The 42412-nt window shown below is 26.3% G+C and carries 45 protein-coding genes and 4 tRNA genes (1 of these 49 cut by a window edge); 14 read left to right on the top strand and 35 right to left on the bottom strand.

Annotated elements, in window-relative coordinates; all coding sequences use genetic code 11:
* Positions 1 to 497: 497 nt before the first annotated feature.
* The 3 genes from ACTTA4_RS07530 to ACTTA4_RS07520 are packed head-to-tail and all read right to left on the bottom strand — an operon-like array spanning position 498 to position 1768.
* Complete coding sequence (locus ACTTA4_RS07530; protein WP_440618399.1) at positions 498 to 773, bottom strand: methylated-DNA--[protein]-cysteine S-methyltransferase; 276 nt, start codon at positions 771 to 773, stop codon at positions 498 to 500.
* Positions 754 to 1191, bottom strand: a complete 438-nt coding sequence (locus ACTTA4_RS07525; RefSeq protein WP_440634175.1) for an N-acetyltransferase family protein — start codon at positions 1189 to 1191, stop codon at positions 754 to 756. The genes ACTTA4_RS07530 and ACTTA4_RS07525 overlap by 20 nt, the downstream gene beginning before the upstream one ends.
* A 40-nt stretch (positions 1192 to 1231) precedes the next feature.
* Positions 1232 to 1768 (bottom strand): hypothetical protein, encoded by a 537-nt coding sequence (locus ACTTA4_RS07520; RefSeq protein WP_440634174.1) that lies wholly within the window; start codon positions 1766 to 1768, stop codon positions 1232 to 1234.
* 77 nt (positions 1769 to 1845) lie between these two features.
* Between ACTTA4_RS07520 and ACTTA4_RS07515 the strand changes: the two genes are divergently transcribed.
* Positions 1846 to 2760, top strand: coding sequence for a site-specific integrase (locus ACTTA4_RS07515; protein WP_440634173.1), 915 nt, complete (start codon positions 1846 to 1848; stop codon positions 2758 to 2760).
* Between the two features lie 23 nt (positions 2761 to 2783).
* Here the strand turns inward: ACTTA4_RS07515 and ACTTA4_RS07510 are convergent, their stop codons facing one another.
* Genes ACTTA4_RS07510 through ACTTA4_RS07500 form a run of 3 tightly spaced genes read right to left on the bottom strand, consistent with a single transcriptional unit; the run spans position 2784 to position 5136 of the window.
* A complete protein-coding gene (locus ACTTA4_RS07510) occupies positions 2784 to 3917 on the bottom strand; it encodes a UDP-galactopyranose mutase (protein WP_440634172.1) in 1134 nt (377 codons plus the stop codon).
* Positions 3918 to 4676 carry a DUF3431 domain-containing protein gene (locus ACTTA4_RS07505; protein ID WP_440634171.1) on the bottom strand — a complete coding sequence of 253 codons (759 nt, stop codon included), beginning with the start codon at positions 4674 to 4676 and terminating at the stop codon, positions 3918 to 3920.
* On the bottom strand, positions 4669 to 5136 hold the full coding sequence (locus ACTTA4_RS07500; protein ID WP_440634170.1) for a hypothetical protein: 468 nt from the start codon (positions 5134 to 5136) through the stop codon (positions 4669 to 4671). The genes ACTTA4_RS07505 and ACTTA4_RS07500 overlap by 8 nt, the downstream gene beginning before the upstream one ends.
* Before the next feature lie 450 nt (positions 5137 to 5586).
* Here ACTTA4_RS07500 and rfbB point away from each other — a divergent pair, with 450 nt between their 5' ends.
* Genes rfbB through ACTTA4_RS07475 form a run of 5 tightly spaced genes read left to right on the top strand, consistent with a single transcriptional unit; the run spans position 5587 to position 9610 of the window.
* Complete coding sequence (gene rfbB / locus ACTTA4_RS07495; protein ID WP_440634169.1) at positions 5587 to 6612, top strand: dTDP-glucose 4,6-dehydratase; 1026 nt, start codon at positions 5587 to 5589, stop codon at positions 6610 to 6612.
* Positions 6609 to 7475 carry a sugar nucleotidyltransferase gene (locus tag ACTTA4_RS07490; protein ID WP_440634168.1) on the top strand — a complete coding sequence of 289 codons (867 nt, stop codon included), beginning with the start codon at positions 6609 to 6611 and terminating at the stop codon, positions 7473 to 7475. The genes rfbB and ACTTA4_RS07490 overlap by 4 nt, the downstream gene beginning before the upstream one ends.
* Positions 7476 to 8000, top strand: a complete 525-nt coding sequence (gene rfbC, locus ACTTA4_RS07485; protein WP_440634167.1) for a dTDP-4-dehydrorhamnose 3,5-epimerase — start codon at positions 7476 to 7478, stop codon at positions 7998 to 8000. It abuts the gene before it with no gap.
* Positions 7997 to 8707, top strand: coding sequence for a sugar nucleotide-binding protein (locus ACTTA4_RS07480; protein ID WP_440634166.1), 711 nt, complete (start codon positions 7997 to 7999; stop codon positions 8705 to 8707). The genes rfbC and ACTTA4_RS07480 overlap by 4 nt, the downstream gene beginning before the upstream one ends.
* Positions 8708 to 8725: 18 nt before the next feature.
* Positions 8726 to 9610 (top strand): glycosyltransferase, encoded by an 885-nt coding sequence (locus ACTTA4_RS07475; protein ID WP_440634165.1) that lies wholly within the window; start codon positions 8726 to 8728, stop codon positions 9608 to 9610.
* Between the two features lie 9 nt (positions 9611 to 9619).
* Here ACTTA4_RS07475 and ACTTA4_RS07470 read toward each other — a convergent pair whose 3' ends face one another.
* From ACTTA4_RS07470 to ACTTA4_RS07425, 10 genes are all read right to left on the bottom strand, one after another.
* The gene (locus ACTTA4_RS07470; protein WP_440634164.1) at positions 9620 to 10507 is read right to left on the bottom strand and encodes a glycosyltransferase family 2 protein; all 888 of its coding nucleotides are present in this window, start codon (positions 10505 to 10507) and stop codon (positions 9620 to 9622) included.
* Positions 10507 to 11391 carry an NAD-dependent epimerase/dehydratase family protein gene (locus ACTTA4_RS07465; protein WP_440634163.1) on the bottom strand — a complete coding sequence of 295 codons (885 nt, stop codon included), beginning with the start codon at positions 11389 to 11391 and terminating at the stop codon, positions 10507 to 10509. The genes ACTTA4_RS07470 and ACTTA4_RS07465 overlap by 1 nt, the downstream gene beginning before the upstream one ends.
* 66 nt (positions 11392 to 11457) lie before the next feature.
* Positions 11458 to 12492, bottom strand: a complete 1035-nt coding sequence (locus ACTTA4_RS07460; RefSeq protein WP_440634162.1) for a glycosyltransferase family 9 protein — start codon at positions 12490 to 12492, stop codon at positions 11458 to 11460.
* Positions 12480 to 13529, bottom strand: a complete 1050-nt coding sequence (locus ACTTA4_RS07455; protein WP_440634161.1) for a glycosyltransferase — start codon at positions 13527 to 13529, stop codon at positions 12480 to 12482. The genes ACTTA4_RS07460 and ACTTA4_RS07455 overlap by 13 nt, the downstream gene beginning before the upstream one ends.
* Positions 13526 to 13783, bottom strand: a complete 258-nt coding sequence (locus tag ACTTA4_RS07450; protein WP_440634160.1) for a GIY-YIG nuclease family protein — start codon at positions 13781 to 13783, stop codon at positions 13526 to 13528. Before ACTTA4_RS07450 ends, ACTTA4_RS07455 begins: the two co-directional genes overlap by 4 nt.
* Before the next feature lie 5 nt (positions 13784 to 13788).
* A tRNA-Glu gene (locus tag ACTTA4_RS07445) sits at positions 13789 to 13863 on the bottom strand.
* A 30-nt stretch (positions 13864 to 13893) separates the two neighbouring features.
* On the bottom strand, positions 13894 to 14850 hold the full coding sequence (gene glpX, locus ACTTA4_RS07440; RefSeq protein WP_440634159.1) for a class II fructose-bisphosphatase: 957 nt from the start codon (positions 14848 to 14850) through the stop codon (positions 13894 to 13896).
* Positions 14850 to 15842, bottom strand: a complete 993-nt coding sequence (locus ACTTA4_RS07435; RefSeq protein WP_440634158.1) for a putative transporter — start codon at positions 15840 to 15842, stop codon at positions 14850 to 14852. The genes glpX and ACTTA4_RS07435 overlap by 1 nt, the downstream gene beginning before the upstream one ends.
* Positions 15843 to 15845: 3 nt before the next feature.
* The gene (locus tag ACTTA4_RS07430; protein WP_440634157.1) at positions 15846 to 16127 is read right to left on the bottom strand and encodes an ETC complex I subunit; all 282 of its coding nucleotides are present in this window, start codon (positions 16125 to 16127) and stop codon (positions 15846 to 15848) included.
* Between the two features lie 5 nt (positions 16128 to 16132).
* Positions 16133 to 16209, bottom strand: a tRNA-Pro gene (locus ACTTA4_RS07425).
* 94 nt (positions 16210 to 16303) lie between these two features.
* Here ACTTA4_RS07425 and ACTTA4_RS07420 point away from each other — a divergent pair.
* From ACTTA4_RS07420 to ACTTA4_RS07410, 3 genes are read left to right on the top strand one after another with little or no spacing between them, the layout of a single operon-like run.
* Entirely contained in the window at positions 16304 to 16789 is a 486-nt protein-coding gene (locus tag ACTTA4_RS07420) for a zinc-ribbon domain-containing protein (protein ID WP_440634156.1), read from the top strand.
* A 4-nt stretch (positions 16790 to 16793) separates the two neighbouring features.
* Positions 16794 to 17975, top strand: a complete 1182-nt coding sequence (gene nhaA / locus ACTTA4_RS07415) for a Na+/H+ antiporter NhaA (RefSeq protein WP_440634155.1) — start codon at positions 16794 to 16796, stop codon at positions 17973 to 17975.
* Complete coding sequence (locus ACTTA4_RS07410; protein WP_440634154.1) at positions 17972 to 18514, top strand: glutathione peroxidase; 543 nt, start codon at positions 17972 to 17974, stop codon at positions 18512 to 18514. Before nhaA ends, ACTTA4_RS07410 begins: the two co-directional genes overlap by 4 nt.
* Here the strand turns inward: ACTTA4_RS07410 and ACTTA4_RS07405 are convergent.
* Genes ACTTA4_RS07405 through rarD form a run of 9 tightly spaced genes read right to left on the bottom strand, consistent with a single transcriptional unit; the run spans position 18509 to position 26939 of the window.
* On the bottom strand, positions 18509 to 19279 hold the full coding sequence (locus tag ACTTA4_RS07405; RefSeq protein WP_440634153.1) for an MBL fold metallo-hydrolase: 771 nt from the start codon (positions 19277 to 19279) through the stop codon (positions 18509 to 18511). The genes ACTTA4_RS07410 and ACTTA4_RS07405 overlap by 6 nt on opposite strands.
* A 5-nt stretch (positions 19280 to 19284) precedes the next feature.
* Entirely contained in the window at positions 19285 to 20046 is a 762-nt protein-coding gene (locus ACTTA4_RS07400; protein ID WP_440634152.1) for a TatD family hydrolase, read from the bottom strand.
* Entirely contained in the window at positions 20039 to 21580 is a 1542-nt protein-coding gene (gene metG, locus ACTTA4_RS07395; RefSeq protein WP_440634151.1) for a methionine--tRNA ligase, read from the bottom strand. Before metG ends, ACTTA4_RS07400 begins: the two co-directional genes overlap by 8 nt.
* The gene (locus tag ACTTA4_RS07390) at positions 21573 to 22502 is read right to left on the bottom strand and encodes an AAA family ATPase (protein WP_440634150.1); all 930 of its coding nucleotides are present in this window, start codon (positions 22500 to 22502) and stop codon (positions 21573 to 21575) included. Before ACTTA4_RS07390 ends, metG begins: the two co-directional genes overlap by 8 nt.
* Complete coding sequence (gene tmk / locus ACTTA4_RS07385; RefSeq protein ID WP_440634149.1) at positions 22499 to 23113, bottom strand: dTMP kinase; 615 nt, start codon at positions 23111 to 23113, stop codon at positions 22499 to 22501. Before tmk ends, ACTTA4_RS07390 begins: the two co-directional genes overlap by 4 nt.
* Positions 23106 to 24257, bottom strand: coding sequence for a D-alanyl-D-alanine carboxypeptidase family protein (locus ACTTA4_RS07380; RefSeq protein WP_440634148.1), 1152 nt, complete (start codon positions 24255 to 24257; stop codon positions 23106 to 23108). Before ACTTA4_RS07380 ends, tmk begins: the two co-directional genes overlap by 8 nt.
* Positions 24250 to 25083, bottom strand: coding sequence for an SPOR domain-containing protein (locus ACTTA4_RS07375; RefSeq protein ID WP_440634147.1), 834 nt, complete (start codon positions 25081 to 25083; stop codon positions 24250 to 24252). Before ACTTA4_RS07375 ends, ACTTA4_RS07380 begins: the two co-directional genes overlap by 8 nt.
* The gene (locus ACTTA4_RS07370) at positions 25073 to 26074 is read right to left on the bottom strand and encodes a lytic murein transglycosylase (protein ID WP_440634146.1); all 1002 of its coding nucleotides are present in this window, start codon (positions 26072 to 26074) and stop codon (positions 25073 to 25075) included. Before ACTTA4_RS07370 ends, ACTTA4_RS07375 begins: the two co-directional genes overlap by 11 nt.
* A complete protein-coding gene (gene rarD, locus ACTTA4_RS07365) occupies positions 26061 to 26939 on the bottom strand; it encodes an EamA family transporter RarD (protein ID WP_440634145.1) in 879 nt (292 codons plus the stop codon). Before rarD ends, ACTTA4_RS07370 begins: the two co-directional genes overlap by 14 nt.
* An 85-nt stretch (positions 26940 to 27024) precedes the next feature.
* Between rarD and ACTTA4_RS07360 the strand changes: the two genes are divergently transcribed.
* Positions 27025 to 27114, top strand: a tRNA-Ser gene (locus ACTTA4_RS07360).
* A 5-nt stretch (positions 27115 to 27119) separates the two neighbouring features.
* Here the strand turns inward: ACTTA4_RS07360 and ACTTA4_RS07355 are convergent.
* Positions 27120 to 27377 carry a succinate dehydrogenase assembly factor 2 gene (locus tag ACTTA4_RS07355; RefSeq protein ID WP_440614375.1) on the bottom strand — a complete coding sequence of 86 codons (258 nt, stop codon included), beginning with the start codon at positions 27375 to 27377 and terminating at the stop codon, positions 27120 to 27122.
* Between the two features lie 23 nt (positions 27378 to 27400).
* Here ACTTA4_RS07355 and recG point away from each other — a divergent pair, with 23 nt between their 5' ends.
* On the top strand, positions 27401 to 29452 hold the full coding sequence (gene recG, locus ACTTA4_RS07350; RefSeq protein ID WP_440634144.1) for an ATP-dependent DNA helicase RecG: 2052 nt from the start codon (positions 27401 to 27403) through the stop codon (positions 29450 to 29452).
* On the opposite strand, the gene ACTTA4_RS07345 is transcribed toward recG, so the two are convergent.
* A complete protein-coding gene (locus ACTTA4_RS07345) occupies positions 29449 to 30105 on the bottom strand; it encodes a DUF502 domain-containing protein (RefSeq protein ID WP_440634143.1) in 657 nt (218 codons plus the stop codon). The two genes, recG and ACTTA4_RS07345, sit on opposite strands and share 4 nt — an antisense overlap.
* A gap of 112 nt (positions 30106 to 30217) precedes the next feature.
* On the opposite strand from ACTTA4_RS07345, the gene ACTTA4_RS07340 reads away from it, so the two are divergent.
* Complete coding sequence (locus ACTTA4_RS07340; RefSeq protein WP_440618428.1) at positions 30218 to 31045, top strand: M48 family metallopeptidase; 828 nt, start codon at positions 30218 to 30220, stop codon at positions 31043 to 31045.
* A 10-nt stretch (positions 31046 to 31055) separates the two neighbouring features.
* Here ACTTA4_RS07340 and ACTTA4_RS07335 read toward each other — a convergent pair.
* The 6 genes from ACTTA4_RS07335 to ssb form a co-directional block, all read right to left on the bottom strand.
* Positions 31056 to 31131 (bottom strand) — tRNA-Lys (locus tag ACTTA4_RS07335).
* A 152-nt stretch (positions 31132 to 31283) separates the two neighbouring features.
* The gene (gene tgt / locus ACTTA4_RS07330) at positions 31284 to 32396 is read right to left on the bottom strand and encodes a tRNA guanosine(34) transglycosylase Tgt (protein ID WP_440634142.1); all 1113 of its coding nucleotides are present in this window, start codon (positions 32394 to 32396) and stop codon (positions 31284 to 31286) included.
* 8 nt (positions 32397 to 32404) lie between these two features.
* Positions 32405 to 32965, bottom strand: a complete 561-nt coding sequence (locus ACTTA4_RS07325; protein ID WP_262589211.1) for a peptidylprolyl isomerase — start codon at positions 32963 to 32965, stop codon at positions 32405 to 32407.
* Positions 32958 to 33452 carry a pantetheine-phosphate adenylyltransferase gene (gene coaD, locus ACTTA4_RS07320; RefSeq protein WP_262589212.1) on the bottom strand — a complete coding sequence of 165 codons (495 nt, stop codon included), beginning with the start codon at positions 33450 to 33452 and terminating at the stop codon, positions 32958 to 32960. Before coaD ends, ACTTA4_RS07325 begins: the two co-directional genes overlap by 8 nt.
* Positions 33452 to 36031, bottom strand: coding sequence for a DNA gyrase subunit A (gene gyrA, locus ACTTA4_RS07315; RefSeq protein WP_440634141.1), 2580 nt, complete (start codon positions 36029 to 36031; stop codon positions 33452 to 33454). The genes coaD and gyrA overlap by 1 nt, the downstream gene beginning before the upstream one ends.
* Positions 36032 to 36036: 5 nt before the next feature.
* Positions 36037 to 36489, bottom strand: a complete 453-nt coding sequence (gene ssb, locus ACTTA4_RS07310) for a single-stranded DNA-binding protein (protein WP_262589214.1) — start codon at positions 36487 to 36489, stop codon at positions 36037 to 36039.
* Between the two features lie 89 nt (positions 36490 to 36578).
* Between ssb and uvrA the strand changes: the two genes are divergently transcribed.
* Both uvrA and ACTTA4_RS07300 read left to right on the top strand, forming a co-directional pair.
* Positions 36579 to 39431, top strand: a complete 2853-nt coding sequence (gene uvrA, locus ACTTA4_RS07305; RefSeq protein WP_440634140.1) for an excinuclease ABC subunit UvrA — start codon at positions 36579 to 36581, stop codon at positions 39429 to 39431.
* 50 nt (positions 39432 to 39481) lie between these two features.
* Positions 39482 to 40084, top strand: a complete 603-nt coding sequence (locus ACTTA4_RS07300) for a urate hydroxylase PuuD (protein ID WP_262589216.1) — start codon at positions 39482 to 39484, stop codon at positions 40082 to 40084.
* Here the strand turns inward: ACTTA4_RS07300 and secF are convergent.
* On the bottom strand, positions 40081 to 40977 hold the full coding sequence (secF, locus tag ACTTA4_RS07295; RefSeq protein WP_262589217.1) for a protein translocase subunit SecF: 897 nt from the start codon (positions 40975 to 40977) through the stop codon (positions 40081 to 40083). The genes ACTTA4_RS07300 and secF overlap by 4 nt on opposite strands.
* On the bottom strand, positions 40977 to 42412 hold the 3' portion of the coding sequence (gene secD / locus ACTTA4_RS07290) for a protein translocase subunit SecD (RefSeq protein WP_262589218.1). Its footprint extends 118 nt past the window's final position; only the last 1436 of its 1554 coding nucleotides appear in the window; the start codon falls outside the window, past its right edge; its stop codon occupies positions 40977 to 40979. The genes secF and secD overlap by 1 nt, the downstream gene beginning before the upstream one ends.

Here is a 42412-nt window from a genome sequence, read left to right as displayed (position 1 = left end):
ATATTAAATTATTGTAATTATTGAATAAATAACGTATATATAAATATAATAAAAAGGCATTAATACTTGGTTAAATAGAGTAATATTTGGTTTTTTTTCATTATAATCGTTAATATTAACGACTTTTTTGGATCACATTGGTATATAAAAAACACTAAATATAATTAATAGCGTTTAAAAATAATATAAATTGCTAGAAGTGTTTAATTGCAACAGTTTTTTAATAATGAAATTCTAAAGTATATTTTTTCATCAAAAATTGTAGGGCAGGTGGCTTAAAAACCTGCAAAATACAGCAAATTTGAGATATTAAAAAAGGGTTGATATCATTGACAAATAGAGCAATGCAGTAATAGAATATGCTCTTTAATCGCCCATAGAGGGTACTTATTTAGTTATATTTAGATACGTGGTACAACTAAAGGGTGAATAGTGCTATTTACATGATTATTCATGAAAATCGTCTAAAAGTCTTTATTTTCAACACTTTTTTAACCTTAAATATCAACTTTTTCAGATCTAAGTAAGCGCAGCTTAGTCTTAATTCCACCTTTTCCTGAGTATCCTCCAAGAGATCCGTCGGTCCTAATTACCCTATGACAAGGTATTTTTGGAGGATATGGGTTTTTTCCAACTGCATTTGCTACTGCTCTATGTGCTTTTGGCTTTCCAATAGCTTTTGCCACCTGTAGGTAAGTTCTGACTTCTCCCTTAGGTATTTTTTTCAAGTAATTCCAAACTTTTATCTGAAATTTAGTCCCTTTTAAGTTCATATAATTCAAATCCTGTATTTTTAGCAATTTTATCATATAATTTTTTCGCAGTCTCATTGGAAGAGTGGGTTATCCAACGAATTCCGTCCCAATTATTTTCTTTAGATAAAGATTCCAAGTATTTTATAAGGTTTAAAGCTATTTTCTGACCTCTAAAATGTTCATTCACAAATAAATCATCTAAAAATCCTATATATTGACCTTTTATTGGTCTTGGCATTGTTCTGTAGTGCGCAATTCCAACAATTTTATCTTCAATTTCATAACAAATTCCATTAACAACATGATTTTCATCGTGTATCCAACTCCATAAACTATCTAAAATCTCTTGATTCATTGGAACTTTATAAAATTTTGCATATCCGCAGTACAATTTTATCCAATTTTCTTTATCTCTTCGCTTTAATTTTCTAATCATTTGCTTTAATTTTCAATTTTAAACTATTGATATTAAATGTTTATTTATTATTTAATAATTTCTCATAAAAATCTGCAACTTTTCTTATTTCCTCAACTGTTGCATCAGTTTTAATTCTATTGGCTTTCATACTAACAACAATGATATTCTCTTTAACATAGCCTTTTTTAGGATCAATTCTATCAATCGATGGCGTTAAATCATTGTTTTTTGATCCTAATTGAGATATCTGCATTTTAATACCAAGAATAGGGCATTTTGTGCCTACTAGATCAAGTTTTTCCCTTATATCTTTTGGAGTTAATTTAAAAGGAACATCTGCTAATTTTGCTCTTTTTTTAAAGTTATATATAAGTTGAGGTATTGGATTTTGTCTATATCTCTTATAAAATCTTGTTTTTTCACAATTATTACAGACAGAAAATCTCTTTCCATTGTTAATATCTGTCCAGCCAGGAGTTTCACCTTTCCTTGGACCTTTTTTCAGTGCGTTTACCTTTCTGTATAACTTGTAATGAACATCTTTGTTACATACTTTGCAGTATCTGTACTCTAATTTCATTATTGGTCTAGCCATACGGTTAGTTAATTATAACTATTGACATTAAATTTCATTATATATATATTTCCGATAATTAATGGTTATCGGAAATTATGACTGATTTAGTAAATGTAAAAAATTTAGAAATTGAAACAATTAAAAATTTAAAAAACTCAAAAGCAACAAACACATTAAGAGCTTACAATGCTGACTTTAGAGATTTTTCGAATTTCTGTAATCAAAACGGATTTAATGAAATGCCTACCAGTCCTAAAGTGTTATCATTATATTTGACTCATCTATCTTCAACATCAAAATATAGTACTCTCAAAAGAAGAATAGCATCAATAGGAGTTCTTCATAAAATGAAAGGATACTATGTAGACACCAAACATCCGATAATTGTTGAAAATTTAATGGGTATTAAAAGAAAAAATGGTGTTAATCAAAAAGGTAAAAAACCATTATTAATCAACGATTTAAAATTACTTATTAATGTTTTAAATGAAAAACAAAAAAATATAGATAAAAAACTTAGAGATAAAGCAATATTACTTATTGGTTTCTCGGGTGGTTTTAGAAGATCAGAACTAGTACAGCTTGAATATGATGATATTGAGTTTGTAACCGAAGGGGTTAAAATTTTTATAAAAAGATCAAAAACTGACCAATCAGGTCAAGGTACCACAAAAGGTATCCCCTACTTTAAAAATGCAATTTATTGTCCAGTAAATGCTTTAAAAGCATGGTTAACTCATCAAAATTTAAAAAATGGTAAAATTTTTAAAGTTTCAGATAAGTCAGTAGCATTAATAATAAAAAAATACTCAAATTTAGCAAATTTAGATAGCAACAAATATGCTGGTCATAGTTTAAGATCTGGATTTGCAACTTCAGCAGCAGAGGCTGGTGCAGAAGAACGAAGTATAATGGCTATGACAGGTCATAAATCAACTGAAATGGTAAGAAGATATATCAAGGAAGCTAATTTGTTTAAAAATAATGCATTAAACAAAATTAATATTTAATTATTTTAAGAAAAAATAATAACTTAACTTTTAACCAAATTTTTATATGTTTTTTTAAGTTTCTTATACAATACTAGAGCGCTTTCAATAACTTCATCTGTATTAAAATATTTATAACGTGCCAATCTTCCTTCAAAAAAAATATTATTTTTCATCTCATTGTTCATTAATTTTTCATATTTTTTAAATTTACTTAAGTTTTTTTTGTTAATTATTGGATAATAAGGGTCACCATTATTTGTGGGAAATTCTTTAGATATAACTGTATAATTTGTTTTTTGTTTTGTTACATGTTTAATTTCTACTTTTCTAGTAAATTTGTGATCATTTGGGTAGTTGTATTGAACACATTCTTGAATAAGTTTTTTTTTGTGAGTTTTAAATACAAATCTTAACGATCTCCAATCGAGTTTTCCATATTTAAAGTTAAAAAACCTATCTGGTGTACCTGTATATATTGTAAAATATTTTACATTAATTTTATTTTTAATTTTAAAATAATCTGTATTAAAAATTATAGATATATTTTTATTTTTAGTCATATTTTTAAATAATTGAGTAAAACCATGTTTAGGCATAAATCTTAATTTTTCATTTACATAAAATGGGTTCCTATTAAATCTTATTGGCACTCTTCCAGCTACTGATTTATCTAATTTCTTGGGACTTATACCCCATTGCTTAATAGTATAATTTTTATAAAAATTGTCATAAATTTGTCTACCTAATTTATTTAAAATAACCTCTTCTGAATTTTTCGGATTTTTGATTTTAATAATTTTTTTTTTTAGAAAATTAATTGCTTCGTTTTTATTTTTTAATTTCACATTAAAAAAATTTTCTAAAGTATCAAGATTTATTGGAAAACTATAAAGCTTTTTATTAACAACACTTTTGACAATATAATCACCCTCAATCCATTTTGTGAATTTTGATAAGTAATCATAAGTTTTTTTATTTTTAAATCTTAGGTAATGAGGACCATATTTGTGATACAAAACACCTTTTTTATTATATGCATCATAACAATTACCTGCTATATGATCTCTATTTTCAATAATTTTACATTTTAAATTAAGTTCATTACTCAATCTTTCAGCAATAACACATCCAACGGGCCCAGCACCAATTATTAAAACATCTGTATTAATCTTCATTTAGTTCAAATTAAAAATTGATGGATATAATCTTTCTAAATAATGACCACTTTCATAGTCTTTATTTAAAACATTGTATTCTTTGATTATAGTTTTGTAAATTGCAATATCTATTGAATAAATATTTTCTTTATTAACAGCAAAAATTCCATTTAAACTTCTTATATTTTTTTCAAGTTTTTTATTTTTAAAATAATGAAAAAAATACTTTTCTAATGGATAAATTTTTGATTCTATTAATTTGTGTTTAATTTTATTAGATGTTTCATGCTCAAAAATTCTAAAATGTGGTTCAAGTATTTTTAATTTATCAAATTTAAATAAAAAATACTTATCTTCTGAAGTATAAACACCTTTAAATTTTTTTTTAAATATTGAAGAAACTTTCTTATAAACTTTAGCAAAATTACGTGTTCTATTTTTTAAATTCAAGAAAGAAGCGCTAAAGAAAAAATTAATATTTGATAATTGATTGTAATTTTTAATAATATGATAAATATAACTATGATATTCCTTTCCAATATTATTAAGTCTAACTATTTTTATGTTTAAATTATTTTTGGGTAATTTTAAATTAGGATTTCCTTTCAAATAAATAGTAATTTTTTGATTAGATGGCAAATAATTCAAATAATCAAAATCTTCATTGAAATGAGAAATTATAAATTCTATTGAATTACTAGAAATTAAATATTTAGTTTTTAATTTTAAAAAATTTAGATACCAAAGATATTTATTAAATGAAATATTTTTAAACATTACTTAATTTTTCTATTTCATCACCCCATGTTTTATTTCTCATATTTGCTTTTTCTTTGTTGGATAATTTTAAATAATTTCTAGTATATTTGTCGGATATAATACTTTTGTTTTTTTTAATATAATTGTATGTTTCACTTAATATCCAATTTTTTTCAGTAAATTTTTTACCCTCTGAGTTTACAATATAAATCTTAATATTTTTTTTCTTTAAGTAATTAGTTAAACTTTTTTTTCCACTCTCTATCATTAATGTATCTTCTTTATTATTAATTTTTTTATTTTTTAAATAATTAAACAAAACCCTTGTATTAATTAAAAAACTTGATGTTCTAAAATGTGGATTAGGAAATTTATCAAAATATTTATTAAACTTGTATTTTCTAATTAAATATCTAATGATTTTATGGTATTTATTTTTCAACTTTATAGAGTCAACTATACTCTCATTTGAAGCCATTGGTGCTATTACTGTATTTATTTTTTTGTATAAAAAAATTTTTTTAAGCCAATTATTTGTAATTGGATATGAATGGCTGTTTAAAAAAAAAATGTCTTGATTGTAATATTGCTGACATATTCTTTTATAACTACCAAAATCCCAATCATTTTTAATAGATGGATCTATAAATTCTAGATAATTTATTTTTTTTAATAACTTCCTTAATTTTACAATTTCATTAATTTTAAATAACTTAAAACAAATTATTAATTTATGTTTAGATCCAGATTTAAATTTCTTATAATTCTTTATAAAATTAATTAAACTTTGTTTTTTATCAAATACAGTAAATAAATATCATACTTATTTAATTTTCATTATTAGTTTTTGTATAATTGTTTTATTAATTATTAATATATAAAAAATATTATTTTAATATGAAAAAAAATTAAAAATTTATAAGCATTTATGAAAAAAAATAAAAAAGTTGTTGTTACCGGTGGTTTAGGGTTTATTGGAAGTAATTTAATTGACGCTTTATTAGAAAAAAATTTCTTCGTAATTAATTTAGATAGAATTTCTTATTCATCAAGTTTTTATAATGTTCAAGGTTTGAGTAACAATAAAAATTATAAATTTATTAAATGTGATTTAAATAATCAAAAAAAATTATATAAAATATTCAAGAGTGAAAAACCAGTAGCAATATTTAATTTAGCTGCAGAAACTCACGTAGATAGATCAATAGACACCCCCTTTCCTTTCATAAAAAACAATATTCTTGCTGTATTTAATCTTTTAGAAGTTTTACGTAAGTATTATATCTCAAATAAAAATTTTAGATTGATACATGTTTCTACAGATGAAGTTTATGGCGATATTGTAAAAGGAAGAACAGATGAAAATTTTCCTTACAAGCCATCATCTCCTTACGCTGCTAGCAAGGCATCTTCAGATCATTTAGTTCATTCTTATTTTCTAACTTATGATTTACCTATTATAATAACAAATTGTTCAAATAATTATGGGCCAAGACAACATCCTGAAAAATTAATTCCTAAAATGATTTATAATATTATTCATAATAAAAATTTACCTATTTATGGAGATGGTAAAAATTCTAGAGAATGGATTTATGTTAAAGATCATTGTGAAGCTTTAATTAAAATCTACTTGAAAGGAAAAATTGGAGAATTTTACAATATTGGATCTAGTCAAAATGTAAGTAATCTAAAAATATGCTCAAAACTTTTCAATGCTTTTAAAAAAATTAATTACAAAACAAAATCGAAAATTAAATTTGTAAAAGATCGTCCTGGACATGATAAAAGATACGCACTTAATAGTATAAAAATAATTAATAAACTAAATTGGAAAAATAAAATTAAAATTGATATCGGTTTATATAAAACAGTTATGTGGTATCTTAATAACAAAGAATATTTTGAAACACTAAATAAAAAAGATATTACAAAGCGTTTTGGTAAAAAATGATAAGAAAAGGAATTATTTTAGCAGGTGGAATGGGAACTAGGATGAGTCCGTTAACTAAAGCAGTAAATAAACAGCTACTTCCAATTTATGACAAGCCTTTAATATTTTATCCATTATCGATCTTAATGTTATGTAATATTAAAGATATTTTGATAATTGTAAATAAGGGTCAGTTGAGTCAATACAAAAAAATATTACCAAATGGAAAAAATTTGGGAATTAAACTAACTTACATTGAACAAGATAAACCTAGAGGATTACCAGATGCATTTTTGTTAGGGGAAAAATTTATTAACAACAAAAATGTAGCTTTAATTTTAGGAGATAATTTTTTTTATGGTCAAAACCTAACAAAAAATTTATCAACTAACACAAGATTGAAAAATGGTGCAAGAGTTCTATTGCATAGAGTTTTTAAACCAGAATTATTTGGAGTTGCAAAATTAAACAATAATAATAAAATTATAAAAATTGTTGAAAAGCCTAAAAATTTTATTTCAAATTTTGCAATAACAGGTCTTTATTTTTTCGATAAAAATGTAGTTAATTACTCAAAAAAACTTAAATATTCAAAAAGAGGTGAATTAGAAATAGTTGATCTTTTAAATATTTATAAAAAAAAAAATCTTTTGAGTGCTGATTTTATTGGCAGAGGTGGAGCGTGGCTTGATACAGGTACAATGGACGATTACTACAAAACTATATCGTTTGTATCAGCAATAGAGAACAGACAAGGTTTAAAAATAGCTTGTTTGGAGGAAATTGCATTCAATAAAAAATGGATTAAGAAAAAGCATATATATGATGCTATCAAATTTTATGGAAATTGTGATTATTCAAAATATTTAAAAAAAATAATTTAAATGAATATAAAAAAAACTTTGTTTAAAAAAGTACTTATTTTTAATTCAAAAAATTATTTTGATAAAAGAGGTTTTTTTAGAGAACTATCAATACAAAAAAAAATTGAAAAAGATTTAATTTTTACAGTTGTTTCTAAATCAAAAAAAAATGTTTTACGTGGTTTACATATGCAAAAAAACAATCAACAAGGAAAATTTGTTTCTGTAGTTAAAGGAAAAATTTTAGATGTTATAGTTGATTGCAGAAAAAACTCAAAAACATTTGGTAAACATTTTAAAATTATATTAAGTCAAAAAAATTGTAAATCAATTTATATACCACCAGGTTTTTTACATGGATTTTTAAGTTTAGATGAAGAAAATATCGTAATTTATAGCTGCACAAATTATAGAGATAAAAAATCTGAAGTAGGTGTTGTGTGGAACGATGAAGATTTAAAAATTAACTGGCCAATTAAAAATCCTACAATTTCCTTAAAAGATAAAAATAATTTGAAATTTAAAAAATTTATTAAATTAATATGAAAAAATTAATAATAGTTACAGGTGGAGATGGTAGATTTGCAAAAAAATTAAGACAAAAAAATAAAAAATTGTTTTTGAAATTTTTTAACAAAAAAGAATTAAATATTTTAGATATCAAATCAATCAATAAGGTTCTAAAAAAATTTAAACCTAAAATCGTTTTACATTGTGCAGGACTATCAAGACCAATGGAACAGCATGAAAATAACATCAATAAAAGCATTAACCTAAATATTGTTGGCACTTGTAATCTTGTCAAAGCATGCTCAAATTTTGATATTAAATTAATTTATTTTTCAACTGGATATGTTTACGATTCACAAAGAGGCAATTACAAAGAAACAGATCCTGTTAAACCTTTTAATAACTATGGTTGGTCAAAATTAGGTGGTGAGTGTGCAGTAAAAATGTATAAAAAATCATTAATTTTAAGAATAACTATGACTGAAAAACCTTTTGCATATAAAAAAGCTTACTCAAACGTATTTGCAAATTATATGTTTCATGAAGACCTAATAAATATACTTCCAAAATTAATTAATAAATTTGGAGTAATTAATGTTGGTGGTAAGGCAAGATCTGTTTATGATTTTGGTAAAATTTATAACAAAAATATATTGAAAATAAAAAATATTGATAAAAATATACCCCCTCACCAAACAATGAATTTAAATTTATTAAATAAAATTCTTAAGAATAAGAATTAATGTTTAAATATTAAGTAAATGAATAAAGATTTAACAATAATTATTCCATCCTATAGATCAAAAAATTTAATCTTAAAACATATAAAAAAAATTTCAAATAAATTTAGGATAATAATTGTTGAAAATTCTTATGATAGATCTTTAGAAAAAATTATTAAAAAAGAATATAAGAGTGTTAGTATATATTTAAAAAAAAATATTGGATTTGGAAGAGCTGTAAATTTTGCATCTAAAAAAGTATTAACAAAGTATTTTTTTGTAATGAATCCTGATGCAATAATCTATAAAAATACTATTAAAAATTTAATTGTTGCTGCCAAAAAAATAAAAAATTTTGGTGCAATTAGTCCAGCATATCTAATAAATAATAGAAATTATAAGAAAAAAAATATTTACGAATCTACAAATGTAATTTCAGCAGCAATGCTTGTTAAAAAAAAAACTTTTCTCAAAATAAAAGGATTTGATGAAAATTTTTTTTTATATTATGAGGATGATGATTTTTTTTTGAGATGTAAATTTCATAATTTAAAATTATTTATAGTTAATAAATCACTAATTAGTCATAATAAATCTAAAATATTTAAGGAAACATTAAATCTACATTCAACAACTTTTTCAAATTTAAAAGAAAGATCAAGTACTATGGCTGTAGGTGGATGGCATGGTCAATGGTCAAAATTTTATTTTATAAAAAAACATTATGGTTTTATTAAAGCTTTTGCGAATTGTTTACCAGATAATTTTATAAATTTACTCCAGTTTTTAGTATACATAATTTATAAACCATCAAGAGCAAAATATAAATATTTTAAAATTGAAGGGTTTATATGTTCATTGATAGGAACTAAATCTTTTAAAAGATCTATATTTGATAAGAATTACTTTAAAAATTTTAATTAATTTAAATTATTAATAATAAAAATTAAATAAATTTAAATACAAAAGTTGTAATTTTGATTTAAATAATTCGAAATAAAAACTAAAATTTTTTTTTGGAGTAGTTAAAGGACCATTATATTCGTTGAATATTAATTTTTTTTTCTTGTCTAATCCAGATTTTAAAAAAAATTTTTCAAAAAAATTAATTGAATATCCCCATTTTTTTAAAAAAATTTTATTACCTCTGCTTCCAAGATAGGTAAAAAACTTTTTATCTTTTTTTCTAGTTGTAATTGAACCAAAATGATAAACTGAACAACTACCTAAACCTTTGAAAATTCTAACATTTGATTTCCATAATTTCATCGCAAAATCTGTATCATCACCTCCCGTTGGAGAGAATTCTTCACTCCAACCACCTACTCTATTCCATAAATCTTTATGAATTAAACCAGGACATTTTGTAGTACCTTGAAAATTAAATGTTTGGATTTTTTTTAAATTATTTAATAATTTATCTTCATCAAAATTTTCTAAATTTGTTCCAGCATCAAATTTAACTTGTCCTTCACCAACCATAGTTCCTGAAAAATAAAAATCCTTATGTTTTATAAGTTTAATTTCTTGATCAAAAACGATGTCCCAATTCGGACAATAATAAAAATCGTCATGAGAAATTAAAATATAATCAAATTTAGCTTTTTTTGAGGATAAGTTTAATGCTTTTGGCATACCAATATTTTGTTGAGAAAATGTATACTCTATATTGCTGTTTTTAATATAATCTAAAGTGCCATCAGAACCCTCATTAATATGTACAATAATTTGATGGTTAAATTTAGAATTTTTAATCAAACTATCTATGCAAACTTTTAAATATTCTAAGTTATTATAAGAAGGTATGAGTACTGAAAACATTAATTTTGAGAAATAAAATTATTAATATAATCTTTTATATCTATCTTCGATTTATATCCTAAAATTTTTTTTGCATTATTATTTGTAATTGTGGATCCAAATCTTTCTCCAGGTCTTGATGGTATATATTTAATTTTTGAATTAAAAAATTTTGCTATTTCTTTAATAGTGTAGGTTTTTTTTGTCCCTAACATATATTCATTTTGATTACCTTTTTTCCATGCTAAGAAACATCCATTTACTATATCCTCAACATGTGTAAAATCTCTTCTTTGATTTCCTGGCTTTACAACGGTTAATGGTTGTTTTTTTTTATATTGTTCTTCAAATATACCTATTACAGCAGCCATTTTAGAGTTTTTTATTTGTCCTGGTCCATAAACATTATAAAAATACACAAGCTCATATTTTAATCCAAACCATTTATTGTAATTTTTTATAAGTTCTATATTTTTTGATTTAGTCCATGCATATGGAGACAAATTCTCATCTTTGCCGTCATTACCTAAATTACTCGATGTAGCGGAATAAATTAATTTAATATTATTATTTTTTGCAAAATCAATAACTTTAGATGAATGCTGAACATTATATTCAAAACATTTTTTATAATATTTAAAACTTTGATAAATTCTTGAAAACTCACCAAAATGAAAAATGATTTTAATTTTTTTTTTATAAGGTTTTAAAATTGTTTCTATATTTTTATTTTCACCTTTAATGTATTTTACTTGCGTTGATTTAATATGATTTTTAACACTCCCTGAATAATAATTATCAATGCTTATTATTTTTTCTTTAAGTTTTAATTTTAAAAAATGCTTAATCAATGAAGAACCTATAAAACCAGCTCCACCTGTGATTAAAATAATATTTTTATTCATTTTTACCTTGTAATATTTTTAAAATTAAAAATTTATGGATCTTAAAAAAATTTAAACATTTTAATATTAATTCAAAAGTTTATTTTGAAATAAATTAAAAAAATTTTTATCCTTTAATAATTCATTCATGTTTTTTCTCTCGTATATAGTCATATGCTCCATATGACCAGTCCAAAATTTTATGTGTTCTAATCTATTTTTTTGATAAAAAGCTAATGTTTTTACTTTTAAATTGTGCGAAGCATGACTTATTCCACCTTCACAAGTAATTAAAAAAGATGAATTTTTAACAATATTTTCTAAATCATTAAATGAAGTTTTTTTTATAAAACGTATTACCTTATTATTCATATATTTCTCAGAAATATTTGAATTTATTGATTTAAAGGAAGATACATAATTATTTAATTCTTCAAGATGTTTAGCTCCACTCGTAATAACTATATCATACTGATATTCTGATTTTTCAAAAATTTTACTTATGAATTCCTCAATTTGTTTTGAATTTGGATTTATATCTGTAAAATCTCTATAATAAAATCTTGTGTACCATTTTTCATCTAAATGAATAGATATATATTTGTTATTAAAATCATAATTTTTATGAAATAAATAATTTTTATAGAGGTCAATTTTTTTGATATCTATATTAAAATCATTTCGACTTGCAAGAAACGAAAAGTTCTTTAATTGATTTTGTATTTGATAGTTAGAAACATATATATATCTAAATATTTTACTAAAAAACTCAATACCTCTGCTGTCAGTAAAAATAGATTTTCTTCCTTTTAAAAATAGAGATATAAAAAATGATCTATTTTTTCCATCTAAAATTATAACATCTCTATATTTTTCTTTTTTTAACAAAAGAATTATTTGAATTAAAATTAGCAATTTAGGAAAAAATTTATTTTCATTCTTTAAAGGTATTATTTTATCAATGAAATTGAAATTCTTAATATAATTATAGTTATATTCAGACGAAACAATTAAAAGTTTGTTTTTAGGATTTTTATTTTTATAAGATAAAATAAAAGGACATGAAATTATAAAATCGCCGATACGGTCTGTTCTAAAAATTAATGTTTTTAATCCATCCATGATAATTTATTAGAAATTTTTTGATTTAAAATTTTTTCAATCATATATTTTGAAACGATATGATTTTCAAATAATTTAAAATATTTTTTTTTGCCATTAAAACCTACTTCAGACCTTTTTTTAAAATCATTTGCATACAATTTAATTAAATATTCTAAATCATTGTGATCTTCAAAAAATACTGCTTCTTTTTTATCTTCAAAAAAATCTTCATATGAATAACCTTTTTGTAAAAAAGTTAATAAACCATTCGCAATTAAAGAACATATTCTATCACTTGAATAATATTTTATTGGCATACCTCTATTATAATTAAGACCCATTTTAGATATTGATAGTTCATTAAAAAAATTAGCACCCCACACTGGTTGTTTTGTAATTCCAAAAAAATTACTTTTGATATTATCTAGATTAAGTTTTTCAATAAAATTGACCCTTTCATCTTTATATCCTTTTTTTAATCCACCTCTGTGTTGACCATGGCTTAATGCAAAAAAAATATCGTATTCTAAATTTTTATATTTATAATTTTCCAAAAGATCTATACTTGAGTCACATACATTGGGAATATAAATAGTTTTAGAATAATCTATAAAATCTAAAGCTTTTGGAAAAGTAGTTATAAAATTTGTATCACAGATTTGATATTTAAGAAAAAATCTTTTTTTATGATCTTCAAATTTTTCAAAATTAGGATCTAGAGTATCAACAAAATACTGAGAAAAATAAATATTTTTATAATCAGACCTTAAATTATAAAAATCCTTTTCATTTAAAACATCTACATGTCCAAACAATATTATATCTGGTTTAAAATTGTCAATTGTATTTCTTATATGATTAATAAAACTAAATTTTTTATAATTAAAAATATTTGATTGCAAATAATCTCTGTCACTAATTTGAAGAGTATTAATGTCGTTTTTAATAAAACCATTATTTAATTTTTTACCTGTTGAATAATAAAGTCTGCCTTGATGTCTATTATGAACATCAGCTATATGTAATAGTTTAGTTCCTTTTTTAGTAAAATTCATTTCTTCAAATATTTATTCTTCAATTGATTTCTTAAATTATAATTTTTTTTTAATTTGTATTCTTCACTCATTGCAATAGACCTATTAATATATTTACATTTATATATTATTTTCCATTTTCTTCCTCTTGTAAATTTTGCTCCAGTACTATTGTTATGTGATATTAATCTTTTTTTTAAATTATTAGTGTAACCCACATAGGTTAATGGTATTTTAGTATTAGTAGAAATTAGTAGATAAACATAAAAAGACATTGTTATGGCGGTCCCTAGGGGAATCGAACCCCTCTTTCGAGGATGAAAACCACGTGTCCTAACCGATAGACGAAGGGACCGGAAGCTGCTTTTTATTGTAAATTAAACCATTAATCAAGCCTATCATTAATAAATTGATTCAATTTAATAACTTTTTTTAAACCTGTTGATTTGTGAGTTACTAACGTTTCTGAGGTAAATTTTTTATCTTTTATTTTAATACCCTTTACTAAATCACCTGAGGTTATACCTGTAGCACAAAAAATTGAATCTCCTGACACTATTTCCTCTAATTGGTATTTTTTATTCAAATCACTAATACCCATTTTAATAGCTCTTAATTTATCATTTTCTGTTTCAAATAGAAATCTTCCTTGAAAATAGCAATCGTATGCATCTAAAGCTGACGCTGCAAGAACACCTTCAGGACCACCACCAATACCAAGAAATAAATCAACATTATATTTTTTATTTGTAACAAGCAAAGCGCCAGAGACATCACCATCTGTTATTAGCTTGGTATTAACTTTAAGTTCTTTTAGAATTTTAATAATCTTTTTATGCCTCGGTCTGTCTAGCAAGCAAACAGTTAAATCCTCAGGTTTTTTATTCAAGTATTCACTTAAATTAAAAATATTTTTTTTTACAGAAAAATCTAAATCAATCACTCCTTTATCTTTTACATTGGCTGAAATTTTTTCCATATATGTTTCAGGAGCATTGAATAAATTATTTTTTTCAGCAATCGAAATTACAGATAAAGCACCTGGTAAATTTTTCGCAGCAAAATTTGTACCTTCTAAAGGATCAACTGCTATATCAAATTGAGGTCCTTTATTAGTGCCAATTTTTTCACCAATATACAACATTGGTGCTTCATCTAATTCACCTTCTCCAATGACAACTTTACCTTCAAAATGAATTTTATTTAATTCATTTCTCATAGAGTCTACTGCTGCTTTATCAGCAGCTATTTTATTGTTTTTGCCAACTAAATATGAAGATGCTAAAGCAGCACGTGAACTTACATTTATAAATTTATCAACAAATTTTTTATCAATACTCATTAAATTTTTTTATCAATTAAATCTTCCTTGATAATTTTTTTTTCAAATTCTCTTAGTCTTTTATAAACACTTGCAAGTTCAATGATAGTAGGCCATGCTTTAAGAATATATTGCATTGAACCCTCTACCCTACCAAAAGCTCTTATAATTTGTTGCATGACACCAAGTGTTACTGCTCCAGCAACAATAGCTGGTGCTAAGAATACATAAGCAGATAAAACGTTAGCTTGTAAGTATGCAATTCTCCCAATGTTGAAATACAAATATCTAATGTAGCTTAAAAAATGAATACTTCTTACTCCATCAAATAATTCCTCAATTGATTTTGGTCGAATGGTTCCATCATCTTCAGCAATTACAAGTATCTTTCTATAAGCTGCCTCTTTTTTTTGAAGATCATATTCAACACCCACTAATCTCAAAACTAATCCAAGAAAAATTAAAAATATAGTTCCACCTACTGACCAAATTAAAGCACCTACTATTAATCCATAATCCCAATCACCAAAGAAAAATATTGGTATACCAACACTTAAACCGAATAAAATTGGCATAAACTCTATAAGTATCATTAAAGCTTCAATTAAACTTGTTCCAAGAGATTCCATTATTCTTGAAAATTTAATAGTATCCTCTTGAACTCTTTGTGCAGCTCCTTCAATTTTCCGAGCTCTGTCATAAACGCTATGATACCATTCAACCATAGCAGTTCTCCATCTAAACAAATAGTGTGATGTGAAAAAACTAACAACAACTGCTACACCCACATATAAAGCAGCCAAAGTTATGAAAGATAATAAGCTTGCCCAATACTCTTCAATAGTAATAGAGTTTGGTGAACCTAAGGCTTTTTGAATCATATCGTAGAATTGGCCAAACCATTCATTAATTTTTACATCAATTTTGACCTGAATCCAAAGTGATGATAAAATTATTGCTGAACCAATCCATGACCATAGGAACCAATGTTTTTGAGTAAAAAACCTAAACATTTTTTATTTTAAGAAATTATCAGCGTAAGATTTTTTTACTGTTTTTCTTTTTCTTGGCTCAATTAATTCAAAATTAATATTCATTTTTTTTGCATAAGTGATTGCCATTTCTTTTGATGAAAACTCTAATTTTAATTCCGAATAAGTATCTGATGAACTTTCCCAACCCATTAATGGGTTCTTTGTTGGGTTTTTAGTTTTAAATTCTAATATCCATTTATCATTTTTCGCTGATCCAGATTGCATAGGGTTTTTGTTAGGAATGTAAATAATTGCTTTTTTCATAATGATGGTCGGAGTGGCAGGATTCGAACCTGCGACCCTCTGGTCCCAAACCAGATGCGCTACCAGGCTGCGCTACACTCCGATCGAAGTACTAATACAGTAGTTATTGATAATTTCAATCTATAAACTTAGCAAAATTAAAAGAAATTTGATTAAAATCTGGTATATAACGAAGCATGATTATTACTTGTCCTTGTGAAAAGAAACAATTCAAAATTGATAGTTCATTAATACCACAAGAAGGACGAGAGCTACAATGTGGGTCATGTGAAAGAGTTTGGTATTACAAACCAAAAAATGAAAGTAAAGGTTCATTAACATTAAATGAAAATATATCTGTAAGCAAAATAGAACCAGTTATCGAAACAAACAACATTAATCTAGAATTTAGCAAAAAATTGCAGAATGAAAAAATAGTTGAATCTAAAATTAAAAAAGAAATATCAAAAGAAATTCCTAAGACTGTTAAAAAATTGGAAAATAAAGGATTCAAATTTCTTTCTTATTTGATTGTATTAATTATATCAATCGTAGCATTAATTATTTTGCTTGATACTTTAAAAACTCCACTAATTAATGTTTTTCCAGGATTAGAAATTATATTATTTAACCTTTTTGAAACCTTGAAAGATATAAAACTATTTATTATAGACCTAATTTAATTTTATGATTAATTATATATCTAAACCATTTAGATGGTTCTTTAAATTAGAAGCTGCAAGTGGTCTTGTATTATTATTTGCTGCAATAATTGCATTATTTATAAGCAACTCTGGTCTGGCAAATTTATATTTTGCTACTTTAAATAAGTATTTATTTATAGGTATAAACAATTTTGGATTAAAATTATCAGTATTACATTGGATCAACGATGCCTTGATGGCCATATTCTTTTTCTTTGTCACATTAGAAATAAAAAGGGAGTTTCTACAAGGTGAACTTTCAAATATTAAACAGGCTTTATTGCCAATCATTGCCGCGGTTGGAGGAATGTTAGTTCCTGCATTATTTTACGTTTTTATTAATTTAGGCGATAGCGAAACGTTAAATGGATGGGCAATTCCATCAGCAACAGATATAGCTTTTTCTCTAGGGGTTTTGTCATTACTTGGGAAAAGAGTCCCTCTATCATTAAAAGTATTTTTAACAGCTTTAGCTATAATTGATGATTTAGGAGCAATAGTTATTATTGCCCTATTCTACTCCGGAGATTTGAGCATTAAGTATTTAACTTTAATGCTTTTAGCTTTCATTGTTTTGTTGTTAATAAATAAATTTAATATCAAAAAATTCTTACCTTATTTGTTAGTTGGACTTTTCCTTTGGGATTTTACTCACAACTCAGGTATCCACGCTACGATTGCTGGTGTTTTATTGGCTATGACAATCCCTCATAGAAAAAAAGACAAAGATTTTTCTTTATTAATAAAAATAGAACATGCAATTAGTCCTTATGTTGCTTTTGGAATAATGCCTCTATTCGCGTTTGCTAATGCAGGTGTTTCTCTTGAAGGTTTATCTTTTGCTTCTTTGTTAGATAAGGTTCCACTAGGTATTGTGCTTGGTCTATTTCTAGGTAAACAACTTGGTGTATTTATATTCTCTTATATATCAATAAAATTAAAAGTAGCCCAAATGCCAAACGATACAAGTTGGTATAATTTTTATGGAGTTGGAGTTCTTACTGGTATTGGTTTTACAATGAGTTTGTTTGTAGGAAATTTAGCTTTCGTTGAAAACATGCAATATATGGATGGTGTAAAAATAGGTGTTTTGACTGGTTCATTACTATCCACTTTATTTGGTTATTTTTTAATATTACTTACTCCAAATAAACCCAAAAAATGAGAAAAGTAATATTTGTACTTTCTATAGTTATGTTTTTTTTTAAAACCTCAGCAACAGCAAACTATGAAAAAAAGTTTTATGATTTCACAATTGAAAGCATAACAGGTGAAACAATAAATCTAAAAGATTACAAAGATAAAGTTATTCTGGTAGTCAATACAGCTAGTTTTTGTGGTTTTACCAAACAATATGATGAATTACAGGAATTATGGGATTTATATAAAAATAAAGGTTTAGTTGTTCTTGGAGTCCCCTCAAACTCTTTTAATCAAGAAAAAAAAAATAATGCAGATGTAAAAGAGTTCTGTGAAGTAAATTTCAATATCAATTTTCCACTAACTACAATCACAGAAGTTAAAGGAGAAAATGCTCATGAACTTTTCAAGTGGGCAAAAGATAATCATGGTAAATCTGCTGTTCCAAAATGGAATTTTCATAAAATTTTAATTAACAAAGAAGGAAAAGTCGAAGATACATTTGCATCTTTTACTAAACCAATGTCAAAAAAGTTGATTAAATCAATTGAAAATATTTTATAATTCTAAAGTTAAACCATCATAAGCAGGTAAAACATTCTTAGGTAATAACTTTTTAAGTACCTTATAATCTAACACAGGTGATAAATTTGTTAGAATAGCTTTTTTAGGTTTAAATATTTTTATTATATTAAGTGAATTTTCTAAATTGAAATGTGATGGATGAAAATTGTACCACAAACAATCAATTATTAAATATTTCAAGTTTTTAAAATATTTAAAATCTTTTTTAAAAATTTTACTTACATCACTGATATAAGCTAATTTTTTATCAATAATAAAACAATTTGAATTTACTTTGCCATGCTCAACTTCAATAGATTGAATATTAATTTTTTTATTCTTATTTTTTGTATAAATATTTTTTGGTAATTTATTTAAATTCAAAGTTGCTGGATATTCTTTTGAGTAACTTTTGAAAATGTATGAAAATGAATTTTTAAGATATTTTGAAGTATCTTTATCTGCATAAACATTAATTTGTTTTCTGCTATTTATATAAAAAGATCTTAAATCATTAATTCCATGAGTTTGATCTCCATGCATATGTGAGAAAAGAACTTTATTAATTTTTTTAATTTTATGTCTTAAAAGTTGTTGTCTTAAATCAGGAGAGGTATCTATTAGTATATTTTCATCAGTAGTTTTCAATAAAGCTGAGCATCTTGTTCTGTAATTTTTTTTATTATTTGGGTCACAATTTCCAAAAAAACCATCTGGTCTTGGTACACCCATTGAACTACCACAGCCTAAAATAATAAATTTCATATTTGTTAATTAAAAAAAAGTTTATTAAAATTATTTGTAGTAATCTCTATCAGTTCTTTTTTTGAAATATTCTTTATTTCAGCTAATTTTTCAGCTGTAAAATCTATGAATGATGGTTCATTTTTTTTTCCTCTATTTGGCACTGGTGCTAAAAAGGGACTATCGGTTTCAATTAAAATATTTTCATTTGGGATTGATTTAAATGTCTCTTGTAAATTAACTGAATTTTTAAAAGTAATTATTCCACTAGCAGAAAAGTAAGAATTTAAAGATAATAATTTTTCTGAAAATTCTTTTGAACCAGTAAAACAATGCATTAAAATTTTAATATTCTCATCTTTATATTGATTTAGAATTTCAAATGTTTCGTCTTCAGCATTTCTTGAATGAACAATTAGAGGAACATTAGTCTTTATTGAAGCTTCTATATGTTCTTTGAAACTTGCGATTTGTTTATCTTTTTCACTATTATTATAATAAAAATCTAATCCAGTTTCACCAATACCTATAATTTTTTTGTTATTTTTTAAGTTATCAATAATTTCATTGGCAGTAATTATGTTTGTAGAACTTTCATGTGGATGAATTCCAATTGTACCATAAACCATCTCATCTCTATTAACTAGTTCCTTAACTCTAGAGAAACTTTCATGAGACGTTGATATTGTTAATAGTTTTTCAATACCCACATCTTTTGACCTTTGTAAAACATTTGTTAAATCACTCAACAAAGGTTCGTGATCTAAGTGACAATGGGAATCAATCATTATTTTTTTCTATTTTTTTAAATAATATATCAATTTTATTAATATTATTTCCTTTAGTTAAATACTCATTATCTGTAAGGGAATTTAATTTTATTTGATCTTCATTAATATTAAAAATTTTTAGTGCTTTTAAAGAAGACTCTGGAATAATTGGATATAATAAGAAACTTATTTTTCGAACAATTTCTAATGTAGTATAGACAATTGTGTTTAATCTGATTTGGTCATCTTTTTTTTTCCACGGTTCTTGATCATTAAAATATTTATTTGCCTCAAATAGTGAATTAACAATGTAGTCTATATAAAAGTTAATATTTTGATGATCAATTTTAGATCTAATATTATCTAAATTTTTTTTATACTTGTCTAAAATTAACAAATCTTCATCTAGAAATTTAATTTCAGAAGGAATTTTTCCATCACAATTTTTGATCGCAAAAGCGGTAACTCTTTGACATAAATTACCATAGTTATTTGCTAAATCACTGTTTATACAATCTTCCAATCTTTCTTGAGAAATATTACCATCATTACCAAAAGAAACTTCTTTGATTAGATAATATCTTAATGGATCTAACCCATACTCATCAATTATTTCTAATGGATCCAAAATATTCCCTTTAGATTTGGACATTTTTTCCTCTCCGGATAAAATCCAACCATGACCATAAACTCTTTTTGGTACTTCAATCTTGGCAGCTAATAAAAAAGCTGGCCAATAAACAGCATGAAATCTAAGTATATCTTTGCCAATTAAATGTATTGATGCAGGCCAAAATTTTTTGAATAATTCATCATCTTTATTTGGGTAATTTAGTGCGCTTAAATAATTTGTAAGTGCATCTAGCCAAACGTAAATTACATGATTTTTATTACTTGGAACTGGTATACCCCATGAAAAACTTTTCCTACTAACTGATAGATCTTTTAGACCACTTTTTACAAAACTAATAACTTCATTTCGTCGAGACTCTGGATAAATAAAATCAGGATTATCTTCATAATATTTTAAAAGAGGTTTTTCCCATTTTGAGAGTCTAAAAAAATACGACTCTTCTTCAATCCATTCGACAGGTGATTTTGATGATATAGCTATTTTTTTACCATCTATTTCTTCTATCTCATCTTCGCTATAAAAAGCTTCATCTGATACTGAATACCAACCAGAATAATTTGATAGATAAATATCATCATTCTTTTCAAGTTCAGACCAAAGATATTGCACTGTTTTTTTATGCCTCTCTTCGGTTGTTCTAATAAAATCAGTGTTGCATAAATTTAGAGTATCTGAAAGATCTCGAAAAGTTTTGCTTATTTGATCACAAAATTTTTGAGGAGTCTCCCCTGCTCGTTCAGCTGATCTTTGAATTTTTAAACCATGCTCATCTGTACCGGTTAAAAAATGTACTGCATAATCATCAATGATTTTAAATCTTGCAAAAAAATCAGCAGCTATACTTGAGTAGGCGTGACCCATATGAGGTTTAGCTGATGGATAATAAATAGGTGTTGTAATATAAAAATTTTTATCCATTTAAAACTTTATCTTCAAATTCCATAAATAATGTCTCTTCGTCTAAATTATAAATTTTAGTATCATTAATTTTTTTTAAAAAGTAATGATAATGGTGAAATAATTTAATATTTTTCGTAGATATATTGTTTCTAAAATAAACTTCAATAAAAGAATAGATTAATTGAATAATTGGTTTGTTTTTTTTGTAAGTCTTACTTGATATTAGACTTTGCAAAAAAGTGTCTAAATTATAATCCTTAAGATTTAAATCAAAGTTTTCTGCAAGATTTAATAATTCATATAATTTACCTGGTGTTGTAAAGTAATTTACTAAATCCTGATTTATAAAATTATAAACATCATCGTTTATTAATTTATTAACAATTTCAATAGATTGAGCATTCGTTAGAAAAATTTTGAAATTTAAACATCTAGATTTAAGAGTTGGTAAAACTCTTTTATTATTATTAATTAAGATAAAATTAATATTTTCGTTAGGTTCTTCCAAGACTTTTAGTAATGCATTAATAGAATTCAAATTTAATAATTCTATATTATCTATTAAAACAAATCTTTTTTTTTTATTAAATGAAGATTTATTTAGATTAACAATTAATTCTCTTATTTGATTTATATCAATGTTTTTTTTATCTTCAGCTACGTCTATAAGATTAAAATTTGGATTAGATTTATTTTGTATAAGTTTGAATGATTTATTTTCTATATTAATTTTATTATTTTCAACATCATAAGAATGTTCTTCATTTTCTGATAATACAAAATTTATTAGATGATAACCTAATGTTGCTTTACCAATACCCTTTTCACCAGATAAAAGAATTTTATTTGGTAATTTATTATTTAAATATAATTTAGATAAATGGTTGAAAATCTCTTGATGTTTGTACAAATTAAGTTGTGTAGAAGAATTTAGACTCATTTAATTAATTTTTTAACATGATTGATAATTAATTTTTCATTTTTCTTAATATCTAAATTTGAATCAATTATCTTGTATTTTTTCTTATTTAGTTTTGACATCTTAAGAAATCCATTTTGAACTTTGTTATAGAAACTGGTATTAAATTGATCATATCTATTTAAAGATTTTCTCATTTTTAATCTTAAGAAAAGATTTTTTTTATTTACAACATTAAGAAATGTAAAATTAACCTTAATATTTTTTAATAAATATTTATTAATTATATTTATAATTTTAATATCAACACCCATACCATAATGTTGATATGCAATTGTAGAGTCTGTAAATCTATCAATTAAGATAACTCTTTTTTTATAATATTTTTTAATAAGATTAATATTTTCACTTCTGGCAGCTAGATATAAAAGTAAATCAGTTTTTACATTAAAATTGGATTTCTTATTTAATATTAATTTTCTAATTTTTTCAGAATTTAAACTCCCTCCTGGTTCTCTGATTTTTAAATATTTAACTTTATTTTTGTCTAAATACCTTGAAACAATTTTAATATGATGACTTTTGCCACTGCCTTCTATACCTTCAAAAACAATTATTGGCTTCTTAGACATCGCCCCAAATTAAGTAGTTTAATGATTTAAGCAATCTAGAAAAGAAATTTACTTTTTTAATTTCTTTTAAAGCAAGCAAATCATACTCACCTACTAATTCTTGGTCATAAACTACTTTTAATGTTGCAACTTTTTGATCTTTATTTATTGGTGCTTCTACAGGACCATCATAATTTACAGAAACCTTTAATAATTTTTTTTTGGCTTTTTTAATAGTTTTGTAAATGTCTTCATTTGTATAAACATCAACTGTATCTTCTTTTCCCAACCATACGTCTATTTTTTGAAAAGGTTTATTCGCTTCAGTAATTTTAACTAAATCAAAATTTGTAAGTCCATAAGTTAACATTTTAGTACTTTCTTTTGATCTGGAATTTTTTGAATTAAAACCACTGCCAACAGCAATTAATCTTCTTCCATTTCTCTCTATAGACGAAGCTAATGAATATTTTTCTACAGCTAAATAACCAGTTTTGATACCATCTGCTCCAAGATTTTTATATAGCAAAGGATTTCTATTACCTTGTGTTATTGGATCTCCTCCTGTTCTATCCCAAGTAAATTCTTTTTCAGCAAACATTTTATAAAATTCTGGATGTTCTTTAATTAAGTATCTAGACATGATCATTATGTCTCTAACTGTTGAATTATTATCAGGGTGATTAATTCCTGATGAATTAGAAAAGTTTGTATTGTCCATTCCTAACTCTTTAGCTTTTGCTGTCATTAAGATTGCAAACTCTTCTTCAGTACCCGCTATACCTTCTGCTAATGCAATACAAGCATCATTACCAGATGCTATGATTATACCTTTTAGTAAATTTTCGACAGAAACCTCATCACCTACCATAATAAACATTGAGGAATAACCTGATGTAGATAATCGCCAAGCTTTTTCTGAAATGATAAATTTTTCATCCATACTTAAATCTCCTGACTTAATTAGGTCAAAGGCAATGATTGAGGTCATGATTTTCGTCATGGATGCAGGATAAATTGATAAGTCCGCTTCTTTTTCAAAAAGAATTTCACCAGAATGATAATCTTGAATTATTGCAGTTTTTGCTTTCACATCAAAATTAGCAAATGATTTAGATGCAAATAAAATGAATATTAAAATAATTAAATTTAATTTTTTAAACATCTTTAATAATTTTTAGGTTTTCAAAATTTAGTTTTTCTATTTCGTCAAATGACTCTTGAATTTTTTTTATATCATTAAATGGGCCTAATAATACCCTATATTTTGTTTGAGATAATTTTTTTATAACAGGATTTGTTATCTTTGTTTCATCCTTAATTCTTTGGATCATATTTTCAGCTGAATCTTTATAATAAAAATCTGCAATTTTAATTGAATATAGAAAATTACTTTGAGAAGTCTTAGGCAATTCCTTTTTCTCTACAGTTCCTAAATTATCTATGGTTATCCCATCCACAGGAGCCTTTTGAGCTACTTTTTTTTCTTCATCAAACGTTTTAGCTTTTTTTGCTACAAAAGTTGATTCATTAGAAATTAGAGATAATTCAACATAGGGTTCATTTTCATCAAGCAATAATTCATCAACAATTCTTTTGGTGATTACTGAATTATAAAAATTTGAAAAAATTGCTTTATTAGATATCACTTGCGCAATAACAGTTTTTGTATTTTCAGGGTTAGTAATTTTCACAAAAGAATTTTTTCTAATTTTGGTATGAAAAATAAACAAACCTCTGTTATCGAGTTTTTTTGAAATACTTTTTTTATTAAAAAGATTTTCGTCGTAAATTAATGCAAAGCCTTGGTTGGTATACTCTCTATCAAAAATATATTTAGAACTATCTTCTTCATCTGAAGATTTTAAAGTTGTTTCTGCTGTAGATGTATCTGGTTCTGTCTTAATAGTTTTTTTTTGAGTTGTTTCTAATTGTTTGCATCCAATAAAAATAATAAACAACAATAATTGCAATATTATTTTAAAGTTCATCTTTGAATTTATCCTTCAATGTGCAGACGGCTAAAGCAAATCTTAAAGATCTATTCCATTGTAAAATTATTTCATAATTATTAAATACCACATAAGCTGGATTTAATGTTTCCGCATCAGGAATTATATCTTTATCTGGTGTTATTATTGCAACTTCTAATTCATCATAATTATTTGAAATAATTGAATTGTTCTGAATGTATTGTCTAAAAAACTTTAATTGTTTCTTATCATGTAATTTTTTTGCAGAAATATTTAAATATTTTTTTGGAATATCATTGTTTAAATCAATTCTATAAAAACATGGTTCATTAGATTTCCAACCTATTTTCTTTAAATAATTACTCGCTGAAGCATACGCATCAGGGTTACTTTTTAAATTTATTGAACCATTGCCATCATAATCTGTTGCATAATTTTTCATTGTAGAAGGCATAAATTGGAAGTAACCAAAAGCACCCGCCCAAGATCCATACAATGTTTTATAATCAATTTGATTTTTCTCAATTAAATTTAAAAGTATTAAAAGTTCTTTGGTAAAAAATTCTGATCTTCTTTTGTCAAAACTTAATGTAGCTAGTGAAGAAAGAATGTCCATTTTACCAACATAAGTTCCAAAATTTGTTTCTATACCCATTAATGATAAGAGAAGTTCTTTTTCTATGTTAAATTCATTTTCAACAGAGGTAATTAAACTTAAATTATCTATATAAAGTTTTTTTCCTTTATTTACTTTTTGGTCAGAGGTTCTTTTTGATATGTAAGTTTTTGTATCTTCATAAAATTCTGGTTGATATCTATCATATTTAATTACATCGGGTAAAAACTTAGTATTAGACATAACTAGATCAAATGTTGCTTCAGAAATATTATTTTCTAGAGCAATTTTTTTGAAATTATTTTTCCATTTTTCGAATTCTTTATTGATATCTGCTAAAGTGTTTGAATGAAAAAAAAGAGATAAAATCAGTATAAGTTTAATTAGTTTCATATAAATCTCTCAAATATATTATTACAGCAATCCAGATTAAAATGAAACTTACTAGTTTATTAAATGAGAAAACTTCATCGTAATAAAAAAAACCTAGTAAAAATTGAAGAGTTGGTGTGATATAGAAAATCATCCCAGTTGGACCTAATCCACATAATTCAACTCCTCTTACATATAAAAATAAAGGTATTACCGTCATTGGACCTGCCAACAATATTATTAACATCATTGGAGGGTTGGATAACGAGAAATCATTGTAACCATTAACTGCAATGAGATAGAATGCACCAATTGCAATTGGCAATATAAATAAACTTTCTATTAAAAGTCCAATATCAGTATCAACATTAACCTTTTTTCTTACTAAATTATAAAAGCCCCAACTTAGTGCTACAAGTATACCGACCCAGGGAAGCGATTTTAAACTTACAAAAATTAAATATAAAATTGATAAAATAACTAAGGTAATTGAAAATATTCTTTTATTATTTAATTTTTCCTTAAAAAAAATATAACCAAGAAGAACACTTAATATTGGCATTATAAAATAACCAAAACTAGCATCTATAATTCTGTTAGTAGCGATCGCATAAATCCATACACCCCAATTCATAAAAATCAAAAAGCCTGATATAAAAAGATAAACAAGATTTTGTTTACTTTTAATTATCTTAAAAAAAATATCCCATTTTGAAAAAAAGAAAGTTGTTAGTATTAAAGTCAAGGTCGTCCATAAACATCTGTGGACTACTAGCTCAATATAACCAATAAAAGTAATATATTTAAAATATAAAACTCCAAAAAAACCCCACCAAAAAGATCCAAATCCAGCAAGTAAAAGGCCTTTATTAAATTCTTTGTTCATGTAGCTTTGATATTAGTCGTTAATGAGTTTTTTTCGACTATTTTATGGTTGAATTAAATAATTATAATTATAAAACCTTGCTCACGGAGAGATGGCTGAGCGGTTGAAAGCACCGGTCTTGAAAACCGGCAAAGGGGCAACTCTTTCCTGGGTTCGAATCCCAGTCTCTCCGCCATCAACTTAATATTTAAAATTTTTAAACAATAAGCTTATATTGTTTTTTTCTATTTCGAATTCAGTATCAAAACCATTATAGAAATTATACAAATTTGTGTCATCAATATTAAGAAATTTATCTAGATCAATTAAATCCTCTTTTTGCAAATCATTGATGTATTTTTTTACAAATTTACCTAAGAGCTTATCCATCTCCTTGGTACCTCGATAATTGGAACGATAAATAATTTTTTTTTTTAATTCATCTATATTGAGGCTCATTATTAGAATATAATTAATTTATCATGGATAATAAAACTAATTTTGAATATTTATTATCTGATCTAACAGCTTTAAATGGCGTAGGTGTAAAAACAACAAATTTACTTAAGAAAAAGAATATAAATAATATTTTTGATTTACTTTGGAAACTTCCAAAGGCTTATACAGATAGAAGTTTGTCAACAAAAGTAAAAGATTTAAAGATCGGTGAAAATCAAACTGTTACTGTTGTAGCAAATAAATATTTGTTTCCAAGAATTAGAAAATTACCAAATAGAGTTAAGTGTTCAGACGAAACAGGTGAGCTAGATTGTGTTTTTTTTAATAGTTATGAGGGATATATTAAAAAAGTATTACCTTTAGGAAAAGAAATAACTGTAAGTGGGAAAATTGGCTACTTTAAAAATAAATATCAAATAACCAATCCTAAATATGTATCTGAAGACTCAAGTTTAATTAAACAAGTTCATAATAAATATTCATTAACTGAGGGAATATCTGAGAAAATTTATAATAAAATCATAAAACAAATAATAGATAAATTACCGAACCTAAAAGAATGGCACTCAAGTAAAATTTTAAATAAATTCAATAATATCAATTGGAATGATGCAATTAAAGAATTACACAAGCATGAAAATATAGGAAAATACAAAGATCATTTTTATCAAAGACTTGCATATGATGAAATATTTGCAACATTTTTAGTTAATTCAGAAATAAGAAAAAAAATTAAGAAAGTTAAGAAAAAAAATAAAATTATTAATTTAAATAAACAAAAACAACTTATTAATAAATTAGATTTTGCATTAACTGATGATCAAATTAAATCAATTAATGAAATTAATGAGGATTTATCATCCTCAACTAAAATGTTTAGATTATTACAAGGAGATGTTGGAAGTGGAAAAACAATTGTTTCATTATTAGCTGCATTCAATACTATCAATTCTGGGTTTCAAGTAGCTGTTATGGCCCCTACTGAAATATTAGCAAGACAACATTATAATTTAGCAAAAAAAATTTTTCCATCAAACATATCAACAGAGTTAATTTCTGGTAAGTCTAGCTACAAAGAAAAAAAATTAATCCTCAATGAATTAATAAATAATAAGATTAATATAATTTTTGGTACTCATGCTATTTTTCAAAAAACAGTTAAATTCAAAAAATTAGGATTAATTATTATTGATGAACAACATAAGTTTGGTGTTAATCAAAGAAAAAGATTATCTGACAAAGGTGGGAATGATTGTGATGTATTATTGATGACTGCCACACCTATTCCACGAACTTTAACAATGACAATTTATGGTGATATGGATTTATCAATTATTAGAGAAAAACCTAAAAACCGTAAAATGATAAAAACTTACAGTAAATTAGAAAGTAAAATTGATGATGTAATTAAATTTATAAAAAAAGAAATTAATTCAGGAAATCAAATATTTTGGGTCTGTCCATTAATTGAAGAGTCTAAAAAATTAGATCATACTTCTGCAATTCAAAAATTCGAATATTTAAAGAAATTATTCCCAAAACAAGTCTCTATTCTTCATGGAAAAACAGATATAAATGAAAAAGATGAAATTTTAAAAAAATTTTTAAATAAAGAATTCAAAATATTAGTATCTACAACTATTATCGAGGTTGGAATAGATTTTCCAAATGCCAATGTCATTATAATTGAAAATGCAAATAAGTTTGGCCTATCTCAACTCCACCAATTAAGAGGTAGAGTTGGTCGTGGAGAGAAAGAAGCAACTTGTATTTTGATGTTTAAGTCAAATTTGAGCGAAAATGCAAAAAAAAGAATAAATATATTAAAAGAGACCAACGATGGATTTGTTATTTCTGAGGAAGACATGAAGATCAGGGGTTTTGGCGATATTTTGGGTTTTAAACAGAGTGGAGTTAAAAATTTCAAATTAGCAGACCCAATTCAGAATAGTGACTTGTTTGAATTAGCTGAAAAAGAAATAAAAAGAATTGAACTTGAAAATGAAAATTTAAGTAGGTTTAAACCATTAATTAAATTGTACGATAGAGCAGATATAATTAATGATATAGCTTAATTTTTTTCAGTTGTTGTTGTTCCGGCCGACACAATAAATTTAGAAGCCTCTTCAAAAGTCATGTTTAAAAATATAACGTCATCTTTTGGGAACATAAGCAAAAAACCACTTGTTGGATTTGGAGTTGTTGGAACAAATACGTTTATTAATTTTTGATTTGTTTTTTCAGCAATTTCTCCAGAATTTTCTTTAGTTGCAAAACCTACAGCCCAAACACCTTTTCTTGGATATTCAACAAGAACAACACTCTTACTTTTACTACCACTTTCTTTAAAAGATTGTGACATTTGTTTAATTGCAGACCAAAAAGTTCCTAGTAGTGGTATTTTTTTGAATAAACTGTCTATTAACTGAAGAAATTTTTTTCCTAAATAAGATAAAGATATGAAACCAATGATTGTTATGAAAATAATTGAAATAATTATCTCTAGGCCAGGTATATTAAATGGCAAATAATAATTTGGATTTATTTGAGACGGTAAAATTTTTGAAGACGTATTTATTAAAAATTTACTTAAATAAATAGTTAGTCCTATTGGTATTAAAACGACAACACCTGTAAAAAAATAATTCCTAATTTTTAAAGATAAAATATAAAACCATAGACCTATAATTTCTCTTTTTTTTATAGGTTTCTTTTTGGTTTCTTTCATTTATTAACTATAACTAGAATATGTAACAAAAATTATTGCAATGATAAATAATACAACTAAAATTTTATTATTAAGATTCATAATGATAAATTATTACCAATTTTAGAATGAAATGAATAGAAGAAAATTTTTAACATATGTTGGATGTGGTTGTGGAAGCTTACTTCTACCTTCGTGCACAAGTGCTCCAATTACTGACAGAAAACAATTAAAATTAATACCTGAAGCTAAATTAAATGCTCAAGCTGCTCAAATTTATGAGAAAGTTAAAGAAAAAGAGAAAATGAGTGATGACACAAAAACTTTAAATGAAATAAAAGAAATTGGAAAAAAAATGGAAGATTCAATTAGTGAATATTTCTATAGATCTAATTTAAATGATCCAACAGCTAACTTTGATTGGGAATATATATTAATTGATAATAAAAAAGTTAGAAATGCTTGGTGCATGCCTGGAGGGAAAATTGCAGTTTATACAGGTATACTTGATGTAACAAAAAATACTAATGGTCTGGCTGCAGTAATGGGACATGAAGTTGCTCATGCTGTTGCCAAACATTCTGTTGAAAGAGCAAGTAGAGGAGTTTTACTTAACACAGGTACCAGAATTATTGATATTGCAAGTGGGGGTATATTATCAGATATCAACAGAACAACTGGAATGGATACAGTTGGCCTACTATCTCAAATTGGATTAATGAATCCATTTAACAGAAAACAAGAAAGCGAAGCTGATTATCTTGGTATGATTTTTTCATCTTTATCAGGATATGATATTAGAGAGACAGTTAAAATTTGGGAAAGAATGAAAGAATTTAATAAAGGAAAAGAACCTCCACAATTTATGAGTACTCACCCTTCATCTGACACTAGAATTAAACAGTTAAATGATTGGATGAATGAGGTAATTCTTGATTATCCACCAATTGAAATAAGTTAAATTCAAAAAGTGGTGAGCCGTGATGGACTCGAACCATCGACCCATTCCTTAAAAGGGAATTGCTCTACCAACTGAGCTAACGGCCCACAAAGATTCATTTTTATGAAAATGAATATGGTTTGTATACAGATAAATTTTAATATTTCAATTCGTTCAATGTAATTTTTACAAAAAGAATTCGTTATAAATGAGGGGTTTTCATTACAAAGTTGTACACATAATAGCACAGTTAATAAAACTACAACTTATCAATGTATTTATCGTGAAATTCATCGAAGGTATTATTCATAATATTTTTTCTGATTTCAGACATTAATTCTTGATAAAAATTTATATTATGAAGTGTTAATAACATTGATGCTAATATTTCATTGGTATTAAACAAATGATTTAAATAGTTTTTTGAATATTTATTTAAATTTAAATTTTCACAATTAGGATCTAACGGCGTGTTGTCATTTTGATATTTGTTATTTTTAATATTTACCCTTCCATTCCAAGTAAAAGCAAGACCTGTTCTACCTGATCTAGTTGGAAGAACGCAATCAAACATATCTATACCTCTTTTTACAGCTCCTAAAATATCTGATGGCGTACCAACACCCATTAAATAATGAGGTTTTTCGTCTGGTAAATGTTCCTTAATACCATCAAGAGTGCTAAACATTTCATCTTGAGTTTCACCTACAGCTAATCCTCCAACTGCATAGCCATCAAATCCAATCTTTATAAGACCTTCAAGGGATTTTAATCTTAAATCTTTAAATAATCCTCCTTGAATAATTCCAAATAAAGCTTTGTGAGGATTGTTTCCAAATGCCTTTTTAGATCTTTCAGCCCAATACAAAGATAGATCCATAGATTTTTTTATTAAATTATAATCTTCAGTTTTTTTTGGACACTCATCCATTATCATTACAATATCTGAGTTTAAACCCAATTGAATCCTAATACTTTCTTCAGGACTTAAATAAAATTTTTTTCCATCGACGTGTGAATTAAATATGGCCCCTTTTTCGCGATCTATTTTATTTAACTTTGATAGAGACATTACTTGAAAACCACCTGAGTCTGTAAGTATTGGCAAATCACAATTCATGAACTCATGTAAACCACCTGCTGACTCAACTCTTTCCACTCCAGGACGGATCATTAAATGATATGTGTTAGATAGTATTATTTCTGATCCAGTTTTCTTTATATCATCGATTGTACAAGCTTTAACTGTTGCTTGTGTACCAACAGGCATAAATGCTGGTGTATTAACCTCACCTCTATGAGTTTCTATAACACCACATCTAGCAAATTTGTCTTTGTTTAAAACTTTAAAGGCAAAATTTTTTAATGCCATTTAATATTTTACAAAGATTTAAAGCTTATAATTTTATCAGGATCTGTTACAGCGCCATTATTATTTTGGTCACCTCTTTTAATTTTATCTACAAACTCCATTCCTTCAACAACTTTACCAAAAACAGTATACTGTCTGTCTAAAAAAGGAGCTGGTTGAAAGCAAATAAAAAACTGGCTATTTGCGCTATTTGGATCTTGAGCTCTAGCCATAGATAATGTGCCTCTGTCATGAGGTAAACTATTAAACTCTTGCTCTAAATCAGGCATATCAGATCCACCCATACCTGCTCTTCTTAAGTCAAATTCCTTAGACTCTGAATTTCCAAATTTAACATCACCTGTTTGAGCCATGAAACCATCTATCACTCTATGAAATACAACGTTATCATATTTTCCACTGTTAGCTAATTCTTTAATTCTTTTGACATGGTTTGGTGCCACGTCCTCAAATAATTCAATTTTTACATCACCATCTTTAAGTTTTAAAATCATTATATTCTCCTCAGCTATTAATTGATTTGCACTAATAAAAAATAAAATAAATATGTACGATAAAATTCTATTCATATTTTTCTTTTAAAGATTTTATTGTGCTTTTGGTAGTAAATTTTTTAATATTTCCATTCAATTTTACAATTTCTTTAACAAATCTAGAAGATATAATTTGATTTTCTACATCTGACATTAAAAAAATTGTTTCAATATTTTGGTTAAGCTTTCTATTCATTCCTGCAAGTTGAAATTCATATTCAAAATCAGATACGGCTCTTAAGCCACGCAATATGATATTTGATTTATATTTTTTGCACAAATCTGTAGTTAGTGAACCAAAGGAAACAACGATAATTTTTTTTTTATTTAATTTTAAATCCTTGAATAAAGCTTTATTTACAATTTCTATTCTTTCTTCAGAAGAGAATAAATAATTTTTATTACTTACATCCGAAACCCCAACTACTATTTTATCAAAAAGCTTTAGTGCTTTTTTAATAACATCTATATGACCATAAGTAATTGGATCAAAAGTTCCTGGATAAATAGCAATTTTACTCATTAAATTAAATTATCATCAATCTTAATTGCAGAAACAACTTTTTCATCACCAGATAATTTTATTATTCTTACACCTTGGGTATTTCTACTAGCAGTTCTTATTTCTTTAACCGCCACTCTAATAACTCTTCCTTTATTTGTAGATATTAGAATTTCATCACCTTCAAATACAGGAAAAGATGATGTTATATTTCCATTTCTTGGTGAATTTATAATTCCAATAATGCCCTTTCCTCCTCTATTAGTAACTCTGTAGTCAATATGAGAAGTCTTTTTACCATAACCGTTTTCACTTATTGCTAAAACAAATTTTTCTTTTGCTTTTAATTCTGATTTTTCATCTTTTGATTTTTTTCCATTTTTACTCAATTTATCATTATCAATTACTGATAATGAAACAATTTGATCTCCAGAAGCAAGTTCAATACCTTTTATTCCTTTAGAAGACCTTCCCTTAAATACTCTTAATTTTCTAGCTTCAAAACGGATACATTTTCCAAATTTAGTACTTAGAATTATGTCTTGATCATCTTTACAAATTTTAACTCCAACAATTTTATCGTTGTTGTCAAGTTTCATTGCAATTTTTCCTGAAGCATTAATGGATGAAAAATCCTCTAAACTATTCTTTCTAACTTTACCTTGTGATGTTGCAAAAATAATTTGATAATTTTTTGAGTCTGTATCTTCATCAGGCATTGGCATAATTGAACTAATGGATTGATGACTCTTTAGCGGAAGAATATTAAATAAGGATTTACCTTTTGAAGCCGATGATCCCTCAGGTATTTTCCAAGCTTTAATTTTATAAACAAGCCCCTCTGTTGAAAAAAATAAAACTGATGTATGAGTATTTACCGAAAGAGTTTGTATTACAGAGTCTTGATCTCTGGTAGTAATTCCAGATTTACCTTTTCCACCCCTTTTTTGTTGCTTCACATTATTTAATGATCCTCTTTTAATATATCCTTGTAAAGTTACTGTAATAATTACAGATTGTTTTTGGATTGTTTCCTCGATGTCGTAATTTAATACTGCATCAATAATTTTAGTTCTTCTAGGAACAGCAAATTTTTCTTTAATATTTTTTAATTCTTCGCTTATTACTCTCAAAAGCTCTTTTTTAGAGGATATAATTTTTTTATATTTTGCAATTAATTCAGCTAATTTTTTAATCTCAACTTCAATTTCGTTTATACCAAGAGCTGTTAACTTCTGTAATCTTAATTCTAAGATAGCTAAAACTTGTGGTTCAGATAAAGAATAAATATTTTTACCTTTTTTTCCTTCTACTAAAGAAATTAGCTTTTGTGATTTGTTTATTTTCCATTTAGTTTTAAGAATAGCATTTTTTGCATCCTCAGGTGTTTTGGAAGATCTAATGATTTTTATAATTTTATCTAAGTTTTCTACTGCAACAGATAGACCAATTAAGATATGAGCTCTTTCCTCTGCTTTTTGAAGATCAAATTTTGTTTTTTTGATTACTACATCTTCTCTAAAAGATAAAAAATTAGAAAGAAATTCTTTTAATGTACATGTTTTTGGTTTCCCTTCTACTATTGCTAAAGTGTTAAAACCAAAAGAGCTCTCTATTTGAGTATTTTTATAAAGTTGTCTTTTAATTGTTTCTGGCTCAACACCGTTTCTTAAATCAATAGCAACTCTTATACCTTCTCTGTTAGACTCATCCCTTATGTCTTTAATACCTTCAATTTTCTTTTCTCTAACTAATTGTGCAATTCTTTCATTTAGTACAGCTTTATTTACTTGGTATGGAATTGAAGTAATTACTAATCTATCTCTACCATTCTTTAAGCTTTCAACTGATACTTCACCTCTAATTTTAAATGAGCCTCTACCATTGTTGTAACCTTGTTTAATTATATCTTTACCGATTATTACTCCTCCAGTCGGAAAATCTGGTCCTGGAATATGTTTCATTAGCTCTTTTATTTTAATATCTTTATTGTCTATTAAAGCTAAAGTGCCATCAATTATCTCACCTAGATTATGAGGAGGAATACTAGTTGCCATTCCAACAGCTATACCTCCAGCCCCATTAACTAACAAATTTGGAAATTGCGCAGGTAATACGCTAGGTTCTTTCTCAGTTTCATCATAATTACTTTTAAAACTAATCGTATTTTTTTCGATATCATCAATCAAATATTGTGAAACTTTTGATAATCTTGTTTCGGTATACCTCATAGCAGCAGCTGGATCACCATCTATGGATCCAAAATTACCTTGTCCTTGAACTAAAGGTAAGCTCATTGAAAAATCTTGCACCATCCTAACTAAAGCATCATATACTGATTGATCACCATGAGGATGATATTTACCAATTACATCCCCGACTATTCTTGCTGATTTTCTGAATTGTTTAGACCAATCATAACCACCTTTGTACATTGCATAAAGAATTCTTCTATGAACTGGTTTTAATCCATCTCTTACATCAGGTAATGCACGACTTACAATAACACTCATAGCATAAGACAAATAAGACGAGCTCATCTCGTCATGCATAGAGATTAGATTAATATTCTTATCTTTTGGTTCTTCAGTTTTTTGCATAGAAATTAAAATGGTATTTCGTCATCCATATCATTTGACACTTGAGAAGAATCCTCAATATTGTTTTGTTGAGTTGTGTCATTCTGAATTCCACCACCTGTATTTCCTCCACCTAACATTGTAAGTGAAGAATTGTAACCTTGTATAACAATTTCTGTTGAATACTTATCCTGGCCAGATTGTTCATCTTTCCATTTACGTGTTGTCAGTTGTCCCTCTACATAAACTTGTGCGCCCTTTTTTAAATATTGTTGAACAACATTTACCAATCCTTCATTGAATACAACTATACGGTGCCATTCAGTTTTTTCTTTTCTTTCACCAGTATTTTTATCTTTCCATGTTTGACTGGTTGCAAGACTTAGTCTAGCTACACTCTTTCCGTTTACCATTTGTTTAATTTCAGGGTCTGCGCCCAAACGACCAATTAATAATACTTTATTTAAACTTCCAGCCATAATATTTTAATATTTGTTAAATTAATTAATAAGATTTATATCACAATTCTTCTGAATATTAATTTTATTGACTCAAAGCAACTAAAAATATGATGAAAAAGATAGTTATTAAGGGCGCTAAAGAACACAATTTGAAGAATGTGACTGTAGAAATTCCAAAAGATAAATTTGTAGTGATAACAGGTTTGTCTGGGTCAGGAAAATCTTCATTAGCTTTTGATACCATTTATGCAGAAGGTCAAAGAAGATATGTCGAGAGCTTATCTGCTTATGCTCGTCAATTTTTAGATAAAATGAAAAAGCCTAATGTTGATTTAATTGAAGGCTTAAGTCCAGCCATAGCAATCGAACAAAAAAACACTTCAAAAAATCCCAGATCAACTGTTGCAACTGTTACAGAAATTTATGATTATATGAGGGTTCTTTATGCAAGAGCAGGCATACCCTATTCTCCTTTTACAGGTAAGCCAATAACCTCACAAACAATTACTCAAATTGTTGATTTAATTAAAAAATTACCAAAAAAATCTACAATTTATATTTATGCTCCAGTAGTTAGGGGTCGTAAGGGTGAATATAAAAAAGATATTTTAATCTATAAGAGACGTGGATTTAGAAAAATAAAAATTGATAATGTATTATACGATATAGAAAAATCTCCTAACCTAGATAAAAAATTAAAACACGACATTTCAATTCTAGTTGATAGAATTGTACTTAATTCAAAACTTGGAAACAGATTAGCTGAAAGCGTAGAAACAGCTGTAAATTTAGCTAATGGATTAGTTTTTGTTGAATACGAAGATGAAACTCTTCCTCAAAAACTTAGAAAAATTGAAAAATTAATTTACTCCACAAAGTTTGCTTGTCCAGAAAGTGGTTTTACTATCGAAGAAATAGAACCAAGATTGTTTTCATTTAATAGTCCCTATGGTGCTTGTGAAGAATGTGAAGGTATAGGAATGAAATTAAATGTAGACCCAAATTTAGTAGTCCCAGATGATCGTAAAAGTTTAGCAGATGGAGCAATTGAACCATGGGCTAAATCGACAACTTTATATTATGCGCAAACTTTGGCTTCTCTTGCAAAACATTATGAATTTTCTCTTGATGAAAAATGGAAAAAGCTTCCAAAAAAAATAAAAGATATAATTTTATATGGTTCAGATGAGGACGAAATTAAATTTAATTATGATGATGGATATGAAAAATATTCATATAAAAAAACCTTTGAAGGAGTGATTAATAATCTTGAAAGACGTTTCTTGGAATCTGATAGTGAGTGGAAAAGAGAAGCGATAGCTGAATATCAATCTGATACTGCATGTGAAGCTTGTAATGGTGATAGACTTAAAGAAGAAGCATTATGTGTTAAGATTAATGATTTAAATATTAGTGAGGTTACTAAAAAATCAATTCATGATGCCGCTGAATGGTTTAAAAGCTTAGAAAATAATTTAGACAAAAGACAATTTAAAATTGCAGAACATGTCCTAAAAGAAATAAATGAAAGATTAAATTTCTTACTTAATGTTGGTTTAGATTACTTAACACTTTCAAGAGAGTCTGGAACTTTATCAGGAGGAGAAGCTCAAAGAATTAGATTAGCATCACAAATTGGATCTGGTTTAACAGGAGTATTATATGTTTTAGATGAACCATCAATTGGTTTGCATCAAAAAGATAATGTTAAATTAATAAATGCATTAAAAAGACTAAGAGATCTTGGGAATACAGTAATTGTTGTTGAACATGATACTGAAACTATGGAAAACGCAGATCATATTATTGATCTTGGACCTGAAGCAGGTACGAATGGTGGTCAAATAACAGCTCAAGGAACTTATGAAGAACTTAAAAAGGATAAGAAGAGCATAACTGGACAGTATCTTGCAAATAAACAAAAGATTGAAATTCCTAAAACTAGACGATTAGCCAAAAATGGAAGATTTGTAGAAATAAATGGTGCTAGTGGGAATAATTTAAATAATGTTAATCTTAAAATTCCTACAGGCACATTCACTTGTGTAACAGGTGTTTCAGGTAGTGGTAAATCTACATTAGTATTACAAACATTATTTCATGCATTAAACTTAACACTTAATAATAAAGCTAGAAAAACTCCAAAAGCATTTAAAGGTTATAAGGGTGTCGAATTAATTGATAAGATTATTGATATAGATCAATCCCCTATTGGTAGAACTCCAAGATCTAACCCAGCTACATATACTGGAGCTTTTGGTCCTATAAGAGATTGGTTTACTAGTTTACCCGAGTCTAAAACTAGAGGTTATAAACCAGGAAGATTCTCATTTAATGTTAAGGGCGGTAGATGTGAAGCCTGTGAAGGTGATGGAGTTATTACTTATGAAATGCACTTTTTGCCAGATGTTTATATTCAGTGTGATGAGTGTAAAGGAACGAGATACAACAGAGAAACTTTAGAGATTAAGTTTAAAGGAAAAAGTATAGCCGATGTTTTAGATATGTCTGTTGATGAAGGTTGTGAATATTTTGAAAACATTTCAAATATTAAATCTAAATTATTAACCCTAAAAAAAGTTGGACTTGGTTACATTAAAATTGGACAACAAGCCACTACACTATCAGGTGGTGAAGCACAAAGGATTAAACTAGCTAAAGAATTATCAAAAAGATCTACTGGTAGAACCATGTACATATTAGACGAACCAACAACTGGACTACATCAGCACGATATTAAAAAATTACTAGAAATTCTTCACACCTTCGTGAAATTAGGAAACACCGTAGTTGTAATAGAGCATAACTTAGATGTTATAAAAACAGCTGATCATATAGTTGATATGGGTCCTGAAGGCGGTGTTAAAGGTGGTAAAATTGTTGCAGAAGGTAAACCTGAAGAAGTTTGCAAAGTAAAAGAAAGCTACACAGGTCAGTTTTTAAAACCTCTTTTGTACTAAATATAAAAACTTATAAAAAATCTAAATTTAGTGTATATTAATTAAGAATCATGAGCAGTTTATTATCATCACTATCTAAAACAATTCATGCATCGCTTGCATTAGCAATTATATTGTTTTTAGGTCTTTCCTATTTAAATGATGGTATTGCGTTCGATACTCTTTTTTGGAGCTGGTTATTTAGATATATTCATGTTGTTGTTGCAATAATGTGGATAGGATTATTGTGGTATTTTAATTTTGTTCAAATTCCAAATATGGGAAAAATACCTGATGAACAAAAACCTGCTATTGGAAAAGTAATTGCTCCTGCTGCATTATTTTATTTTAGATGGGCAGCTGCGTTTACTGTTCTTTCAGGATTAATTCTAGCTCTGTTAAATGGATATTTACATGATGCTATGACTTTTAGCATTGGATCTGGTGTTCCAAAACATACAGCAATAGGAATTGGTATGTGGTTAGGTATTGTAATGGCTTTTAATGTTTGGTTTGTAATTTGGCCAAACCAAAAAAGAGCTTTAGGAATAGTTGAAGCTGATCCGGAAACTAAAGCTAAGTCCGCTAAAACTGCAATGTTATTTTCAAGAACTAATACACTTTTATCTCTACCAATGTTACTTTCAATGGTAGCTGCTCAAAACTTATATTAAACAGTTTTATTATCGTCTTCTCTTAAGACTGTTTTTTGTGATACTCTTAATCTTACTAAAACTGTATTAGCTATATAAATCGAAGAATAAGTTCCAAACACAACACCAAGTATCATTGCTAAAGAAAAACCTTTTAAAATTTCACCACCAAAAAAGAATATCGCCAATAAAGCTAACAAAGTTGTAGCTGAGGTTATTATTGTTCTAGATAAAGTTTCATTAATTGAAATGTTTGTTAATTCAAAAATTTTAATGTCTGAATATTTTCTCAAATTTTCTCTAACACGGTCAAAAATTACAACTGTGTCGTTCATAGAATAACCAACAATAGTTAGAACAGCTGCAATAATTGATAAATTAATTTCAAGACTAAATAATGAAAAAATTCCCAATGTAACAATTACATCGTGAAATAATGCCAAAATTGCACCCAAACTAAATTGCCACTCGAAACGTATCCAAATATAAATAAGCATTACAGCTAGAGATAAAGAAATTGCTATCACGCCAGCTTTAAGCAATTCAGCACTAACTTTAGGACCTACGTTCTCAACTCTTCTAAAGTCATAGTTATTTCCAAAAGAACTATCTAAATCCTTTTTAATTTCTTCAATAATGTTTTTTTTATTATCTTTATTTTCAAATTTAATTAGAAAATCAGTATCATTTCCAAATTTTTTAACAGAAACATCTCCTAAATCCATTTGATTAAATTTATCTCTCAACGAACTTACGCTAATTTTGCTATCTGATGACCTTAGTTCAATTAATGTTCCACCTTTAAAGTCTATACCGTAATTTAAACCTTTAAAAATTAGTAATAAAAGTGATGCTGTAATTAAGAATATAGATAGTATGTTAAAGTGATTATAGTATTTATTAAAAGCTATCATTAGATTAGTTTTTCCTTATTTTTATTTCTTGTCACATAAAGACTAGTGAACAATCTTGCTATAAAATATACTGAAAATAGAGTTGTAAATATTCCTACACCTAGAGTAACAGCAAATCCTTTTACTGGACCAGACCCCATAAAAAATAAAATTATAGCTGCTAATAAAGTAGTAATATTTGCATCAATAATTGCTGTTCTTGATTTTGTGTAACCTCCATCAAAAGCTAAAATATTATTACTTTCATCCTTAAGTTCTTCTTTAATTCTTTCAAAGATTAAAACATTTGCATCAACAGCCATACCAACGGTTAAAATTATCCCTGCTATACCTGGAAGAGTTAGTGTTGCCTCAAATAAAGTTAAAATACCAAGTAATAAAAATAAATTAATTATTAATGTTACGTTAGTGATTAATCCAAAAACTTTGTATTTAACAAACATAAAAATAATAACTAATAAAAAACCTATAGCTAACGCAATCATTCCTGCATTAATCGAATCTTGTCCTAGATCAGGACCTACAGTCCTTTCCTCTATAATTTCTAATGGAGCAGGTAATGCTCCAGACCTTAATAATAAAGCTAAATCTGTTGCACTTTGGAAAGTAAATCCACCACTGATCTGTCCAGACCCACTTGCTATTGTATCTCTAACAACAGGTGCACTAATTATTTTTCCATCTAAAACAATGGCCAATTGTTTTCCAATACCAGTAGATGTTGCTTTACCAAATCTTTTGGCACCTACTCTATCTAATGTAAATGACACAATAGTTTGATTGTTTTGAGTGTCCATTTTTGGCTGTGCATCTAATAGATTTTCACCACTGATGATTATTCTTTTGCTTACTGTTGCCTCTTCTAAGCCATCTTCAAATTTTAACTTTTCAACACCAAATCTGTCACTTTCATCATTGGTTACAAATCTAAATGTAAGATTTGCAGTTTTTCCCAATAGTGATTTAATTCTTTGAGGATCATCTAACCCAGGAAGTTCAACAAGTATTCTATCATTACCTCTTTTTAAAATATTTGGTTCATTAGTACCGACTTCATCTACCCTTCTTCTTACAATTTCTATTGCTTGATCTTGCGATGAAGTTTTAAGATTGATTATGCCTTGTCTTGAAAAGCTTACTTTTAAATTGATACCATTATCTTCGATATCAAGTTGGTGTGATTTAAATCTTGGGTAATAAGGATTTAGATCACTATTTTCATCTTGAAACACATCTAGTACTGCTTGTTTGTCTAAATCAGCAACATTGAAAAAAATATTTTGATTATCAATTTTAATATTATTAATTTTGATGTTTTTCTCTTTGAAATAATTTCTAATAGTGGTTGTTAAATTTTGTAATTTTTGTTCAATTACAGGCTCATTATCAATTTCAAGTAAAAGGTAAGAACCACCTTGTAAATCTAAACCAAGGT

Origin of the sequence: Candidatus Pelagibacter sp. HIMB1485 (assembly GCF_052048055.1) — a bacterium.
Classification (GTDB): domain Bacteria; phylum Pseudomonadota; class Alphaproteobacteria; order Pelagibacterales; family Pelagibacteraceae; genus Pelagibacter.
The sequence above is the reverse complement of the archived record's forward strand: the minus strand, read 5'-3'. Positions and strand labels throughout refer to the sequence as shown.

Coding starts and splice junctions, on each gene's coding strand:
- ACTTA4_RS07375 (WP_440634147.1), bottom strand. CDS start 25,083: ATGAACTTTAAAATAATATTGCAATTATTGTTGTTTATTATTTTTATT.
- recG (WP_440634144.1), top strand. CDS start 27,401: ATGGATAATAAAACTAATTTTGAATATTTATTATCTGATCTAACAGCT.
- gyrA (WP_440634141.1), bottom strand. CDS start 36,031: ATGCAAAAAACTGAAGAACCAAAAGATAAGAATATTAATCTAATCTCT.
- ACTTA4_RS07490 (WP_440634168.1), top strand. CDS start 6,609: ATGATAAGAAAAGGAATTATTTTAGCAGGTGGAATGGGAACTAGGATG.
- ACTTA4_RS07525 (WP_440634175.1), bottom strand. CDS start 1,191: ATGATTAGAAAATTAAAGCGAAGAGATAAAGAAAATTGGATAAAATTG.
- glpX (WP_440634159.1), bottom strand. CDS start 14,850: ATGAGTATTGATAAAAAATTTGTTGATAAATTTATAAATGTAAGTTCA.
- rfbB (WP_440634169.1), top strand. CDS start 5,587: ATGAAAAAAAATAAAAAAGTTGTTGTTACCGGTGGTTTAGGGTTTATT.
- tgt (WP_440634142.1), bottom strand. CDS start 32,396: ATGGCATTAAAAAATTTTGCCTTTAAAGTTTTAAACAAAGACAAATTT.
- ssb (WP_262589214.1), bottom strand. CDS start 36,489: ATGGCTGGAAGTTTAAATAAAGTATTATTAATTGGTCGTTTGGGCGCA.
- metG (WP_440634151.1), bottom strand. CDS start 21,580: ATGGATAAAAATTTTTATATTACAACACCTATTTATTATCCATCAGCT.
- ACTTA4_RS07465 (WP_440634163.1), bottom strand. CDS start 11,391: ATGAATAAAAATATTATTTTAATCACAGGTGGAGCTGGTTTTATAGGT.
- ACTTA4_RS07460 (WP_440634162.1), bottom strand. CDS start 12,492: ATGGATGGATTAAAAACATTAATTTTTAGAACAGACCGTATCGGCGAT.
- ACTTA4_RS07380 (WP_440634148.1), bottom strand. CDS start 24,257: ATGTTTAAAAAATTAAATTTAATTATTTTAATATTCATTTTATTTGCA.
- ACTTA4_RS07505 (WP_440634171.1), bottom strand. CDS start 4,676: ATGTTTAAAAATATTTCATTTAATAAATATCTTTGGTATCTAAATTTT.
- ACTTA4_RS07340 (WP_440618428.1), top strand. CDS start 30,218: ATGAATAGAAGAAAATTTTTAACATATGTTGGATGTGGTTGTGGAAGC.
- ACTTA4_RS07435 (WP_440634158.1), bottom strand. CDS start 15,842: ATGTTTAGGTTTTTTACTCAAAAACATTGGTTCCTATGGTCATGGATT.
- uvrA (WP_440634140.1), top strand. CDS start 36,579: ATGATGAAAAAGATAGTTATTAAGGGCGCTAAAGAACACAATTTGAAG.
- ACTTA4_RS07345 (WP_440634143.1), bottom strand. CDS start 30,105: ATGAAAGAAACCAAAAAGAAACCTATAAAAAAAAGAGAAATTATAGGT.
- ACTTA4_RS07515 (WP_440634173.1), top strand. CDS start 1,846: ATGACTGATTTAGTAAATGTAAAAAATTTAGAAATTGAAACAATTAAA.
- ACTTA4_RS07450 (WP_440634160.1), bottom strand. CDS start 13,783: ATGTCTTTTTATGTTTATCTACTAATTTCTACTAATACTAAAATACCA.
- ACTTA4_RS07370 (WP_440634146.1), bottom strand. CDS start 26,074: ATGAAACTAATTAAACTTATACTGATTTTATCTCTTTTTTTTCATTCA.
- rarD (WP_440634145.1), bottom strand. CDS start 26,939: ATGAACAAAGAATTTAATAAAGGCCTTTTACTTGCTGGATTTGGATCT.
- ACTTA4_RS07300 (WP_262589216.1), top strand. CDS start 39,482: ATGAGCAGTTTATTATCATCACTATCTAAAACAATTCATGCATCGCTT.
- ACTTA4_RS07405 (WP_440634153.1), bottom strand. CDS start 19,279: ATGAAATTTATTATTTTAGGCTGTGGTAGTTCAATGGGTGTACCAAGA.
- ACTTA4_RS07410 (WP_440634154.1), top strand. CDS start 17,972: ATGAGAAAAGTAATATTTGTACTTTCTATAGTTATGTTTTTTTTTAAA.
- ACTTA4_RS07390 (WP_440634150.1), bottom strand. CDS start 22,502: ATGAGTCTAAATTCTTCTACACAACTTAATTTGTACAAACATCAAGAG.
- ACTTA4_RS07355 (WP_440614375.1), bottom strand. CDS start 27,377: ATGAGCCTCAATATAGATGAATTAAAAAAAAAAATTATTTATCGTTCC.
- tmk (WP_440634149.1), bottom strand. CDS start 23,113: ATGTCTAAGAAGCCAATAATTGTTTTTGAAGGTATAGAAGGCAGTGGC.
- ACTTA4_RS07480 (WP_440634166.1), top strand. CDS start 7,997: ATGAAAAAATTAATAATAGTTACAGGTGGAGATGGTAGATTTGCAAAA.
- ACTTA4_RS07510 (WP_440634172.1), bottom strand. CDS start 3,917: ATGAAGATTAATACAGATGTTTTAATAATTGGTGCTGGGCCCGTTGGA.
- ACTTA4_RS07430 (WP_440634157.1), bottom strand. CDS start 16,127: ATGAAAAAAGCAATTATTTACATTCCTAACAAAAACCCTATGCAATCT.
- nhaA (WP_440634155.1), top strand. CDS start 16,794: ATGATTAATTATATATCTAAACCATTTAGATGGTTCTTTAAATTAGAA.
- ACTTA4_RS07500 (WP_440634170.1), bottom strand. CDS start 5,136: ATGGCTTCAAATGAGAGTATAGTTGACTCTATAAAGTTGAAAAATAAA.
- ACTTA4_RS07325 (WP_262589211.1), bottom strand. CDS start 32,965: ATGAATAGAATTTTATCGTACATATTTATTTTATTTTTTATTAGTGCA.
- secF (WP_262589217.1), bottom strand. CDS start 40,977: ATGATAGCTTTTAATAAATACTATAATCACTTTAACATACTATCTATA.
- ACTTA4_RS07420 (WP_440634156.1), top strand. CDS start 16,304: ATGATTATTACTTGTCCTTGTGAAAAGAAACAATTCAAAATTGATAGT.
- ACTTA4_RS07455 (WP_440634161.1), bottom strand. CDS start 13,529: ATGAATTTTACTAAAAAAGGAACTAAACTATTACATATAGCTGATGTT.
- rfbC (WP_440634167.1), top strand. CDS start 7,476: ATGAATATAAAAAAAACTTTGTTTAAAAAAGTACTTATTTTTAATTCA.
- ACTTA4_RS07520 (WP_440634174.1), bottom strand. CDS start 1,768: ATGGCTAGACCAATAATGAAATTAGAGTACAGATACTGCAAAGTATGT.
- coaD (WP_262589212.1), bottom strand. CDS start 33,452: ATGAGTAAAATTGCTATTTATCCAGGAACTTTTGATCCAATTACTTAT.
- ACTTA4_RS07400 (WP_440634152.1), bottom strand. CDS start 20,046: ATGATTGATTCCCATTGTCACTTAGATCACGAACCTTTGTTGAGTGAT.
- ACTTA4_RS07530 (WP_440618399.1), bottom strand. CDS start 773: ATGAACTTAAAAGGGACTAAATTTCAGATAAAAGTTTGGAATTACTTG.
- ACTTA4_RS07470 (WP_440634164.1), bottom strand. CDS start 10,507: ATGTTTTCAGTACTCATACCTTCTTATAATAACTTAGAATATTTAAAA.
- ACTTA4_RS07475 (WP_440634165.1), top strand. CDS start 8,726: ATGAATAAAGATTTAACAATAATTATTCCATCCTATAGATCAAAAAAT.